Genomic DNA, 54816 nt, shown 5'->3' on the forward strand with positions numbered 1-54816 from the left:
CTTTTGGCACGCTGTTGAGTTCTCAAGGAACGGACGCTTCCTTTGTACTCACCCTCTCGGGCTTTCCTCCGGGCTTCCCTTCGGTGTTTCCAACCTTACCAGATCCGTTTTCCGTTCCGTTTCCGGTCTGGATTCCGTTTCCGGCCCCCTGTTGGAGCGGGGTTTTTCGCCTCTCGGCGTGGTCACTACTTTAGCGGATTTCCCTTTCGGCTCCTAATCGAGCCGATCGCAGAATATTTCGGCACGCCGAAATAGACCCCGATCAGGGATGTCCTCGCAGTAATGGTGGTTGCCCCTCGTCTCGGACGCGCCCAGGGCGCTGCCCGTCTCAAGCGGCTCGCCTACGTTAGGCCCTCTCGGCTCAGGAGTCAAGCACCTGCCTGCTGCCCCCGCTTACTCCTGTCGCGCGGCACATGGGCCCGGTACCGGCTGACCGTCGGGTCGCCGTCCGTCCAGAAGCGCCAGGGGTGGACGGCGCCCGCGCCGCCCACGCCCGTGCGAGGGCCGTTGCGTACCCGGCCGGTGGGGACGGGAGTGCCCTGAAGGACGGAGAGGGGCGCACCCTGGCCGGCGCAGATGTCCGTGCCGTTGAGTGAGCGGTCCACGTCGAGGGCGGTCGCGAGGCGGGCCGGGCCCTGGGCCAGCTCGCGGTCGTGGCGGGCCTTCGGGCGGCGGGCCCGGGCCAGGTCGACGCCCTTGATCACTTCGCCGCCGCGGAGCAGGACTCCGCTGGCCGTGCCCTCGGGGCCGCAGACCAGGTTGAGGCTGAACCACATGCCGTAGATGAAGTAGACGTACGCGTGCCCGGGCGGACCGAACATCGAGGCGTTCCGCTCCGTGCGGCCACGGAAGGCGTGCGAGCCGGGGTCCTTCTCTCCCGCGTATGCCTCGACCTCGGTGATGCGCAGTTCGATCGGGCCCTCCGGAGTCGTCCGGACGAGGGTGCGACCCAGGAGTTCGGGGGCGACCTCCAGTACGGGACGGTCGAAGAACTCCCGGTCGAGTGGCATACGGTCAGGCGCGGCAGTCATGCCGGTCGAGCGTAGTGGAAGGACCCGGCGGCCGGGTCCGGGGAGGATGAGCGCGATGGTGTTCAAGAAGCTGATGGCGAGCCTGGGCGCGGGCGGGGCCTCGGTGGAGACGGTGCTGTTCGAGGAGAACGTCGTACCCGGCGGGGTCGTGCAGGGCGAGGTGCGCATCCAGGGCGGTTCGGTGCCGCAGCGGATCGAGGGGCTGTCGGTGGGGCTCCAGGCGCGGGTCGAGGTCGAGGGGGACGACGGCGAGTACAAGCAGGACGTGGAGTTCACCCGTGTCCAGCTGGGCGGGGCCTTCGAGGTGGCGGCGGGGGCGGCACACGTGGTGCCGTTCGGGCTGGAGATCCCCTGGGAGACGCCGGTCACCATGTTCCTGGGCCGGCACCTCACCGGAATGAACGTGGGGGTGACCACTCACCTCGCCATCGCGCGCGCGGTGGACTCGAGCGACCTCGATCCGGTGAACGTGCATCCGCTCCCCGCCCAGCAGGCGATCCTCGACGCCTTCGGCCGGCTCGGTTTCTCCTTCAAGTCCGCCGATCTCGAGCGCGGCCGCATCAGTGGCACGCGGCAGCGGCTGCCCTTCTACCAGGAGATCGAATTCCACGCGCCGGCCCAGTACCGGGGGCTGAACGAGGTGGAGCTGTCGTTCGTCGCGGACGACCGCGAGATGGACGTCGTGCTGGAGATGGACAAGAAGCCGGGGCTGTTCAGCTCGGGCAGCGACACCTATCGCTCGTTCACCGTGGATCTGCGTACGTACGAGCAGACCGACTGGGCGGCCTACCTCCACCAGTGGCTCGCGGAGGTGGGCGGCAAGCGGAACTGGCTCTGAGCCGGAGCCGGCCGACGGCCGGCAGCCGGTAGCCGACGGCTGGGGAACCGGGCCCCGGCCGTCGGTCAGCCCAGCAGGACGACCAGGGGCGAGTCCGTGCTCGCCCAGTGGTCGACGGCGTCGTGGAGGACCGCCTCCGCCGTCCGGGCGTCGCCCGGGGCCGCCTTGCGGAAGGTCTCCCAGTCCTCGGCGAGCAGCAGATAGCCGCGGAACTTGCCGGAGCCCCACCACGACAGGTCCGTGAGGCAGTCGGCGAGGGCGTCCCAGTTGCGGCCGAACCACTCGGGGAACTCCAGGTCCGTCGCACAGCGGTCCAGGAAGGCGGCCTTGTCGTGGACCCCGGCGAGCTGGAGCCTGGCGCCCCGCCAGTCGGCCTCGGCGGCGCGGGCCATGACGTCCATGAGGGCGGCCGTGGGGGGCAGATGGTACATGCCCGGGGGGATCGATCCGTTGAGGATGCCGGGGAGCCCTGGGGCGGGCAGCGGGCGGGTCATGGGTGCACCACCGCTTCGAAGGTCTGGTAGTGGTCGCCGGTGTAGTAGCGCTCGGAGTGCTCGCCGGTGATGACGCGTCGGGCGCCGCGGGTGCGGGCTCCGGGGGTGGGGACGGTGTACTCGTGGTAGTAGCCGCGGGCCTGCTTGGGAAGCCGGTTCTCGTAGTTGCCGAAGACGGTGCCGTCCTTGTCGTACGGGAAGGGGCCGCCCTTGGCGATGAGTTCGAGGGTACGGCGTGCCTCGGGCGGCAGCTTGTCCTCGGTGACGGTCTTCATGCCCTTCGCCCAGGAGGGCGCCGAGCCCGGTGGTGGCGTCGTGACGGCCGGGGTCCGGTGTTTCTCCGCCTTCTGGCTCCCCGACGAGGAGCAGGCGGGGAGCAACAGCAGTGGCAGGGCGGCCAGCAGCAGGGTCAGGGCGCGCATAAGGCGGCTCTGCCCGCGTCCGAAGTTTCGAAGTACATGAAGCACACTCCATATGGTCGCAGTGCCGGTGGTCCAGGCGTCGCTAGGCTGGCGCTTTCAGCTGTCCGCGTGTACTGGAGGTGTCCTGGTGTCCGAGCAGAAGCGTCGGCCGCTCCCCCACGATTTTCATCCGCCGGTGCCTTCGTTCCCCGTGGTGAGCGATGACGTGACGCCCGGGGCGAGGCTGAAGGGCGATCAGGTCCTCTCCGGTGGCAATGTGTCGCCGCACCTGCGCTGGGAGGGCGCCCCCGAGGGGACGAAGAGCTTCGCGGTGACGTGCTACGACCCGGACGCGCCGACCGGCAGCGGTTTCTGGCACTGGGTCGTCTTCGACATCCCGGCCGGCGTCACCGAGCTGCCGGCCGGTGCGGGCAGCGGTGGGATGAAGGGGCTGCCCGCGGGAGCGGTGCATGTGCGCAACGACTACGGCACCCGTGACTTCGGCGGCGCCGCGCCGCCGCCCGGGGACGGTCCGCACCGGTACGTCTTCACGGTGTACGCGGTGGACCGGGAGCAGCTGGGGCCGGACGAGGCCGCCTCGCCCGCCGTGGTCGGCTTCCACCTGCGCTTCCACGCGCTGGGGCGGGCGCAGCTGATCGGTGAGTACGAGGTTCCGGCGGCCGGCTGACGTTCCCACGCCCCGTCACGCTCGGGTGGGCGGCCGGAAATTCCGTTGCGCCGGGCGGGCGGGGATCGCACAGTAGTGGTGCCTGACTGGCGGCTTCGCATGCGGCCGTCGGGTAGCGGGTACCGCAGTGCGGGGGCGGTGGGGCGCTGGTGCGCCGGCCGTCTGCCGGAGTCCGGCTTGTGAGCCGGGCGGCCGCGCCTGCTGCTGGGACGCTCCGGGCCCGGGGTTTTCACGGGGGAAGGGCCCGGAGCGTTCTCTTTGCCTGAAGCGTCTGCCTTCCTACCTGAGCAGCATCTGTGCGATCGCGACGCTGCCGACGACGACGATGACGCCGCGCAGGACCGTGGGTGAGAGCCTGCGGCCGACCTTCGCGCCTATGAGGCCGCCGATGGTGGAGCCGACGGCGATCAGGAGGACGGCCGTCCAGTCGACGTCGGCGACGAAGACGAAGAAGAGCGCGGCGACACCGTTGACGACGACGCCGATGGTGTTCTTGAGGGCGTTGACGCGCTGGAGGTCGTCGTGAAGCAGCAGGCCCATGAGGGAGAGGTACATGACGCCCTGGGCCGCGCCGAAGTAGCCGCCGTAGGCGCTGGCCAGGAGCAGTCCGGCAAGGAGGGCGGGGCCGCCGTCGGTGGGGGCCTCGGTTCCGTTGCGCTCCCGGCGGCGGGCGAGGGCCCGGGCGAGCCGGGGCTGGAGCACGACGAGCAGCAGGGCGAGGGCGATGAGCGCGGGGACGATCGCGTCGAAGGCCTTCGACGGCAGGGCGAGCAGGAGGATGGCTCCGGTGAGGCCGCCGATCAGTGCGGTGATGCCGAAGCGGATGACGCGGCCGCGCTGGCCGCGTAGTTCTCGGCGGTAGCCGACGGCTCCGCTGATGTTGCCGGTGACGAGGCCCAGGGTGTTCGAGACGTTGGCGGTGACGGGCGGCAGTCCGGTGGCGAGGAGCACCGGAAAGGTGAAGAGGGTGCCGCTGCCGACGATGGCGTTGATGGTGCCCGCGCCGACGCCGGCGGCGAGGACCGCGATTGCTTCCCAGATGGACAAGGCCATCTCCTTTGTTTCAGTGTGTCGCCTCCCCGCCTTGAGGGGGTCGGGGGGCCGCACTGATCATGCATGAATCGATCACGCATGGGGAGGGAGAGTCCCGGTCGATCGTCTCAGTTGATCACTGTTGATCGTTCAGTCGATCGGGGGCTGCTCGCGGCGCGGGCTCTCCTTGGTGACCTTGGGGGCGCTGCCGCCTCCGCCGCCCGGGGCGCCGAAGCTGCCGACGGCGCCGCTGAGGCCCTTGAGGGCGTCGCCGATCTCGCTGGGCACGATCCAGAGCTTGTTGGCGTCGCCCTCGGCGATCTTCGGGAGCATCTGGAGGTACTGGTAGGCGAGCAGCTTCTCGTCGGCGTCACCGGCGTGGATGGACTCGAAGACGGTGCGGATCGCCTGGGCCTCGCCCTCGGCGCGGAGGGCAGCCGCCCGGGCCTCGCCCTCGGCGCGCAGGATCGCGGACTGCTTCTCGCCCTCCGCCGTGAGGATCTGCGACTGCCGGATGCCCTCGGCGGTGAGGATCGCGGCGCGCTTGTCCCGGTCGGCGCGCATCTGCTTCTCCATCGAGTCCTGGATGGAGGTGGGGGGCTCGATGGCCTTGAGCTCGACGCGGTTGACGCGGATGCCCCACTTGCCGGTGGCCTCGTCGAGGACGCCGCGCAGGGCGGCGTTGATCTCCTCGCGGGAGGTGAGGGTGCGCTCCAGGTCCATGCCGCCGATGATGTTGCGCAGGGTGGTGACGGTGAGCTGTTCGATGGCCTGGATGAAGCTGGAGACCTCGTAGGTCGCGGCGCGGGCGTCGGTCACCTGGTAGTAGATGACCGTGTCGATGTTGACGACGAGGTTGTCCTGGGTGATCACCGGCTGCGGCGGGAACGGGACGACCTGTTCGCGGAGGTCGATGCGGTTGCGGATCGAGTCGATGAACGGGACGACGATGTTCAGGCCCGCGTTGAGGGTGCGGGTGTAGCGGCCGAAGCGCTCCACGATGGCGGCGCTGGCCTGCGGGATGACCTGCACCGTCTTCATGAGTGCGATGAAGACGAGCACCACCAGGATGATCAGGACGATGATGATCGGTTCCATCGTGGCTCAGCTCCCCGTGCCGCTGTCGTGGGTCTCGTGGGTCGTGACCGGTGCGCCGGTGCGGTGGTCCTGGCCGGCGCGGTGGTCTTGATCAGTCTTACAGAACCGGATGCCACCGTGCAGCCGTTGGGCCCAGCTCGTCGGGATGCGGCCGGTTCTGGCCGACGGGACCATCCGGCCGGCGAGGTCAGATGACGACCGCCGTGGCGCCGTCGATCTCGACGACGTCGACCTGCTGGCCCACCTCGTAGGAGCGGTCGGCGTGGAGGGAGCGGGCGGACCAGATCTCGCCCGCCAGCTTGATGCGGCCGCCACCGCCGTCGACCCGTTCGAGGACGACGGCCTGCCGGCCCCTGAGCGCCTCGATGCCCATCGCCGGCTCGCCGCGCCGGCCGCGCTGGCGGTTGGCGATCGGGCGGACGACGGCGATGAGGGCGACGGAGACGACGGCGAAGACCACGAATTGGGCCACCGTGCCCGCATGGAAGACGGCCGCGGTGACCGCGGCGGCGATGGCCCCGGCCGCGAGCATGCCGAACTCCGGCATGGCGGTCACGACCAGTGGAATTCCCAGTCCGACGGCGGCCACGAGCCACCACACCCATGTGTCCACATGGTCATGGTAGGGGTGGTGGCCGCCCGGCGGACAGGGCGTGCGGAGGGGGCTCGGGCTCCCTTAGGCCATCGGGAGGCCCTGGGCCGTCCAGCGGTCGCCGCGCTGCTCGACGACCAGCGGCAGGCCGAAGCAGTGGGAGAGGTTGCGGGAGGTCAGCTCGAGCTCGATGGGTCCGGCGGCGAGCACCTTGCCCTGGCGGATCATCAGGACGTGGGTGAAGCCGGGGGCGATCTCCTCGACGTGGTGGGTGACCATGACCATCGAGGGGGCGAGCGGGTCGCGGGCGAGCCGGCCCAGGCGGCGGACGAGGTCCTCGCGGCCGCCGAGGTCCAGGCCGGCGGCGGGCTCGTCGAGCATCAGCAGTTCGGGGTCGGTCATCATCGCGCGGGCGATCAGGGTGCGCTTGCGCTCGCCCTCGGAGAGGGTGCCGAACTTGCGGTCGAGGAACTCGGTCATGCCGAGGACGTCGAGGAAGGCGCGGGCGCGCTGCTCGTCGACCTCCTCGTAGTTCTCGTGCCAGCCGGCGGTCATGCCGTAGGCGGCGGTGAGGACCGTCTGGAGGACGGTCTGGCTGCGCGGCAGCTTGTCGGCCAGGGCGATGCCGGCCATGCCGATGCGCGGGCGGAGCTCGAAGACGTCGACCGAGCCGAGCTTCTCACCGAGGATCCGGGCGGTGCCCTTGGTGGGGAAGAGATAGCTGGAGGCGACATTGAGAAGGGTGGTCTTGCCGGCGCCGTTGGGGCCGAGGATCACCCAGCGCTCGCCCTCCTTCACCGACCAGGAGACCTGGTCCACCAGAGCCCGGCCCTCGCGGACCACGGATACGTCCACCAGTTCCAGCACATCGCTCATGAGCGCGTTGTCTCCCATTGCAGTCGCTTCGTCGCTTGCGCCTGTCGGCGCAGCCCCCTGGGAAAAACCTACGCCACCGGTTACCGATGGCAGTCCCTAGGCTGGGGGCCATGCTCGATGAGAATCGCTCAGGACGGCTCACCGCGTGGGGAAATGCCCTCCTTGCCGGATTTGCCGCCCCCGATGACGCCGCACACCACATCACCGGAAGTGACGCGGTCCACCGTGTCATCGGTTTGCCCGGCGAGTCCGGGCCAGTGGGACTGACGCTCGCACTGGGACGACTGAGGGCATTGGGGGCGACGGGATTGCGGCTGGCGCTGCCGGCGCCGGGACATCCGCTGGGGCTGAGCGGCCCGCCGGAGTTCAATGCCCGCGCCATGGAGGCCGAGGAGGCCGTCGTCGTCCCGGGGACGGCGCTGGGGCTGGTGCCGGAGGTGTACGAGGCGGGACCCGAGGGCGATGTGCACGTCGAGGTGGTGTGGCGCTGCCTGGCCGTACGGGACGCGCCGCCGGCCGATGTGCCGTCGCTTTCGGAGGCCGAGCGGGAGCTGGCCGAGGCGCTGCGCGAGGCGACCGAGGTGCTGACCAGGCTGGACGTGGCCGGCTCGGGACCGGCGGCCCAGGCGGCCCTGGAGGCGTACCGGGCACGGGCCGAGCGGAGCCGTGAGGTGCTGGCGCCGGGGTATCCGCCGCGGGCGGCGCGGGTGCTGGAGCTGGCGCAGCGGGTCGGGGCGCTGATCGACATCGCGTACGCGCCCGGGGACCGCGAGGGGCGTGAGCACGGCGGCGCGGTGAGCGCGTCGGAGATCGCGGCGCGGGCGGCGGCGCTGCGGCCGGTGGAGCGTACGGCCAGGCGGGCGCGGGTGGCCGCGTACAACGCGATGGTGGAGGAGCGGGACCGCCGGCGGCACTGATCGATCCCGCTGATCCGCCCGTGCGCCGATTCGGTCCCGGACGACGGCGAGGCCCCGCGGACGGAAGGGTCCGCGGGGCCTCGTGTGCCGGTGGAATGCCGTGCGTCAGTCGCGGTCGTGGTCGCGGTCGTGGTGGCCGCCCTCGTGGTGGCCACCCCCGTGGTGGTGCTCGGTCATGTGGTGCTCTTCCACCATGTGGTGCTCGCGGATGTCACCGTTGATGCAGGTGTTGCCGAACGTCGGGTTGAGGAGGCCGATGATGTCGATGGTGTTGCCGCAGAGGTTGATCGGGACGTCCAGCGGAATCTGGATGACGTTGCCCGAGATGACACCCGGTGACCCCTTGGCGACACCGGAGGCCAGCGCTCCGCCGAACCCGTCTTCGTCCGTGGCGGCGGCGGGGACGACGGCGGCGCCGAGGGCGACACCGGCCGCGGCCAGAGCGAGGGCGGCCTTCTTGGCACTGTTCATAGGTGCTCTTCCTTCTGATGACTGACCTGATCGGCCCCTGCCACGGGGCCCTGCACCTATGAACGCCAATGCACCGCCGATGGCACGGCCATCGACGGTGTTTGCCCTCTTTCGGACGATTGACCGCCACCCGGATGTCGGCTCCGCCGGATGCGGAGCCGACCTGCCTACGAGGTGGCGATGGTGGTGCGACGAGCTGATTACTCGTTGACGCAGAGGTTGCCCGCGGCCGGGTTCAGAACGCCGACGACGTCGATGGTGTTGCCGCAGAAGTTCACCGGGACCTCGACCGGGACCTGGACGACGTTGCCGGAGGCGACGCCGGGCGACTTCTCCGCCACGCCGTGCGCACCGTGCGCCCCGTGGGCGGAGGCGGCACCGGCGCCGGCGAGGGCGAGACCGCCGACGGCGAGCGTGACAGCAGCGGCCTTCTTGATGTTCTTCACTCTTACTATGACCTTCCTGAGTGTTTTGCCAGAGCGTCGCCACGGCTCCCGCCGCGGTTACGTCATGGAAAACGGGCCAGGGCCATTCGGGTTGCTGGGGCGGTTGGGTTATCACACGACCGCATGAATCTCTGATCAGAACGCGACGTTCCGCTACCGCCCGGGGCCGGGCGTTCCTCAGGCTCCGATCCCATGTCGGACGGCCCATAGCGCCGCCTGGGTCCGGTCGGCGAGGTCCAGCTTCATCAGGATGTTCGATACGTGGGTCTTGACGGTCTTCTCGGACAGGACCAGCGCCCGGGCGATCTCCCGGTTGGACCGCCCGTCCGCGATCAGGGCCAGCACCTCGCGCTCCCGCTCGGTGAGCCCGTTGCCTCTCCCCTGGCTCCCCGAGCCGCCCTCGTCCTGCGACAGCAGGACGTCCGCCACCTCCTGCTGAAGCAGGACGTGCCCGGCGTGCACGGACCGGATGGCACCGGCGAGGGCGTCCGGGTCCACGTCCTTGTAGACATAGCCCGCCGCGCCCGCCCGCAGGGCGGGGATGACGGTGCGCTGCTCGGTGAAGCTGGTGACGATCAGCACCCGGGCGGGGTTGTCGAGCTCCCGGAGCCTGCGCAGCGCCTCGATCCCGTCCATGCCGGGCATCTTCACGTCCATGAGGACGATGTCCGGTCGCAACTCCTCGGCCCGCTCGACGCCCTCGACGCCGTCACCGGCCTCACCGACGACCTCGATGTCGTCCTGGACCTCCAGAAAGGTGCGCAGCCCCCTGCGGACCACCTGGTGGTCGTCCACCAGCAGCACCCGGATCACTCGGTTCTCAGCCACCGGGCACCTCCATTTCGATCGTCGTGCCCTTCCCGGGCGCGGAGACTACGGTCAGGCCGCCGCCGACCCCGTTCGCCCGGTCCCGCATGGAGACCAGGCCCAGGTGCCGGCCGGCCCTGCGCACGGCGGAGGGGTCGAAGCCCTGCCCGTCGTCGGCCACGCGCAGGGCCGCGCCGTGGCCCCGGCGGGTGAGGGTGACGTCCACGGCCCGTGCCCCGGAGTGGCGCAGGGCGTTGTGGAGGGCCTCCTGGGCCACCCGGAGCAGTGCCTCCTCCTGGGCGGCCGGCAGGGCCCGTACGCCATGGGCGGTGAAGGTGACCCTGGCGGCGGACTGGGCCCGGTCGAGGACCTTGACCTGGGTGCGCAGGGTGGCGACGAGGCCGTCCTCGTCGAGCCCGGCGGGGCGCAGCTCCACGACGGCGGCGCGCAGCTCGTCGGCGGCCTCGGCGGCGAGCCGGGCGACCTGGTGGAGCTCGCCCTTGGCGCGGGCGGGGTCGCGGTCGACGAGGGCGGCCGCGGCCTGGGCGGTCAGCCGCAGGGAGAAGAGCTTCTGGGAGACGGCGTCGTGGAGCTCGTGGGCGAGGCGGGCCCGCTCCCCGGCGATGGTCAGCTCGCGGCTGCGCTCGTAGAGACGGGCGTTGGTGAGGGCTATGGCGGCGTGCTGGGCGAGGACGCTCAGCAGTTCCTCGTCCTCGGCGGTGAAGCCGCAGCCGCCGGCGGGCTTGGGGCACTTCTTGTTGGCAAGGAAGAGGGCGCCGAGGATCTCGTCACCGTCGGCGACCGGCATCCCGATGAAGTCGCTCATGTCGGGGTGGGCGTCGGGCCAGCCCTCGAAGCGGTGGTCCAGACGGACGTCGGCGAGGCGCTGCGGGGTGGCGTCCTTGAGCATGGCGGCGAGGATGCCGTGCTGGCGGGGCAGCGGGCCGATGGCCTTCCACTCCTCGTCGCTGATGCCGTCGACGACGAACTGGGCGAAGCCTCCGTGGTCGTCGGGGACGCCGAGGGCGGCGTACTCGGCGTCGAGGAGCTCCCGGGCGGAGACGACGATCGTCTTGAGGACGTCGCGTACCTCCAGGTGGCGGCTCATGGCGAGCAGGGCGGTGCTTACTGCCGTGAGGCCGGAGCGGGGGGCTTGCGTCATGGGGTCACGGTATCCACCGGGTCGGTTGCCCGGATCGGGCCTGCGGGGGGCCGGGCGTAGTCCGTAAGCCTTAGGCCGGTGGGCCCGTGGGCAGACTCTCCTCATGTCTATACCAATACGGTGGACCCCCACCCATGGTGATCCGTATCGGCCCGCGCCCTATCGGCCCGTGCGGATGCCGGTCGAGGAGTCGCTCGCCCGGGCGGCCGAGTTGCGGGAGCGGATGGCGGAGCGGCGGACCGTGCGGCGGTTCTCGGCCGATCCCGTGCCGGAGCAGGTGGTCAGGGACGCGATCGCGTGCGCGGCCACCGCGCCCTCCGGGGCGCATCAGCAGCCGTGGACGTTCGTCCTGGTGAAGGACCCGGAGGTACGGCGGCGCATCCGGGAGGCGGCGGAGGAAGAGGAGCGCCTCTCCTATGCGGGGCGGCTGGGCGAGGAGTGGCTGGCGGCGTTGCGGCCGCTGGGCACGGACGAGGTCAAGGCGCATCTGACGGACGCGCCCGCGCTGATCGTGGTCTTCCAGCAGCGCTACTGGCTCGGTGAGGACGGCAGCCGGCGCAAGCACTACTACGTGGACGAGTCGGTCGGCATCGCGGTCGGGATGCTGCTGTCCGCGCTGCATCTGTCGGGGCTGGCGGCGCTGGTGCACACGCCGAGCCCGATGCGGTTCCTGTCGGAGGTGCTGGGGCGGCCGGTGAACGAGAAGGCGTTCGCGGTGGTCCCCGTGGGCCATCCGGCGGCGGACTGCGAGGTGCCGGACCTGGTGCGCAAGAGCCTGGATCAGGTGCTGGTGGAGGTCTGATCCCCGGCCCGGTTCCGAGCACCTCAAAGGAACGTTTCTGATCGCAAACTCTCCGCAGGGGCGTGGCCACACCGGGTGAGACGCAAGGGTCCCCGGTGTGAGCCCGCTCATGGGACGCACATCACGTACGAAGCGGCCTAGTGGACGGATAAGACGCCCATAAGGAGCGGTTAGGGCAGGTGACGCACCCTTTCGCCCGAGCCGTGCGGAGGGCGTCGCAACGAAGTGGCGTAGTAGGTCACACCTTTGCCACCGCATTTTGCGACCGCTAAGAATTTGCTCCGTCGCATGGCGCCGCGAACCGAGGAACGGCGCTCCCAGCGCGCCAGGACGGGCCAGTGCGACTCATCGATCGGAAGAGGCTCAGCTCAGTATGCGTTCCCCCATCTCCGGCTATACCCGCCTGACCAAGGTCCACACGTTCTCCGCGGCCGGAATCGCCGCAGCCGGTGTCGCCGCTCTGGCGTTCGCGGTCGTGCCCAACGGTTCCGCCGACGCCGAGCAGTCCCAGGCGGTGAAGCCGGTGGCGTGGAACGCCTCCGCCTTTGGCGAGACCCAGCAGGCCGAGCTGAACAAGCAGGCGGACCACGCGGCCGAGCAGGCCAAGAAGGACGCCGAGAACAAGAAGAAGGCCGAGGCCGAGGCCAAGGCGAAGGCCGACAAGGAGCGCGCCGAGAAGGAGGCCGCCAGCCGGTCCGAGGAGCGCAAGCCGGTCGCGGCCGCCGCCGCTCCCGCCGCGCCCGCCCCCAAGGCCTACGCCAACAACCTGGACGGCTGGATCAAGGAATCCCTGGACATCATGAAGTCCAAGGGCATCCCGGGCAGCTACAACGGGATCTACCGCAACATCATGCGGGAGTCCACGGGCAACCCCAACGCCATCAACAACTGGGACTCCAACGCCGCCGCCGGCATCCCCTCCAAGGGCCTGCTCCAGGTGATCGACCCGACCTTCAAGGCGTACCACGTCGCGGGCACGTCCTGGAACATCTACGACCCGGTCGCCAACATCACCGCCGCCTGCAACTACGCGGCCAAGGTGTACGGCTCGATGGACAACGTGAACTCCGCCTACTGACGGCCGGAGGACAGCGACGCCGAAGGGCGGCACCCCGGTGGGGGTGCCGCCCTTCGGCGTGCTCACGGACAGGCCGTCACTTGCGCATGACCTCCGGCTCGTGGCGGCGCAGCAGGCGGATGACCGCGAAGCCGCACGCGACGCCGATGGCGAGGAGGGCGATCAGGTCGATGCCCCACTGGCCGGCGGTGTGCGCCCAGAGCTGGTCGAGGTTCGTCGGGTCGCTCTTGTCCATCGGCGCCATGATGTGCGAGAGGTCCAGAGTGGTGCCGGCGCCGGCGATGGCCCAGCGGGCCGGCATCAGCCAGGCGACCTGCTCGATGCCGGGCGAGTCGTACAGCTTGAACAGGATGCCGGTGAACACGACCTGGACGATGGCGAACATGACCAGCAGCGGCATGGTCTTCTCGCTGGTCTTCACCAGGGAGGAGATGACCAGGCCGATCATCATGCAGGTGAAGCCCAGAGCGATGATCATGACGCAGAGCTCGACGGCCGGCAGCTTCTTCAGGATGAGGCCCTGCGCCGGCAGCTTGCGGACCGAGAAGCCGATGGCGCAGGTGAGGATGCCCTGCACCACGGTGATGAGGCTGAGGATGATCACCTTGGACATCAGATACGCGGACCGGGACAGGCCGACGGCGCGTTCCCGTTCGTAGATGACCCGTTCCTTGATCAGCTCACGAACCGAGTTGGCGGCGCCGGAGAAGCACATGCCGACCGCGAGGATCAGCATGATCGTGCCGGCGTCCTGGTTGAAGTGGCGCGGTGTGGGGGCGCCCAGTCCGAAGTCGGACGGGATGAGGGTGCTCACGCCGCCGAGGACCGCGGGCAGGAGCAGCATCAGGGCCAGGAAGCCGCGGTCGGAGGCGATGACCGAGCTGTAGCGGCGCATCAGCGTCCACAGCTGGGAGCCCCAGCTCTGCGGTACCGGCGGGCGGACCATCTGCGGCTGGACATGCACGGACTGCGGGGCGACGGCGTCGATGTCGGCCGCGTACATCTGGTAGTGCTGCGAGCCCTTCCAGCGGCCCGCCCAGTCGTAGTCGCGGTAGTTCTCGAACGCGGAGAAGACATCGGCCCAGGTCTCGTAGCCGAAGAAGTTGAGCGCCTCCTCCGGGGGGCCGAAGTAGGCCACCGCACCGCCCGGCGCCATCACCAGCAGCTTGTCGCAGAGCGCCAGCTCGGCCACGGAGTGGGTGACCACCAGGACCGTGCGGCCGTCGTCGGCGAGGCCGCGCAGCAGCTGCATGACGTCGCGGTCCATGCCCGGGTCGAGGCCCGACGTGGGCTCGTCGAGGAAGATCAGCGACGGCTTGGTCAGCAGCTCCAGGGCGACCGAGACGCGCTTGCGCTGGCCGCCGGAGAGGGCGGTGACCTTCTTGTCCTTGTGGATGTCGAGCTTGAGCTCGCGCAGCACCTCTTCGATGCGCGCCTCGCGCTCGGAGGCCGCGGTGTCGCCGGGGAAGCGGAGCTTGGCCGCGTAGCGCAGCGCCTTACGGACCGTGAGCTCCTTGTGCAGGATGTCGTCCTGCGGGACCAGGCCGATGCGCTGGCGGAGCTCGGCGAACTGCTTGTACAGGTTCCGGTTGTCGTAGAGGACGTCACCCTGGTTGGCGGGCCGGTAGCCGGTGAGCGCCTTGAGGAGGGTGGACTTTCCGGAGCCGGAGGGGCCGATGACGGCGATCAGCGACTTCTCGGGGACGCCGAAGGAGACGTCCTTGAGGATCTGCTTGCCGCCCTCGACCGTCACCGTCAGATGGCGGGCCGAGAAGGAGACGTCACCGGTGTCGACGAACTCCTCGAGGCGGTCGCCGACCAGCCGGAAGGTCGAGTGACCGACACCGACGGTGTCCTGGGGGCCGATGAGCTGCTGCCGGACCGGCTGACCGTTGACGTACGTGCCGTTGTGGGAGCCGAGGTCGACGATCTCGAAGCCGCCGGGGGTGGCCCGGAACTCCGCGTGGTGACGCGAGACCTGGAGGTCGGAGACGACCAGGTCGTTGTCGAGGGCACGACCGATGCGCATCACCCGGCCGACGGCCATCTGGTGGAAGCGGGTCGGGCTCCCGTCGCCGCTGCCGGCCGCCTGGCCCTGCGGCTGGGCGGCCTGCTGCTGCGGCGCGTACGGCTGCTGCCAGCCGCCCTGCTGCGGTACCTGCTGGTACTGCTGCGGAGGCTGCTGTCCCCACCCCTGGGCGCCCGGCTGCTGGTACTGCTGCGGGGCCGGCTGACCCGGCTGGACCGCCGGGGCCATCGCCGTCTGCGCGCTGTAGAGGTCGGCGGCCGGGGCAGCGGCGGCGGCAGCGGAGAGGTTCACCCGCGGGCCGTCCGTCGCATTGCCCAGGTGGACGGCCGAACCGGGGCCGATTTCCATCTGGTGGATCCGCTGGCCCTGCACATAGGTGCCGTTGGTACTGCCGTGGTCCTCGATGAGCCAGCCGTGACCGCCCCACCGGATGGTGGCGTGTCGCCAGGAGACGCGGGCGTCCTCCAGGACCATGTCACCCTGCGGGTCGCGCCCGAGGGTGTACGACCGGGACGGGTCCAACGTCCAGGTCTGTCCGTTCAATTCCAGTACGAGTTCCGGCACTCCATGCCCCACTATTTGTCCCCCGCTGAGCCCCCTGCATGGGGGAGTCTAGGGATGGCGAACATCGGGAGGAACTATTTCAGGCGCAGTCCCTCAACCAAAAGTCGGGAGCCCCACGACCGTGTACCGGGCCTGTAACAGGCGCCGTTGACCGATGCGAAACGCGCCCTGACAGTAGTAACCGCCCAGGGATGCGCGGGATCGTCGCGGATCGTCCGCTTCCGGGGCGACTGGTAAGGACCGGGGGGCCGTGATGACCTTGACCAGCGGCAGCCGCGCGGCGCGCGGCGCGGATCTCGTACTCACCGCGATAGCCGCGGTGAGCTGGGCCTTTCTCGCGATGGCCGGGGTCGCGGCGGTGGGCCTGCATCTGCTGGGCGCGGACGCGGCCGGGTCGCTGGGCCCGCTGACGGCGGCGGTGGTCGTCCTCGCGGTGGGTGGCTCCCTCACTCCCTCGGGCTCGGTCGAAGCATTCGGGCTCACGGGCGCCGGGGCGCACACCACCATCGACATCGCGCCACTGGGCGTCAGTCTGGTGGGGGCGCTGCTGCTGGGCATGGTGTTCGCGCGGTCGCTGCGGCCGCTGGGGCCCGCGGTGCGGGGGTCCGAGCTCGTCGCACGGGGGGCCGCGGTCGCCCTGCTGTTCCTCCTGGTCCTGGGCGGGCTCGCGTGGGCGGCCTCCTCCACCGTCACCTTCGACGGCGGCGGTCTGGGCCTCGGCGGAGCGAGCGGCACCACGCGGATCCCGGGGCTGGGCGACATCGGGGACATCGGGGGCGGCCTGCCGGGCCGGCTGGGGGACCTGGCGCAGGCCAAGGCGTCGGTGGGCTTCTCGGTGCGGCCCGGGGCGTCGCTGCTCGGCGGCCTGGTGTGGGTGCTGGGCGTCCTGCTGGTCACCCTGCTGTCCGCCCGCCGGGCCCCGTTCCCCCGCCGCTGGCAGGCCGCCCACCGCACGGTCCGCCCGGCGGCCTCGGCGCTGCGCACGGTGCTGGTGCTGGCGGTCGTCGCGGGCCTGGCGGCCGCCGGGTACGCGGCGGCGGGCGACGGTCACCCCCGGCGGGTGCTGGGCGCGGCCGTGCTCGGGGCGCCGAACGGGGTGTGGCTGGGGCTGCCGCTGGGGCTCTTCGTCCCCCTGCGGGGCTCGGCGAGCGGGTCCCTGCTCCAGGTGCTGCCGCATCCGCTGGACGAGCTGCTGCGCGCCGGGACGGACCAGACGGTGACGGTGGGCCGGATCGCCGACCTGGAGCCGCTGGTGTGGCTGCTGCCGGTGGGCTGCGTGCTGCTGATGCTCACGGCCGGAGTGCTGACCGGGGCCCGTACGCCCCGGGACGGGGCCGGGCCGGGGGCGTACGCGTGGCGGTGCGGGCTGTCGCTGGGGGTGGCCACGGCGGTGGCGCTGCCGCTGCTGGCGCTGGCGACGCGGGTGAAGGCGGGCGCGAGCCTGTCGGTGCTGGGTGTCGACGCCCTGGGGGCGGGGCTGGAGCTGGCCGGCAGCGTGCCCCTGGCGCTGGCCCTGGGGGCCGTGTGGGGGCTGGGCGCGGGGGCGTTCGGCGGGCTGCTGGCGTACGCGACGGGGGCGGCGGGGCGGCGGGCCTCGGCCCATGCGCGCGGCCGGCGGCCGGACGAGGGGCGCAGCTACCCCGATCTGGCGTACGCGCCCGGCCCGTACGCCCCGTCACCGGGGTACCGGCCCTCGCGCCCGGACACCAATCCGTATCTGCGGCCGCCCGGGGAGGCCCCTCCCGGCGGAACCCCTCCTGGCGAGGCCCCTCCCGGCAAGGCCCTTCCCGACGAGAAACGTGGCGCGCGGGACCCTTCCGGGGGCCCCTCCGGTCAGGATCCCTTCACCGCGCCGACGCAGACGAGCCGTCCGCCGGTGCCGCCTCCGCCCCGGCGGCGGCCGGGGGCGCCGTACCGGTACGGGTCGTCGCCGGTACCGCCGCCGGACGAGCCGCCGCCCGCGCCGTGGCGGCGGTAGTGGCCCGCCGGGTCGTCGTCGCGGGGGCGCCGGGGGCGGGCTGAGTTGTCAGCCGGGACAGGTGTGCGGATACCGTAGGACCACCATGAGCGCATCGCAGATCCCCGCTGCCGCCGTCGCCACCGGCGATGAGGTCCCCACTCTCCTTGTGAAGATCTTCGGGAAGGACCGGCCGGGCATCACGGCCGGGCTCTTCGACACCCTCGCCGCCTTCGCCGTCGACGTCATAGACATCGAGCAGGTCGTCACCCGGGGGCGGATCACCCTGTGCGCCCTGGTCACCGCCCCCGTCGGCGGCTGGGCGACCGAGGGCTCGCTGCGGTCCACCGTGCACAGCTGGGCGGACTCGATGCACCTCCAGACCGAGATCATCTCCGGCCGGGGCGACAACAGGCCGCGCGGTATGGGCCGTTCCCATGTCACCGTGCTCGGTCACCCGCTGACCGCCGAGTCGACCGCCGCCATCGCGGCCCGTATCACCGACACCGGTGGCAACATCGACCGTATCTTCCGGCTCGCCAAGTACCCCGTGACGGCGGTGGAGTTCGCGGTCTCGGGCACGGACACGGAGAAGCTGCGCACCACGCTGGCCACCGAGTCGGCGGCGCTGGGCGTGGACGTCGCCGTGGTGGCGGCCGGCCTTCAGCGGCGGGCGCAGCGGCTGGTCGTGATGGACGTGGACTCCACCCTCATCCAGGACGAGGTCATCGAGCTGTTCGCGGCGCACGCGGGCTGTGAGGCCGAGGTGGCCGAGGTGACCGCGCGGGCGATGCGGGGCGAGCTGGACTTCGAGCAGTCCCTGCATGAGCGGGTGGCGTTGCTGGCGGGGCTGGACGAGTCGGTGGTGGAGAAGGTGCGGGCGGAGGTCCGGCTGACACCGGGCGCCCGGACCCTGATCAGGACGCTGAAGCGGCTGGGCTTCCAGGTGGGTGTGGTCTCGGGCGGTTTCACCCAGGTCACGGACGATCTGCGGGAGCGGCTGGGGCTGGACTTCGCCTCCGCCAACACGCTGGAGATCGTCGACGGCAAGCTGACCGGCCGGGTCACCGGGGAGATCGTGGACCGGGCGGGCAAGGCCCGGCTGCTGCGCCGGTTCGCGGCGGAGGCGGGTGTGCCGCTGGCGCAGACGGTCGCGATCGGCGACGGCGCCAACGACCTGGACATGCTCAACGCGGCCGGGCTGGGGGTGGCGTTCAACGCCAAGCCCGTGGTGCGGGAGGCGGCGCACACGGCAGTGAACGTGCCGTTCCTGGACACGGTGCTGTATCTGCTGGGCGTCACCCGGGAAGAGGTCGAGGCGGCCAACACCCACGAGTGATGGCCGCCCGGCCGATGGCCGCCCCGCCCGCTCGGGCGGGCGGCCGTCAGGCGTGCGGCGCCCAGAAGGCGACGAGCCGTCCCACACCGTGCTCGACGGACTTCCAGGACCCGGTGAAGGACAGCACCGCGACCGCGGCGGTGGGGAAGCCGGAACGGTTCATCCGGGCGAGCAGATCGCCGTCGGCCTCACCGGCGAGGGCGTCGGCCAGCGCGTGCATACCGGGGTTGTGCCCGATGAGCACCAGGTCGGCCACCTCGTCGGAGACCTCGTTGAGCAGGGCGATCAGCTCCCCGAGGGACGCCTCGTACATCCGGTCCTCATAGACCGTACGGGGGCGTTCGGGCAGCTCGGAGACGGCGAGCTTCCAGGTCTCGCGGGTGCGCGTGGCGGTCGAGCAGAGGGCCAGGTCGGGAGTGACGCCGGAACCGGCGAGCCAGCGGCCGGCGACCGGGGCGTCCTTGCGGCCGCGGTCCGCCAGGGGACGTTCGTGGTCGTCGCCGTCGGACCACTCGGCCTTGGCATGCCGGAGGATGACGATCCTGCGGGTCGGGTCGGAGCTCATGCCGTCCAGCTTCGCATGAAACGCGTGGCGAGGCGCGGGGTGTTGACGGGCTCGACCCCTCCGGGCGGCGGTCATGGGCGCGCGGGCGGTCACGGCGCCAAACGCTCCACGGCGTACCACGCGAAGCGCACCACCTGCGCGACCGTACCGCCCCCGGACGCACCGGCTTCGGAGGCGGCGTCCGCCGAGGCGGGCGAGGCGGTCAGCAGGAACGTCAGCAGGAAGAGGAAGACCCCGAACGCGGCGGCGGGCAGGGCCACGGCCCACCAGGTCGGCCGGGTCCGGGTCGGCCGGGTCTGCGTCCGCCGGGACACGGCGGCAGGGGCCTTCGGGCCGGCGGGCATGGGGTCTCCTTCAGGAGGTCGGTGCGCCGCGGCGTCGCGGCGTACTACGAACCTACGGAGACCCGCCACCTTCCCCCATCCGGCCTTCCACCCAATCGACCCTGACCTCCACCCCCTAGGGGATGGTGGGGCCAGCCCCACCCCCGGGCGGGCGGGCCGGTGGCGTCAGGGGGAGGCGAGGGTGGCTACCACGCTGATGACGACGGTGATGCCGAGCATCACGCCGAGGATCGTCAGCAGGGCCTTCTGGCCGTTCTTGGGATTGGGGTTCTCTTCGAGGACCGGCATGGGGACAGTCTCCCACCCGCGCCGGACCCCCGGTCACCCGGGTGCGTGGGTGACCCAGGCCCGGCGGATGCCCAGCCAGCAGCGCTGGGTGAGGACGACATGGCTGGCGGGCCCGACCGTGACGGGGGCGGTGTCCATCCCCGGGTCCCACCAGTGGACGCACTCGACGTGCAGCTGGACGCGGTCGGAGGTGGCGTCGCCGTTGAAGCAGTGGGTGACGGCATGGGAGCCGTGGAGGCGGGTGTGGCACTCGGCCTCGTGGTGCGCCGGCGGCGCGGGGGCGGTCGCCGTGGTGCCCAGCAGGGCGAGGGTGGCGAACAGCAGCACCGCCGCACGCCGTATCGGGGGGCTCATGCCCGTCCACCTCCCTCCTCCCCCAGTGTGCGGGCGCGCGCCGCGCCGCACGACCCGGGACACACGCGATGCCCGCCCCGGCGGTGGGCCGGGACGGGCATCGTGGGAGCGCGAAGGATCAGGCACCCATCATGTGCACACCACCGTCGACGTGGACGATCTCGCCCGTCGTGCGGGGGAAGAAGTCCGACAGCAGGCCGACGACGCCGCGGCCGGCCGGCTCCGGGTCGGCGAGGTCCCAGCCGATGGGGGCGCGGTGGTTCCACACGTCCGCGAGCTCCTCGAAGCCCGGGATGGACTTGGCGGCCATCGACTTGATGGGGCCGGCCGAGACCAGGTTGCAGCGGATGCCCTTGGGGCCGAGGTCGCGGGCCAGGTAGCGGTTGGTGGACTCCAGGGCGGCCTTGGCCACGCCCATCCAGTCGTACTTCGGCCAGGCGATCTGCGCGTCGAAGGTCAGGCCCACGATCGAGGAGCCCTCGCGCATCAGCGGCAGCAGGGCCATGGCCAGCGACTTGTAGGAGTACGCCGAGACCTGGACGGCCGTGGAGACGTCCTCCCAGGTGCCCTCCAGGAAGTTGAAGGCGCCCTGCGGGCCGAAGGCGATGGAGTGGACGATGCCGTCCAGCGGCGCGCCCTCGCCCAGGTGCTCGCGCACCTTGTCGGCCAGGCCGTCGAGGTGCTCCTGGTTGGTGACGTCCAGCTCGATGACCGGCGCGGGCTTCGGCAGGCGCTTGGCGATGCGCTCGACGAGCGAGAGACGGCCGAAGCCGGTGAGGATTACCTCGGCGCCCTCGTTCTGGGCGACCTTCGCGGCCTGGAAGGCGATCGACGACTCGGTGAGGACGCCGGTGACGAGAATGCGCTTGCCTGCGAGGATTCCACTCATGGTGATCAGTGACCCATGCCCAATCCGCCGTCTACGGGAATGACGGCTCCGGTGATGTATGCGGCGTCCTCGGAGGCGAGGAAGCGGACCGAGGCGGCGATCTCCTCGGGCTGCGCGTAGCGGCCCAGCGGGACGTTGCCGACGATGCCCGCGCGCTGCTCGTCGGTGAGCACGCGGGTCATGTCGGTGTCCACGAAACCGGGCGCGACGACGTTGACGGTGATGTTGCGGGAGCCCAGCTCGCGGGCGAGCGAGCGGGCGAAGCCGACGAGGCCGGCCTTGGAGGCGGCGTAGTTCGCCTGGCCCGGCGAGCCCATCAGGCCCACGACCGACGAGATCAGGACGACGCGGCCCTTGCGGGCGCGCAGCATGGCCTTCGAGGCGCGCTTGACGACCCGGAAGGTGCCGGTGAGGTTGGTCTCCACCACCGAGGTGAAGTCCTCCTCGGACATCCGCAGCAGCAGCTGGTCGCGGGTGACGCCGGCGTTGGCCACCAGCACCTCGACCGCGCCCTGCTTCTCCTCGATCTCCTTGTACGCCTGCTCGACCTGCTCGGGGTCGGTGATGTCGCACTTCACGGCAAGGAAGCCGGTGGGCGGCTCACCCGAGCGGTAGGTGATGGCGACCTTGTCGCCCGCTTCGGCGAAGGCGCGCGCGATGGCGAGGCCGATGCCCCGGTTACCTCCGGTGACGAGAACCGAGCGGCTCAAAGGATCACCCTTCCGATGTCGTATCCATAGATCTGCCGGACTACACCGAACGTAGCGGTAGAGGCCATGGAAGTGAGAAGCGACCTGCGACAGCGGCGACAGGCGGTCCCTGTTGGATCTCTACAGTCCCCTGCCGGGCTACGCCACCCAGTGGGCCGGCCGGGTGAGGCCCTCGGGCAGCCTGGTGGCGGCGTCGCCGCGGGCCGCGTTGAGCTGCGGCTGGGTGAGGAAGAAGGCATCGGTGAGGTCGGCGCCGGACAGGTCCGCGTCGCGGAGGTCCGCGCCGATCAGATCGGCGCTCCGCAGGTCGGCGCCGGAGAGGTCGGCGGCGATGAGATAGGCCCCGCGCAGGTTGGCGCAGCGCAGGTCCGCGCGGCGCAGCCGGCGGCCCATGAGGTCGGCGCCCCGGTGGTTCTTCGCCTTGCGCCCGCCCTTGGCCCGGACGAGTTCGCTGGTGCGCAGCAGCAGGACGTTCACCTTCTGGCGGTGCGCTCCCACGTCCAGGGCGGCCAGCGACGCGGCGTCGCCCTCGGTGAGGCGCTCGGTCTCCGCCAGCAGGCGCCGCAGGTCGGTGTGGACGGGGCGGGCGTCCTTCAGGGTGAGGGCCTCGGTGAGGTACCACAGCAGCTCGTGGAGGTGCCGCATCACCGGGAAGACCTCGAACATCGTCCGTGAGGTCTCCGGCGCGGTGCGCCAGTCCCGGCCGAGGAAGGTGACCTGGGAGACCTTCTGTCCGGCGCCGAAGCAGTCGTAGACGGTGCAGCCCTGGTAGCCCTTGTCGCGCAGCCGGGCGTGGATGCCGCAGCCGAAGTCCCGCTGGAGGTTGGCGCAGGGCGTGCCGGCGTCCTTGTCGCGGGCGAAGTCCGCCGAGCGCGCGAAGGGCAGGGCCACGCAGCACAGCCCGAAGCAGTTCCCGCAGTCGCCCTTGAGCGCGGCGCGGTCCGCGCCGGGGGTGGCGTCTTCACGTATGGCGGACACTGCGCGTGGGGTTCCTCTCGCATGGCGGGTGCTGCCGGTGGGTAACGAGGTGGCAGGCCACGACACCTTAACGGCATGGTTCACTGCGACACACACCGACAAGGAGCGTGGACCGTGCCGCATGAGATCGATCCGTCATTCCTCGCGCTGCCGCTGCGCCCGCTCGCCGACGCGGCCCTCGCGCGGGCACGGGCCCTGGGCGCCGAGCACGCGGACTTCCGCTTCGAGCGGGTGCGCAGTGCCTCGTGGCGGTTGCGGGACGCACGGCCCGCCGGTTCCTCGGACGCCACCGACCTGGGGTACGCGGTGCGTGTGGTGCACGGCGGTACGTGGGGTTTCGCCTCCGGTGTGGAGCTGACGATGGACGCCGCGGCACGGGTGGCCTCGCAGGCGGTGGCGATGGCGAAGCTGTCCGCGAAGGTGATCGCGGCGGCGGGGTCGGACGAGAGGGTCGAGCTCGCCGACGAGCCGGTGCACGCGGAGCGGACGTGGGTGTCGTCCTATGAGATCGACCCCTTCGCCGTGCCGGACGCGGAGAAGACCGGGCTGCTCGCCGAGTGGAGCGAGCGGCTGCTGGCGGCGGAGGGCGTGGCGCACGCGGACGCGTCGCTGGTGACCGTGCACGAGAACAAGTTCTACGCGGACACCGCCGGCACCACGACCACCCAGCAGCGGGTGCGGCTGCACCCCCAGCTGACCGCCGTGGCCGTGGACCCCAAGACCGGCGGCTTCGACTCCATGCGCACCCTGGCCCCGCCCGCCGGGCGCGGCTGGGAGTATCTGACGGGCGCCGGCGGCTGGGACTGGGACGCCGAGATCGCCGAGATCCCCGCGCTGCTCGCCGAGAAGATGCGCGCGCCGGGCGTCACGGCGGGGACGTACGACCTGGTGGTCGACCCGAGCAACCTGTGGCTGACCATCCACGAGTCCATCGGCCACGCCACCGAGCTGGACCGCGCGCTGGGCTACGAGGCCGCGTACGCGGGCACGTCCTTCGCCACCCCCGATCTGCTGGGCACCCTGAAGTACGGCTCCGAGATCATGAACGTGACCGGCGACCGGACCGCCGAGTACGGCCTGGCCACCATCGGCTACGACGACGAGGGCGTGGCCGCCCAGTCCTGGGACCTGGTCAAGGACGGCGTCCTGGCCGGCTACCAGACCGACCGCCGCACCGCCCGCCTCACCGGCCTCGACCGCTCCAACGGCTGCGCGTACGCGGACTCGCCCGAGCACGTGCCCGTGCAGCGCATGGCGAACGTCTCGCTGCGCCCGGCGGCGGACGGGCCGTCGACGGAGGAGCTCATCTCCGGGGTGGAGCGGGGCGTCTATGTGGTGGGCGACCGGTCGTGGTCGATCGATATGCAGAGGCACAACTTCCAGTTCACGGGTCAGCGTTTCTTCAGGATCGAGAACGGCCGGCTGGCCGGGCAGCTGAAGGACGTCGCCTACCAGGCGACCACCACCGACTTCTGGGGCTCCATGGAGGCGCTCGGCGGCCCGGACACATATGTCCTGGGCGGTGCGTTCAACTGCGGCAAGGCCCAGCCGGGCCAGGTCGCCGCGGTCTCGCACGGCTGCCCGTCGGCCCTGTTCCGGGGCGTGAACATTCTCAACACCACCCAGGAGGCCGGTCGATGAGCGGCGCGCACGGATCCGGCCGGGGGTCCGGGGGGCGTCCCCCGGGCAAGCACAGTCTCAACACCACGCAGGAGGCCGGTCGATGAGTCCTCGCCAGCACAAGCCCCACGAGATCGTCGAGCGCGCCCTGGAGCTGTCCCGCGCCGACGGCTGTGTCGTCATCGCGGGCGAGCGCTCCACCGCCAATCTGCGCTGGGCCGGGAACGCCCTGACCACCAATGGGGTCACCCGGGGCCGGGACGTCACCGTCATCGCGACCGTCGACGGCGCCCAGGGCACCGCGTCCGGGGTCGTCTCCCGGTCGGCCGTGACCGCCGCCGAGCTGGAGCCGCTGGTGCGGGCGGCGGAGGCCGCGGCGCGGGAGGCCGGGCCCGCGGAGGACGCGCAGCCGTTGGTGACCGGTGTGCCGCAGGCGCCGGAGTTCACCGGGGCGCCCGCGGAGACGTCCTCCGCCGTCTTCGACGACTTCGCCCCGGCTCTCGGGGAGGCCTTCGCGCGGGCCCGTGGGGAGGGGCGGGAGCTCTACGGGTTCGCCCGCCATGAGGTCGTCTCCAGCTATCTGGGCACCTCCACCGGGCTGCGGCTGCGTCACGACCAGCCCACCGGCACGCTGGAGCTGAACGCCAAGTCCCCGGACCGGACGCGCTCGGCGTGGGCGGGGCGGGCCACGCGCGACTTCACGGACGTCGACCCGCGCGCGCTGGACGCCGAGCTCGCCGAGCGGCTGGCGTGGGCGGGCCGCAAGGTCGAGCTGCCCGCCGGGCGGTACGAGACGCTGCTGCCGCCCTCCGCGGTGGCCGATCTGCTGGTCTACCAGCAGTGGTCCTCGGCGGCCCGGGACGCGGCCGAGGGCCGTACGGTCTTCTCCAGGGCCGGTGGCGGCACCCGGATCGGCGAAAAGCTCTCGGGGCTGCCGCTGACGCTGCGCAGCGACCCTTACGCGGCGGGGCTGGAGTGCGCCCCGTTCGTGCTGACGGGCAGCTCCGGCGACGACGCGTCGGTCTTCGACAACGGCCTGCCGATCGCCGCGACCGACTGGATCCGCGAGGGCGTGCTGGAGCACCTGCTCACCACTCGGCACAGCGCGGAGCTGACGGGCCTGCCCGTCACCCCGTACACCGACAACCTGATCCTGGACGCGGGCGGCACCCGCTCGCTGGCCGAGATGGTCGCCGCGAGCGGTCACGACGGTCCCGCCCTGCTGCTGACGTGCCTGTGGTACATCCGCGAGGTGGACCCGGCGTCGCTGCTGCTCACGGGCCTGACCCGGGACGGGGTCTATCTGGTGGAGAAGGGTGAGGTCGTCGGCGAGGTCAACAACTTCCGGTTCAACGAGTCCCCGGTGGGGCTGCTGTCCCGGGTGACCGAGGCGGGACGTACCGAGCCGACGCTGCCGCGCGAGTGGGGCGACTACTTCACCCGGGCGGCCATGCCGGCGCTGCGCGTCCCGGACTTCAACATGAGCTCGGTGAGCCGGGGCGTGTGACCCGGGCGGGCGGCCCCGGCGGCCGTCCGGCCCGCCGTTCGACCCGCCGTCCGGCCGCCCGGCGGGGAATCGCGTTGGTGGTGATTCGCGCCGAGCAAATAGACTCGTCCTGTCCTTTGTCCGACAACCCCTTACAGGAACGCCACGATGACACGCCTCGGCGACTCCGTCGCGCGCGCCAGCGCTCTGCTGGCGCAGGATCTCTCCACCGACTCGGCCGTGGAGCAGCTGCTCACGGAGACGAAGGCGCGGCGCTATCTGGACCTGTCGGACCTGCCGCCGAAGGACCAGGCCGAGCTGATCGCCTCGCGTACGGTCGAGGTGCTGCCGGGCGTGGCCAAGCTGGCCGAGCGCATCGAGGCGCGGCAGGCCGAGGGCAAGGGCCTGCACATCAAGCTGGGCATCGACCCGACGGCCACGGATGTGCACCTGGGGCACGCCGTGCCGCTGATCATCCTCAGCCGGTTCCAGCGGCTGGGCCATGACGTCACGCTGATCATCGGTGACTTCACGGCCAAGATCGGCGACCCGACGGGCCGTACGGCCGAGCGCCCGCCGCTGACCGACGAGGACATCGCGCGCAACCTGGCGAGCTACCGCGAGCAGGTCCGCCCGTTCTTCGACTTCGACCGGGTCAGCTTCCGGCAGAACAGCGAGTGGCTGGCGCCGTACACCTTCCCCGAGCTGCTGGGTCTGCTCGCGCAGGTGCCGGTCTCGCAGCTGCTCCAGCGCGAGGACTTCCGCAACCGGCTCGCGGCGGGCTCCGGCCTGACCATGACGGAGATGCTGTACCCGATCGCGCAGGGCCTGGACTCCGTGGCGCTGGACTGCGACGTGGAGCTCGGCGGCGCCGACCAGCTGCTCAACCTCCAGATGGGCCGGAAGCTGATGGAGGTGCACGGCCAGAAGCCTCAGCTGGTCGTCACCATGCCGCTGATCGAGGGCACCGACGGCACCGGCGCCAAGATGTCCAAGTCCAAGGGCAACTACGTGGGGCTGTCGGCGCCCGCCGACGATGTCTTCGGCAAGATCATGTCGGTGCCGGACCGGCTGATGGAGCCGTACCTCAAGGCGTGGACGGAGTGGACGGACGCGGAGATCGCGCTGGTCCTCTCCCGCGTCGAGGAGAAGTCGCTGCACCCGATGGATCTGAAGAAGATCCTCGCGGGTGAGGTCGTGGCGGCGCTGTACGGCATGGAGGCGGCGATGGCGGCCCGCGCGGGCTTCGTCGCGCAGTTCTCCAAGAAGAACTTCACCGACGTGGAGACGCCGGTGGTGGATCTGTCCGAGCACGGCGAGGAGCCGGCCACGGCCGTGCTCAGCAAGGTGCTGGGCTTCCAGCCGAGCGCCTCGGCCGCCCGCCGGGTGGCCAAGCAGAACGGTCTGCGGCTGGTCTTCGAGACCGCCGAGGGCCAGGAGGCCGTGGCACTGCCGGAGGCCGAGGCCATCCGGCCGCTGGGCGAGGTGGCCCGTGAGCTGCTGGCCGGCCGGGAGGCGACGGTCTACCTGAAGGCCGGCCGGAAGATCGCCGAGCTGCGCGGTCTGTAGGCGGATGTAGCGGATGTAAGCGTCCGTCGTAAGCGAAGAGGGTGGCTGGTGCGCGGATCCCGCGTACCAGCCACCCTTTCCTTTCAGCCGACCCTGTGCCTGTTGCCGCGGACGCCGATCCACACCCGCTCGCCGAGGGCGACCAGCACCACCGCTCCCAGCAGCTGGAGCAGGTGCCGGATCCAGTCGATGCCATGGGTGTGGCGAACGCCCAGCACACCCGCCAGCCAGTTGCCGAGCAGGGCGCCGCCCAGGCCGAGGATGATCGTGAGCCAGAGGGGGATCTGCTGTTTTCCGGGGATGATCGCCTTGGCGATCAGGCCCAGGACGAGTCCGACGACGATTGCCCACAACCAGTTCATCTCGCCTCCTCATGCGGAGCGACATGGATGCTCCGCCATTCTGGGGCCGTCCCTCCTACGGCGCACGTCGGATCCGCCCGTACGCCGGATGCGCACCTCGAGCGCCCATCGGTGAGCCGTCCCACGACCGACCCGGTCTCGTCCGCCGGAGGGCCGCGGCGTAACGTTGTGTACGTACGGGACCGAGCGAGTCGGTGCGGCAGTCGGGTGGTGGAACGTGATGCGGAAGCTGGGCGGCACGGAGGTCATCCGGATCACCGGAGCCCGCCAGGGCCTCTCGGAGGACGTGCGCGGGCGGCAGCGCCGGTACGTGGTCTCGATGGGCATCCGGACGCTCTCGGTGGTGCTCACCGTGATCCTGTGGAACATCGAGCGCTACGTGGCGATCGGCACGCTGGTCCTGGGCGCGCTGCTGCCGTATGTGGCCGTCGTCATCGCCAACGCGGGCCGGGAGAACGCCCCTTCACTCCCCGGTACGTTCGTACCGGCGCCGACGCGCCCGGCGCTGGGCCGGGCTCCGGAGAGGCCCTCCGACACGGTCGCGGAACCCGTCGCGGAAGCGGGACGGCCGGGACAGTACGATCAGGGGCAAGGCCACGGCTGACCCTCCGGTTCCGGGCGAAGGCCCGCCGGACAGTGCGACAAGCTCAAGAAAACCTCAGATCAATCATGTGGATCGGTGCCCCGTTCCGGGCCCCCCGTGACATACTTCGTAGGCGCTCCGCATCCCCCGTCGGAGCGACAGACCGACGCCGGGCGGCTCCCCCCGTGGCTGCCCGGCGTCGCCGTGTCCGGCCACGTAGAGTCGAGGGGTGAACTCCCCCGAGAATGCCGTGATCTGCTCCGCCAAGGGCTGTCGTGCCGACGCCGTCTGGGTGCTCGCGTGGAACAACCCCAAGCTGCACACTCCCGAGCGCCGCAAGACCTGGCTGGCCTGCGAGGAACACCGTGAGCACCTGTCCAACTTCCTGTCCCTGCGCGGCTTTCTGAAGGACGTGGTGACGCTGGCGGAGTGGGAGGCGTCAGCCGCCGATCGCTGACATGGGGCGGCTGGGCTGGAGGAAGGACGGGTCGTCGATGCCCGAGCCGGCCTTCTTGCCCCACATGGCGGCCCGCCACAGCCCGGCGAGTTCCTCGTCCGTGGCGCCCGAGCGCAGCGCCCCGCGCAGGTCCGACTCCTCGGTGGCGAACAGGCAGGTGCGCACCTGTCCGTCGGCGGTCAGCCGGGTGCGGTCGCAGGCGGCGCAGAAGGGCCGGGTCACCGAGCCGATGACGCCGACGCGGGCGGGGCCGCCGTCGACGGTCCAGCGCTCGGCGGGGGCGGAGCCGCGGGCGTCCTCGGCCTCGGGGGTGAGGGTGAAACGGGTGCGCAGGCTCGCCAGGATCTCCTCTGCGGTGATCATGCCGTCGCGCTTCCAGCCGTGCTGGGCGTCGAGCGGCATCTGCTCGATGAAGCGCAGTTCGTAGCCGTTCTCGACGGCCCAGGCCAGCAGGTCGGGGGCCTCGTCGGCGTTGTGCCCGGGCATCAGCACGGCGTTGACCTTGACGGGGGCGAGGCCGGCGGCATGGGCGGCGGCCAGGCCGTCGAGAACGTCCTGGAGGCGCTTGCGGCGGGTCAGGGCGGTGAAGACCTCGGGGCGCAGGGTGTCGAGAGAGACGTTGACCCGGTCCAGCCCGGCGGCCTTGAGGGCCTGTGCGGTACGGGCCAGGCCGATGCCGTTGGTGGTCAGCGACAGCCGGGGGCGGGGCGCGAGGGCGGCGCAGCGTTCGACGATGGAGACGAGGCCGGGGCGCAGCAGGGGCTCTCCGCCGGTGAAGCGGACCTCGGTGACGCCGAGGGCGGTGACGGCCACGGAGACCAGGCGGACGATCTCGTCGTCGGTGAGCAGATCGGGTTTGGCCAGCCACTTCAGGCCCTCTTCGGGCATGCAGTAGACGCAGCGGAGATTGCACCGGTCGGTCAGGGAGACCCGCAGGTCGGTGGCGGTGCGGCCGTAGGTGTCAATGAGCACGGTTCGGCCCCTCCCGCCGGACTTGAACGTTCGTTCGCTGGTCGCAGCGTACGCGATCGCGTGCGGGAGGGGCCGTGGCCTTTCGAAGGGCTGCGGGTCAGTGCGCCCCGTAGCCCGTCAGGGAGCGGACCTCGAGTTCCGCGTACTTCTTCTCCTGGTCGGCGGCCGGCTTGGAGAGGAGGGAGCCCAGCCAGCCGAGGGCGAAGCCCAGCGGGATGGAGACCAGGCCGGGGTTGCCGAGGGGGAAGTAGTCGAAGCTCATGCCCGGGAAGAGCGCCTTCGGGTTGCCGGAGACGACCGGGGAGAGGATCACCAGGGTGACGGAGGAGATCAGTCCGCCGTAGATCGACCACAGGGCGCCCTGGGTGGTGAAGCGCTTCCAGAACAGGCTGTAGAGGATCGTCGGCAGGTTGGCGGAGGCGGCGACGGCGAAGGCCAGGGCGACCAGGGCGGCGGCGTTGAGCCGGTGGGCGAAGATACCCAGGGCGATGGAGACGGCGCCGATGACGACCGCGGCGAGCTTGGCGGTGAGGATCTCCTCCTTCTCGCTCGTCCGTCCCTTGCGGATGACGTTGGCCCACAGGTCGTGGGCGAAGGAGGCCGAGGAGGCCAGGGTCAGCCCGGCGACGACGGCGAGGATGGTCGCGAAGGCGACCGCGGAGATCACGGCCAGCAGGATCGCCCCGCCGGTGGAGCCCGCTCCCCCGCCGACCTCCTGGGCGAGCAGCGGCGCCGCGGTGTTGCCGGACTCGTTGGAGGCGATGATCGCCTTGGGGCCGACCAGGGCCGCGGCGCCGAAGCCCAGGGCGATGGTCATCAGGTAGAACGCGCCGATGATGCCGATGGCCCAGTTCACCGACTTACGGGCGGCCCGGGCGGTGGGCACGGTGTAGAAGCGGATCAGGATGTGCGGCAGTCCGGCGGTGCCGAGGACGAGCGCCAGGCCGAGGGAGACGAAGTTGAGCTTGGAGGTGCCGTCCTTGCCGTACTGGAGGCCGGGTTCGAGGAAGGCCCGGCCCTTGCCGCTGGCGTCGGCGGCGTGGCCGAGGAGGGTGGAGAGGTTCCAGTGGAACTTGTTGAGCACCAGGATGGTGATCAGCAGGGTGCCCGCGATCAGCATGACCGCCTTGACGATCTGCACCCAGGTGGTGCCCTTCATCCCGCCGACGGTCACATAGAGGACCATCACCAGGCCGACCAGGACGATGATCCAGCGCCGGGCCCCCTCGCCGGTGGCGCCCAGGAGCAGGGCCACCAGCGCGCCCGCGCCGACCATCTGGGCGAGCAGGTAGAAGATCGACACGACGATGGTGGAGGTGCCGGCGGCGGTGCGTACGGGCCGCTGCTTCAGCCGGTGGGCGAGGACGTCGGCCATGGTGAAGCGGCCGGAGTTGCGCAGCGGCTCGGCGACGAGGAGCAGGGCGACCAGCCAGGCGACGAGGAAGCCGATGGAGTAGAGGAACCCGTCGTAGCCGAAGAGCGAGATGGCCCCGGCGATGCCCAGGAAGGAGGCGGCGGACATGTAGTCGCCGGAGATGGCCAGGCCGTTCTGGAAGCCGGTGAAGGAGCGGCCGCCGGCGTAGAAGTCGGTGGCGTCCCTGGTCTGCCGGCCGGCCCAGACGGTGATGCCGAGGGTGGCGGCGACGAAGACCGAGAAGAGCGTGATGATCAGGGTGCGGTGGTCGCTCGCGCCGCCGGCCGCCAGCGGGTGGGCGGCGGCGGTCAGGACGGTGGTGCGTGGCGTCATTCCCCCGCCTCCAGACGGGCCTTGAGGGCCTCGGCCTTGGGATCGATCTGCGCCTCCGCGTGGCGGGCGTACCACCAGGCGATCAGGAAGGTGGTCAGGAACTGCGCCAGCCCGAACACGAGGGCGATGTTGATGTTGCCGACGACGATGGTGTCCATGAAGCCGCCCGCGTAGTTGGACAGCAGGACGTAGAGCAGGTACCAGCTGACGAAGGCGACGGTGAGGGGGAAGGCGAACGAGCGGTGCGCACGGCGCAGTTCGCCGAACTCGTCGCTCGACTGCACGTCGAGGAAGCTGTCCGGCTGGGCGGGGATGGTGGGGTGGGCCGGCTCGGCCGGCCCTTTGGATGCGGTCGGTGGGGTACCCACGACCTCTTCTGAGTCCACGGCCTCTCCTGAACGAGTGGATACGGGGGCGTGAGCCGAGCCTGTGACTGGGATCACGCATCGTAGAGGGACACCGCAGTATGCGACAGTCCCTGACCTTCTTCCTGCCGATTGCCGTTCGAGAGCGTTGTGTTGACGCTCCGGAGTCCTCGGCTCCACCGGCATTCTTGAGGAATTCATTGCCCGGGCCCGCTGATCGGCGCTAGCTTCACTCGTCACACCCCGCCCCCGCACACCCGTGCGCACGGGCGGATTTCCGGATGATGTGGAGAACTCCATGGCTCATCTGCGACTCAGACGACGCCGCGCCCTGCTGGCGGCCCCGCTCGGTCTGGCACTCACCGCCTCCCTCGGCTTCCTGCCGGGCGCGGCATCGGCCGCCCCCTCGGCCGGCGTTCCCGCGAAGGCCGCCGTCACCACGGACGGCCCGCTGCTCTCGTACGTCGTCAACACCCGCCCGGGCAGCCACACGACGGGACTGGTGAAGAGGGCCGTCGAACGTTCCAAAGGAACGATCGTGGCCTCGTACGACAAGATCGGCGTGATCGTCGTCCACTCGAAGAACCCGCACTTCGCGGAGACGCTGCGCTCGGTGCCGGGTGTGGCCTCGGCGGGCGCCACCCGCACCGCGCCGCTGCGGTCGGCCGCCACGACCGACTACGGCAAGCCGGAGAAGCTGAAGCTCACCAAGGAGGGCGCGCTGGCCGCGGCCCGCGACGCGGCGGCCGGCAAGGAGCCCCTGGAGGGCCTCCAGTGGGACCTCGGCGCCATCGGCGCGGACAAGGCCGCCAAGGTCAACCCGGGCAGCCGGAAGGTGACCGTCGCGGTCATCGACACCGGCGTGGACGACACCCACCCCGACCTCGCCCCGAACTTCGCCGCCGACAAGTCGGCCAGTTGCGTCACCGGCAAGGCCGACACCAGCCCCGGCGCGTGGCGGCCCCACAACCCGGCCAAGGACTACCACGGCACCCATGTCGCCGGCACGATCGCCGCGGCCCGCAACGGCGTGGGCGTCGCGGGCGTCGCTCCCGGGTCGAAGGTCTCCGCCATCAAGGTGAGCACCCCGGACGACAACTCCTTCTTCTACGCCGAGAGCGTCGTCTGCGCCTTCGTCTTCGCCGCCGACCACGGCGCCGGGGTGACGAACAACAGCTATTACGTGGACCCGTGGATGTTCAACTGCCCCGACAACGCGGATCAGAAGGCGATAGCCGACGCGGTCGGCCGGGCCGCGCAGTACGCCCAGGACAAGGGCGTGGTCAACGTCGCCGCCGCGGGCAACTCCAACTTCGACCTGTCGGCCAAGGAGATAGCGGACGCCTCCAGCCCGAACGACTCCACGCCGCTGCCCCGGAAGATAGACCCCAAGGTCTGCCTCGACGTCCCCTCGCAGCTGCCGGGCGTCGTCACCGTCTCCGCCACCGGCGCGCAGGGGCAGAAGTCGTACTACTCCAGCTACGGGCTGAACTCCGTCGACGTCGCCGCCCCCGGCGGTGACAACCTCCAGGTGCCCGAGCTGCCCGGCAAGGACGGCCGCATCCTCTCCACGATGCCGGGCGGCGACTGGGCGTACCTCCAGGGCACCTCGATGGCCAGCCCGCACGTGGCGGGTGTGGCGGCGCTGCTGAAGAGCGCCCACCCGAAGTCCAGCCCGCAGGAGATCCAGTGGCTGCTGAAGGCCCAGGCGAAGAACCCGGGCTGCCCCACGGCCGCGTACGACCCCGACGGCACCGGCAAGTGGAAGGCCACCTGTGCCGGCACCAAGCACGTGAACGGCTTCTACGGCTTCGGCGTCGTGGACGCGCTGGCGGCGGTCCGGGACTGATCTGACCCGGGCCCGGCGGAGGGGCCGGCCGACCTCGGGCCGGCCTCTTCCGTCCGCCGCCCGGGCCCTTCCGGCTCTGCGTGGCCCGGCTCTGCGTGGCACCGCAACACCCCGTGGGCCAGCAGCCCCTGTGCGGCGAGATAGGTGAGCATGACCCAGAACTGGGGCGCCGGGGCCTGCGGCCACTTGGCCAGTCCGCTCGCGAGGAGCGTGTCCGACAGCAGGAACAGCGCCCCGCCCGCCCCGGCCCACAGCCGGGCGCGGGTGGCGCCCAGCGCCATCGCCGTCAGCAGCAGGCTGTAAAGCGCGACCGGCACCCGTAGCTCCCCGTCCAGACCGGGCCACAGCAGGACGACCACGGTGAGCCAGGCGGCGGTGTAGAGGGCCGCCAGCCGGTACGTCCGGGCGCCGCCGGGGCTGCCGTGCCGGGCGAAGAGCAGCAGATAGCAGACATGCCCGGCGGCGAAGGACGCCATGCCCAGCAGGAAGACGGTGTCCCCGCCCACCTGGAGCAGGGTGTCGCCCCCGCAGCCGAGGAGCAGCGCGCCCGCGAGCAGCGGCGGTCCGCCGCGCAGCAGCACGTGGGCGGCGAGCAGGGGCATCAGCGCGGGCTTGGTGGCGTGGGCGAGGAGCGTGACGCCTGTGAGCAGGGCGGTCAGGTGGACCACCGCCGTGGCGCCGAAGACGGCCAGGGCCGTCGTCGCGGCGCGGTCCCGGCTCACGCGACCCGCCCTCACGCGACCCGCTCGGGGACGGCCTTCGGCTGTTCCTTGTCCGCCCGGGTGACGGCCGGAGGGTCCGGCTGCCAGCCGGGGCCCCGGAAGACCCGCCCGAACCGCTCCCGCCAGCTCCGCGCCGCCTTCACGTCGCGTCCGATGGCCACGTACTCGTGGGTGGCCACGCGCAGCGGGTTGTAGGTGTGGATGTTCTTGGTCAGGCCGTAGACCGGGCGCTCCTCCTCGGGTACGAAGGACCCGAACATCCGGTCCCAGACGATGAGGATGCCGCCGAAGTTGCGGTCCAGGTAGCCGCCTTGCGAGGCATGGTGGACCCGGTGGTGCGAGGGCGTGTTCAGGACGTACTCAAGGGGCCGGGGCAGCTTGCCGACGCGCTCGGTGTGCACCCAGAACTGGTAGACGAGGTTGACCGACGAGCAGAACGCCACCGCCGCCGGGTGCACCCCGGCCAGCACCATCGGCACATAGAACGGCCACACCGTCAGCGTGGTCCACGGCTGGCGCAGCGCGGTGGTGAAGTTGAAGTTGCGGCTGGAGTGATGCACCACGTGGCAGGCCCACAGGATCCGTACGACGTGGTGGCCCCGGTGGGACCAGTAGTAGAAGAAGTCCTGCGCGAGCAGCATCAGCGGCAGCGTCCACCACAGCACGGGCACGCGCAGGGGGGTGAGTTCGTAGAGGGCCGTGTAGATCGCGACGATCGGGATCTTCCACAGCGCGTCGAAGAGGAGGCTGCCCAGCCCCATGCCGACGCTGGTCGCCGCGTCCTTGGCCTCGTAGCCCTCGGAGCGGTCGTCGGGATGCAGCCGGTAGCTCACCAACTCCAGGGCGGTGAGCAGGATGAAGGCGGGTATGGACCACAGGACCACGTCCGGTAGGTGCGGCATGGCCGCACCATAAGCGCGCTGCGGGGCGTGCCGCTAGAGGTTGTTACCCTCGGGTACCGCAACGGGGAAAGGGCAGCTGGGAAAAGGGTTGGCCGCCTTGATCGGCCCCCTCCTAGAATCGGGGTGCGGGGGCGGCTCCGCGGAGCGCTTCCTTCTCCTCATCTCCAAAATGAATCCGAGCGCGCCCACTCTCCGCCCCCGTTTCGCTTTTGCTCAGGGGGATCCTCTTCGTGTCCACACTCCACGCCGTGCTGCTCCGTCGCGCCCGGACCGTCTACGTCGACCATGAGCCGTCGCCGCCCGCCGCGGTGAGCGCCCCCGCCGTCGCGGCCGGACTTACCGCGCTGGAGGGCGAGTTGCTGGACCGGGGGCACGCCCTGACCGAACCGCTGCGCACGGCGCTGGCGGGGGCCGGGGCGCGGGCGCTCGCCGACACCGGGCGGGGCCTGCTGCACGCGATCGACGCGCAGCTGGGCGCCGACCGTACGCACATGCCGCTCTTCCGCGGCTTCCCCCGGTCGGTGCCGGAGGACACGGACGCCCTCTTCGTGGACCGGGTCTTCAGCCTGCTGCTCCAGCGGCCGCGGCAGCCGTGCGTGCTGTGCGGCACGGTCGGCGCCGTGCTGCCCGTCGCGCCGTGCGCGCATCTGGTGTGCCGCTCCTGCTGGGACGGCGCGGACTACACGGGCTGCCCGCTGTGCCACCGGCGCGTCGACCGTACGGATCCCTTCCTGCGGCCCGCCCGGCCCGCAGGCGCCGTCGCGCGGTCGCATCCGGACGAGCCGCTGCGCCTGCTCGTGCTGGGCACCTCGCGGACGGCGGACGCGGCCGCCGAGCTGGCCGGGCTGCTGGCCCGTGCCACGCCGCTGTCCCCGCGGGACCGCGACGACGTCAAGGTCCTCCTGGCGCACGCCGAGCCGGGCGGCCTGGACTGGCTGCCCGCCGACATGCCCGTACGCGAGACCAGGGCGCTGGTGCTCGGCACGCTGCTGCGCGACGGCGGGCCCACGACCGTCGCCGCTGTGCGGGAGCGGCTGCCGGAGCTGCTGACGACCGCCACGGATGTGCTGCGCCTGCTGTGGGTGTGGTCCGGCGGCGAGGCGGACCTGCTGTCGCCGCCCCGGCTGCGCGGGGTGCCGCGCGGGCTGCGGCGCGAACTGCTCGCCGTCCTCGACGGACTCGCGACGCCCTCGCTCGTCGAGGACCTCCTCCGGCACCCGGAGGCGTGGAAGCGCGCGGCGGAGCTCCTCCACCCCTTCGAGGGGCACGCCCGGCACCCGCGAGCGGCACTGGCCTTCGCGGCGCTGCGGGGCACGGAGGTGTCGGGCGCGGGGGCGCTGGGCGAGGCGCTGCTGCGGACGGCGGCGGAGTATCCGGAGGCGGTGGCGGTGCGCGCCGACTCCTGCGAGGCGGCTGATGGGGCACGGCAGCCGGGGAGCGGCGGTTCCGTGCGGATCGTCGCGCGTACATGGGCGGGCCGGGTCGAGGAGGCGCTGCGTCGCGGGGACGCCGCCGGGGCCGTGGCGCTGCTGGCGCGGCGGCCCGGCGAGCTGGTGCGGCGGCTGGACCAGTTGCTGCGCGTGTACGGGGGCGAGGAACTCGCGCCCGAGCTGGGCGCGGCGCTGGAGCACGGCCTGCCGAAGGCCGGTCCCGGGCCGCTGCTCGGGGCGCTGGGCGCGCTGCGGGGGCGGCACCTGCCCTCGTCGCGGCGGGTGTTCTTCCCCCGGGGCCGGGTGGGACGCGCGCGGGGCGTGGACGACGTCCGGCCGCCGCTGCCCGCCGCGCTGGTGGCCCGGGTCGCCGGGCTGCTTGAGGCCGAGGTGGTACGACGGCTCGGCGCCGCGTCCCGCTACGAGCTCGCCGTGCTGGACCCGGGGCTGGCGTCCCTGCCGGCGCCGTTCGCCGAGCGGTCCTCGGCGACGTCGCTCGTCGCGGTGCCGCGCGGCAGTGAGCTGCGGCTGCCCGAGGGCCGGGTGCTGCGGCTGTTCCTCCACTGGATGGAGCCCGAGGGCACCCGGGTGGACCTCGATCTGTCGGTGGCGTTCTTCGACGAGGACTGGCGCGCGATCGGGCTGTGCGACTACACACGGCTGCGGTACCGGGGCGACGCCGCCGTGCACTCCGGCGACCTGACCTCGGCACCGCCGCCGGACGGCGCGACCGAGTACGTCGACCTGGACCTGACGGCGCTCGCCGAGGCCGGGGCTCGCTATGCCGTGCCGGTGGTCTTCAGCTTCAACGACGTGCCCTTCGACGAGCTGCCGGACGCCTTCGCGGGGTTCATGACCGTCTCCGGCCCCGCCGAGGCGCGGGACGCGTCGTACGACCCCCGGGCGGTACGGCAGCGCTTCGACCTCGCCGGGGAGTCCCGGATCTGCGCACCGATGATCGTGGACCTGGCGGACGGGCGTGCGCTGTGGACCGATGTCCACCTTCCGGGTGACAGCGGTGTGCACGACCTCGGTCGGCACGGGGACGTACTGGGCGCGCTCGCGCGCGACCTGTGGGGGCACTTCACGGGCGGGGCCCGGGTGACGCTGTGGGACGTGGCCTGCTGGCACGCGGCGGCACGATGCGACGAGACGGTCGTCGTACGGTGCGCCTCCGGCGCGGATGGGCCGGGTGCGGGCGGCACGGGGGCGGACGGCGCGGACGGCCCGGGCACGGACAGCGCGCCCCCGGGCGGCGAGCTGTGGCGCTACCGGCGCCGGGACGGCGAGGGCGTCGCCGCCTTCGCGGCGCGGCTGCGTGCGCTGGGCGCGCCGGACTCCCGGGAGGCGGCCGGCAGTGCCGGCCGTACTGCCCCTGCGCGCGGCCCCGCCGCACACGTGGCCGACGGCCGCCGCGTCTTCCTCGCGTTCGTCGAGGGGGACGAGCTGTCCCCGGTCGGCGCGACCGGCACGGTCTACCGGCTCTTCCCCGGTGCCGTCGACGCGTGCGCGGGGCCGGAGCGGGTGACGGCCGGCGGGTTGCTGGCGGAGCTGGCCTGAACCCGGCCGCGTGGGAACCGGCCGGATCCCGCGTTGTCAGCGGTGGCCCGTAAGCTCTTGGACCATGCTCGAAGACCGCACCGCCGCCGCATCGCACACCCCGTGGCCGGCCGCGTATCCCGAGGGGTACGCGGTCGTCGACGTGGAGACCACCGGGCTCGCCCGGGACGACCGGATAGTGTCGGCCGCGGTCTACCAGCTGGACGCCCTGGGGCAGGTGGAGGACCAGTGGTACACGCTGGTCAACCCGCAGCGCGATCCGGGCCCGGTGTGGATCCACGGGCTGACGTCCGAAGTGCTCGCGGACGCGCCGCTGTTCCAGGACATCGCCGGCGAGTTCGCGAAGCGGCTCGACGGCCGGGTCCTCGTCGCGCACAACGCGGCCTTCGACTGGTCGATGATCGCCCGGGAGTACGCCCGGGCCGGCACCGCCGCCCCGGTGCGGCAGCGGCTGTGCACGATCGCGCTGTCGAAGGAGCTGCAGCTCCCGCTGCCGAACCACAAGCTGGAGTCGCTCGCCGCGCACTACGGCGTCGTACAGCAGCGCGCCCACCACGCGCTGGACGACGCCCGGGTGCTGGCCGAGGCGTTCCGGCCGAGCCTCCACCTGGCGGCGGGGGCGGGGCTGCGGCTGCCGCTGCTGGCCTGCCAGCCGCTGACCGAGTGGTCCGACGGCCCGACGGCCGCGCCCGCGTACTCGGCGAGGGTCGGTTATCAGCCGTCCTACCGGTCGTCCGGCACCTCCGGCACCTGGCGGGCCAGCCGCAAGCGCCCGGCGTGCCCCTACCCCAACCCCGGCCGTTACGTACCGGGCGGGCAGCTCAAGCAGGGGATGCGGGTGGCGTTCTCCGGGGACACCTCCATCGACCGGGAGCTGCTGGAGGACCGGGCCGTGGAGGCGGGTCTCCATGTGGCCACGAGCATCTCCCGGCTCACCAGTGTGCTGGTGACCAACGACCCCGGCTCCCCCACCTCCAAGGTCGTCAAGGCCGGCTCGTTCGGTACGCCCGTGATCGACGAGGCGGCGTTCGTCCAGCTGCTGTCGCACGTCACCCCGGCGGAGGGCGGCGCCTGAGCGAGGGGGCGGGGCCCCGTGGCGAGGGGGGCGAACCCCACCAGGTACCGTCAAACGCGTGTACCGCTTCCTGCTGACCCGGCAGTGGATGATCCTCACACTCGTGGGGCTCGCCCTCATTCCGGCGATGATCAAACTGGGCTTCTGGCAGCTCCACCGCCATGAGCAGAGGGTCGCCCGCAACGACCGGATCGCCCACAGCCTGGCGTACGCCCCCGCGCCCGTCGGCACGCTCAGCGCCCCCGGCCGTGGGGTCCCGCAGGAGAACGTCTGGCGCAGGGTCACCGCGACCGGCACCTTCGACACCAAGGGCGAGGTCGTCGTCCGCTACCGCACCGACGAGTCGGGTAAGTCCGGCTTTATGGTGATTACGCCGCTGGTGCTGGACAACGGGACGGCGCTCCTCGTCAACCGTGGCTGGATCCCCGCCGACGGCGGCCAGCTGGCGTTCCCGGCCGTGCCCGCCGCGCCCTCCGGCAAGGTCACCGTCACGGGCCGGCTGCGCGCCGACGAGACGCCGGGCAGCGGCATCAAGGACACCAAGGGCCTGCCGCCCCGCATGATCATGCTCATCAACAGTGAGCGCCAGGCCAAGGAGCTGCACCGCCCCGTCTTCGGCGGCTATATCGAGCTGATCTCCCCCACGGGCGAGAACCAGCCCCAGCCCGTACCCGACCCGGACCACAGCAGCATCGGCAACCACATGGCGTACGCCGTCCAGTGGTGGTTGTTCAGCGCGGGCGTGCCCGTCGGCTGGTTCGTCCTGGTCCGCCGCGAGCGCCGCGACCGCGCCGCCGACGCCGCGGCGGCCGCTTCGGCGGCTTCAGCCGCTTCGGCCGGGGAACCGGCGGACGACGCCGAGGTCGCCCGGACAGCCGCGTCCCCGGAGTAGCCCGCGCGAGGCCGGGGAAGGACGCCCCGCGTGTCAGCACTCATCGAGGACTACGCGCTCATCGGCGATCTGCAAACCGCCGCCCTCGTCGGCCGGAACGGCTCCGTCGACTGGCTCTGCCTGCCCCGCTTCGACTCCGCCGCCTGCTTCGCCGCGCTGCTAGGCGGCGAGAACCACGGCCACTGGCGGCTCGCCCCCGTGGGCGCAGGCGAGTGCGCCCACCGCTCCTACGCCGACGACTCCCTCGTCCTGGAATCCGTCTGGGAGACCGACGACGGCACCGTCAAGGTCACCGACTTCATGCCGCAGCGCGACCGCGCCCCCGACCTCGTCCGGATCGTCGAGGGCGTCAGCGGGTCCGTCGAGATGCTGGGCGTGCTGCGGCTGCGGTTCGGCCACGGCGCGATCGTCCCCTGGATGCGGCGCGGCGACGGCCACCACGTCGCCGTCGCCGGACCCGACTCCGTCTGGCTGCGCAGCGAGCCGCCCGTGACCACCTACGGCCGGGACTTCAGCACCCGCTCCGAGTTCACGGTCGAGGCCGGGCAGAAGGTCGCCTTCGTCCTCACCTGGCACCCCTCCCACGAGCCCCGCCCCGCGCTCGTCGACCCCCATGACGCCCTGCGCCGCAGCCTGGCCGACTGGCGCGCGTGGGCCGCCCGCTGCCGGTTCCGGGGCCCGTACCGCGAGGCCGTGCTGCGCTCCCTGCTCACCCTCAAGGCCCTCACCTACGCGCCCACCGGCGGGATCGTCGCCGCGCCCACCACCTCGCTGCCCGAGGAGATCGGCGGCGTACGCAACTGGGACTACCGGTTCTGCTGGCTGCGCGACTCCACCCTCACCCTGGAGACCCTGCTCGCGCTCGGCTACGAGGACGAGGCCCGGGCGTGGCGCGACTGGCTGCTGCGGGCGGTCGCCGGGGACCCCGCCGACCTCCAGACCATGTACGGCCTGGCGGGCGAGCGCCGGATCCCCGAGTCGGAGCTGGACTGGCTGCCCGGCTACGAGCGGTCCTACCCCGTCCGGGTCGGCAACCGGGCGGCGGGCCAGCTCCAGCTCGACGTCTACGGCGAGGTCATCGACTCCCTGCACGCGGCGCGCCGCGGCGGCCTCGGCGGCCGGCCGCACGCCTGGAACATCCAGCGCTGCTTCCTGGAGTTCCTCAAGGACCACTGGCGCGAGCCCGACTCGGGACTGTGGGAGGTGCGCGGCCCGCGCCGCCACTTCACCCACTCCAAGGTGATGGCCTGGGTCGCCGCCGACCGCGCGGTACGCACCCTGGAGGAGGACCCCTCGCTCCGCGGCGACCTCGACGGCTGGCGGGCCCTGCGCGACGAGATCCACCGGGAGGTCTGCGAGCGGGGCTACGACGCCGAGCGCGGCACGTTCACGCAGTACTACGGCTCGCGGGAGCTCGACGCGGCCACGCTGCTCATCGCCCGCACCGGTTTCCTGCCGCCCGACGACCCGCGCGTCGTCTCGACGGTCGACACGGTCCGGCGCGAGCTGACGCACCACGGCCTCGTCCGCCGCCACAGCGTCGAGGGCGAGCCGGTGGACGGGGTGCCCGGCACCGAGGGCGCCTTCCTGGCCTGCTCGTTCTGGCTGGCCGACGCGCTGTTCCTGACCGGCCGGACGAAGGAGGCCCGCGAACTCTTCGAGCGGCTCCTCGCCGTGCGCAACGACGTCGGCCTGCTCGCCGAGGAGTACGACCCCGAGGCCGGCCGGCAGCTCGGCAACTTCCCCCAGGCCTTCAGCCACATCGGCCTGGTGGGCACGGCCCTTCTGCTGACGGGGCGGGACACGGCAGACTGACGCCATGGATCTTGGACTTGAGGACCGGGTGTACGTACTGACCGGCGCGACCCGCGGCCTGGGCTTCGCCATCGCCCGCGCTCTGGTCGCCGACGGGGCCCGCGTGGTGATCTCCGGGCGGGACGCGAGGACGGCCGAGGCGTCGGCCAAGGAACTGGGCGCGGGCGCCGTCGGAGTGGCCGCCGACAACGCCGACCCCGCCTCGGCCGAGCGGCTCCTGGACACCGCCCGGGAGCACTTCGGCCGCCTGGACGGCGTACTCATCAGCGTCGGCGGCCCGCCGCCCGGCTCGGCCGCCGACAACGACGACGCCCAGTGGCGCGCCGCCTTCGAATCCGTCTTCCTCGGCGCGGTCCGGCTGGCCCGCGCGGCGGCCGGCGCGCTCGGCGAGGGCGGCGTGATCGGCTTCGTCCTCTCGGCGTCGGTCCACGAGCCGATCCCCGGACTGACGATCTCCAACGGCCTCCGCCCGGGCCTCGCGGGCTTCGCCAAGTCCCTCTCCCTGGAGCTCGCCCCCCGCGGCATCCGCGTCGTCGGCCTGCTGCCGGGCCGCATCGCGACGGACCGCATGCGCGAGCTCGACTCCCTCTCCGGCGACCCGGAAGCCGCCCGCGCCCGCAGCTCGGCGACGATCCCGCTGGGGCGGTACGGGCAACCGGACGAGTTCGGCCGCACGGCCGCGTTCCTGCTGTCACCGGCGGCGTCGTATGTGACGGGGGTGATGCTGCCGGTGGACGGCGGGGCGCGGCACGGGTTCTGAGGGGGCCACGCGGACGCCCTCACCCCACCCGCTCCGCCCGGTGCCGTACCGCCCGTAGTCGTACCTCCGTCGGGAGCCGGGTCAGGCCCGCCGATGTCCGTGCGTGGTGGAGGACTTCCTCCCGTAGTCGCGCCAGCGCCGCCCCCGGTGCTCCGCGCGCGCCCAGGGTCAGTGCGACCTGTGCCCGGGGTGCCGTCCGGCGGCCCGTGAGCGTGACGGTCGCCCGTTCCACCCCCGGTAGCGCTTCGGCTTCCCCCTCCATCACTTCCTCCAGTGCCCGTCCCCGTACCGACGCCACCTCTCCGCCGCCGCTGTGGACGACCACCTCGCGCAGCCGGCGTCGGCGGGCCTGGGCGGAGAGCCAGCACGCGGCCAGCAGGACGACGGCGGCCAGGGTGGTGATGACCACCGGCCACCACCAGCCCCTGCCGCGCCACCTCCGCAGGTCCGCGGTGGGGAGCAGCACGTCGTCCGGGCCGTCGAACGGCCAGGACGACGGCAGTTCGAAGCCCCAGCGGCGCGGCAGGTCCAGCGCGCCGATCAGGACGGCGGCGCCGAGTGCCAGGAGCAGCGCTCCGGCGAGCCCGGTCAGCAGCCGGTTGACGGTCCTCAGCACGGTGGACCACCCACCCCGTTCACCTCTTCGCCGGGCGTCGGACGTGCACGGACAGGGACGGCTCCCGGGCGAGCCCCAACTCGCGTACGCCCTCGGCCAGTACGGTGTTCACGTCCGTCCGTACCTCGTCCAGGTCCCGGAAGTGGGAGCGGGCCCGGGCGCGGACCACGCGGCGGCCGACGTCGACGCGGACGGTCTGGACGCCGGGGACCTCCATCACCCGGTCGCGGAGCACCAGGGCCGCCGCCCGGCGTTCCAGTCCGGCCCGTACGCCGTCGTCGGCCGTGCCGTCGGCGCGGCGCATCGGCAGTACTCCGCGCAGGCCCGGGGTGACGGCGAGGACGATCAGCCAGCAGCCGGCGAGAACGGCCGTCACAGCGCCGGCGATCACCAGGCCGTCGCCGAGGTGACGGGTCGCCAGTTCGTGGGCGAGCCGGTGGCGCCAGGCCATGGCGGGGTGGCCGGCGCGGACGGCGGCGATGTCGTAGAGGAAGAGCCCCGCGACGGTCAGGGTCGCGGCCGCGAGCAGGGCGGCGGGCAGTCTGCGCGCGGACCGGAAGCGGGGGGCGCGGCCGCCCTCGACGGCCTGGGGCGCCCCATCCCCGGCCGTCTTCTCCAGTGACACGGGACCGCTCATCGCACCCGCACCCCCCACATCCGGCCGGTGTGCGCGGAGTGCAGCCGCTCCACCGTGATGACCACTTCGGGCACCTCCATGCCCGTCAGTTCCCCGACCCGCTCGGCGATCCGCTCGCGCACGGCGCGGCAGCGGGCGCCGAGGTCGGCGGGGTAGTCCAGCTCGACGAAGACGCGTACGCGGGCGGAACCGTCGCGGACGACGACGGAGGCGTGCGGGGGCTCATGGTCTTCCGGGGGTGCCGTGCCGCTCAGCGCCTCCAGGGCCGCCCGGGAGGCGATCTTCGCGACGACGCGGTCGGCGATCCGGGTGGCGCCGCGCTCGGCGGGCGCCACCGCGTTTCCTCCCCGCACGCCCTACCTCCCGTGCCGGTCGCGGTCGCGGTCGCGTGGGCGCAGCAGTCGTGAGAACTCGCCCGGCTCCAGATCGCCGTCGAGGAGTCGCCCGCCCACGAAGCCCACCGCGCCCAGGGCCGCGACCAGCAGGAAGGCGCCGAATCCCCCGAAGTAGCCGGCGAAACCGAGAGCCATGCCGGCGATCATGCCGGCCACGGCCATGCTCATCACGCGCTCCTCACTGGAGCCTGGGCTCCGGCTCTTCTTCCTCGTCCGGCAGCTTGACGTCGGTCACGGCGATGTTGACCTCGACGACCTCCAGGCCCGTCATCCGCTCCACCGCCGCGATGACGTTTTCCCGCACGGCGCGGGCGACATCCGCGATGGCGACGCCGTAAACCACGACGATCTCCAGATCGAGGGCCGTCTGGACCTCGCCGACCTCCGCCTTCACTCCCCGGGCGACGGACTTCCCGCCCGGCACCCGGTCGCGGACCGCCCCGAAGGTACGGGACAGTCCGCTGCCCAGGGCGTGGACGCCGACGACGTCGCGGGCGGCGAGGCCGGCGATCTTCTCCACGACGCCGTCGGCGATGGTGGTGCGGCCCCGCTCGGCGGGGGCGACCTGCTCCTTACCGGAGCCGGGGTGCCGGCCCGGGGCGGGTCCGGACTTCTGACCGGTCTGGTGGGGCTGACTCGATGTGTCGGTCATCGGTGTTCGCCTCTCTTCCCGTCCCTTGCCACCATAGGCGGGGTCGCCGCGCTCCGCTTGGGCGATCGGGGGGAAGTCCGGCCGGCGCCGGTCAGCAGGAGGGGGCGCGGGAGGCGCGCGGTGTCACTCCCCCAGGCCCGCGAGGTCGCGCAGCCGGCGCGCCTGCGCCGCGCGCTCCGCGACGCGCTGCTCCTCGTACGTACGGTCGAGGGCGCCGCGCAGCAGTGCCTTGGTCTCGACGACCGCGTCGCGCGGCGCCGCCAGCAGGGCCGCGGTGAGGTCGGCGGTGGCGGCGGGGAGCTCCGCGAGGGGGACGACCACATTGGCCAGGCCGATGCGCTCGGCCTCGGCGGCGTGGACGAAGCGGCCCGTGGCGCAGATCTCCAGTGCCCGGGCGTAGCCCACCAGCGACACCAGCGGCTGGGTGCCGGTGAGGTCGGGCACCAGGCCCAGGCTGGTCTCGCGCATGGCGAACTGCGCGTCGTCGGCACAGACGCGCAGGTCGCAGGCGAGGGCGAGCTGGAAGCCCGCGCCGATGGCATGGCCCTGGACCGCGGCTATGGAGACGATGTCGGTGCGCCGCCACCAGGTGAACGCCTCCTGGTACGTGGCGATCTCGGCGTCCAGTGCCTCGTCGCTGCCGCGGGCAAGGTCCAGGAAGGACGGCTCGCCGTCGAAGCCCTCGGGCGTGAACGCCTGCCGGTCGAGGCCGGCGGAGAAGGACTTGCCCTCGCCCTGGAGCACCACGACCCGCACGGTGCCCGGCAGTTGCCGGCCCGCTTCGGTCAGCGCCCGCCAGAGCGCGGGCGACTGGGCGTTGCGCTTGGTGGGGTTGGTGAGGGTGACGGTGGCCACCGTGTCATCGACGGTGAGCCGTACGCCGTCCTGGTCGAGCAAGGTCTCGCTGGCAGTCATGGGGGCCTCCGAATTGCCCGCAGTCATTTAGTTGACTGCACAGTAACCACCCGGACGGCCGGTCGGCCGACCGGGTGGGACTGTCCTGACCGCTTTTCTCACAAGGTGCGCGGCGTCAGGCCGAGGCGGCCTTCTTGCCGCGCGTCGCTCCACCGCGGCCCCGCAGGACCACGCCGGATTCGCTGAGCATCCGGTGGACGAAGCCATAGGAGCGACCGGTCTCTTCGGCCAGCGCCCTGATGCTCGCACCGGAGTCGTACTTCTTCTTCAGGTCTGCCGCGAGCTTTTCGCGCGCGGCGCCGGTCACCCGGCTGCCCTTCTTCAGAGTCTCGGCCACCCGTGCCTCCTCATGGGAGATGCGCCTCTTGTCTCTCATGATCACCCCTAGGCGGCCTCCTGGCCACCCATTCGGCAAGGTCCATAAGAAGTCCAAGGGAACGGACGTCCGTGTTTTCCGGCCACAGCAGGCCTTGGAGCAGGCAATTCCGCATGATCCGGCTCGTACGGCCGTACGGGTGGCGGGGTGAAGCGGCAGGTCAGACAGGGCCCTGTGCCGCGCGGCGCGAACGGCGCCCCGCATCCCGTACAGCGCGTGCGCCGGAGCGACGGAGGGTGGGACGGTACGAGCCGCCCTCACTCAGATGATGGATCACGCCTCGGCCGAATGATCGGGACCGCACTGATCAAGAGCGGTCCCGGGCCGGTCAGGCGAGCGCGACGAGGTCCGCGTAGTCCGGGCCCCACAGGTCCTCGACGCCGTCCGGGAGCAGGATGATCCGCTCCGGCTCCAGGGCGTCCACGGCGCCCTCGTCGTGCGTCACCAGCACCACGGCGCCCTTGTAGGTGCGCAGCGCGCCGAGGATCTCCTCGCGGCTGGCCGGGTCGAGGTTGTTGGTGGGCTCGTCGAGGAGGAGGACGTTGGCGGCGGAGACGACGAGCGTGGCCAGCGCCAGCCGGGTCTTCTCACCGCCGGACAGCACGCCCGCGGGCTTGTCCACGTCGTCGCCGGAGAACAGGAAGGAGCCCAGCACCTTGCGGACCTCGACGAGGTCGAGGTCGGGCGCGGAGGAGCGCATGTTCTCCAGGACCGTGCGGTCCGGGTCCAGCGTCTCGTGCTCCTGGGCGTAGTAGCCCAGCTTGAGGCCGTGGCCGGGGGTGACGCCGCCGGTGTCGGGCTTCTCGGCGCCCGCGAGCAGCCGCAGCAGGGTGGTCTTGCCGGCGCCGTTGAGGCCGAGGATGACCACGCGGGAGCCCTTGTCGATGGCCAGGTCGACGTCGGTGAAGATCTCCAGCGAGCCGTAGGACTTGGACAGGCCCTCGGCGGTGAGCGGGGTCTTGCCGCAGGGCGCGGGGTCGGGGAAGCGGAGCTTGGCGACCTTGTCGGAGACGCGCACCGCGTCCAGGCCCGAGAGCAGCTTCTCGGCGCGCTTGGCCATGTTCTGCGCGGCGACGGTCTTGGTGGCCTTGGCGCGCATCTTGTCGGCCTGCGAATTGAGGGCCGCGGCCTTCTTCTCGGCGTTCTGCCGCTCGCGCTTGCGGCGCTTCTCGTCGGCCTCGCGCTGCTGCTGGTAGAGCTTCCAGCCCATGTTGTAGACGTCGATGGCCGAGCGGTTGGCGTCGAGGTAGAAGACCTTGTTGACGACGGTCTCCACGAGGTCGACGTCGTGGGAGATCACGATGAAGCCGCCGCGGTAGGACTTGAGGTAGTCCCGCAGCCAGACGATGGAGTCGGCGTCGAGGTGGTTGGTGGGCTCGTCCAGGAGCAGGGTGTCGGCGTCCGAGAAGAGGATCCGGGCCAGCTCGACCCGGCGGCGCTGACCGCCGGAGAGGGTGTGCAGCGGCTGGGTGAGGATGCGGTCGGGCAGGCCGAGGCTGGCGGCGATGGTCGCGGCCTCCGCCTCGGCGGCGTAACCGCCCTTGGTCAGGAACTCCGTCTCCAGGCGCTCGTACTTCTTCATGGCCTTCTCGCGGGTGGCGCCCTGGCCGTTCGCCATCCGGTCCTCGTTCTCCCGCATCTTGCGCAGGACGAGGTCGAGGCCGCGCGCGGAGAGGATGCGGTCGCGGGCGAGCACGTCGAGATCGCCGGTGCGGGGGTCCTGCGGGAGGTAGCCGACCTCGCCGGAGCGGGAGATGGTGCCCGCGGCGGGGATGCCCTCACCGGCGAGGCACTTGGTGAGGGTGGTCTTGCCCGCGCCGTTGCGGCCGACCAGGCCGACGCGGTCGCCCTTGGCGATGCGGAACGAGGCGGACTCGATGAGGACGCGTGCGCCGGCGCGCAGCTCGATGCCGGATGCGGTGATCACGAGGGGTTCTACTCCTGGGCAGTGATGGACGGCGGAAGGACGGACTCGGTCGCTATGACGCCGTCTAATGCACGAGGAGGAATGCCATACGGACCAGTCTAACGGGGGCGCGCAAACCGGTTCGCGGGGTCGCCCGCCACGCCGGACGTGCCGGAGAGCGCGGGGCCGGGGCGATTCGCCGATACTCGGGGTGGACAGCCCTTACCGGTGAGCGGTGGAGCCGAGAGGCGGTGGGCACGTGCAGTTCGACGACGACGCCGATCTGGACACCTCCCAGGTGCAGGATCAGCGGGGCGGCGGCATTCCGGGCGGTGGGCTGACCATCGGCGGCGGCATCGTGGGGCTGATCGCGCTGGCCCTGGGGCTCTTCTTCGGCATCGGGCCGAACGAGCTGGGGCTGAGCTCCCAGGGGCCGGGCCCCGCGGCGTCGCCCAGCACGGACCAGCAGGTCTCCCGGACCTGCCGCACCGGCAAGGACGCCAATACCCGCCAGGACTGCCGGATCGTCGCGATCGTCAACAGCGCCCAGTCGTTCTGGAGCCAGGAGCTGGCCCGCCGCTCCATGACGTACACGCCCGCCTCGACGGTCCTCTTCACCGGCCGGGTGAACACCGCCTGCGGGGCCGCGACCTCGGCGGTCGGGCCGTTCTACTGCCCCGGTGACCGCAAGGTCTATCTGGACCTGGGCTTCTTCGACGAGCTGAAGTCGAAGTTCGGCGCGAGCGGCGGCCCCTTCGCCCAGGCGTACGTCGTCGCCCACGAGTACGGGCACCACATCCAGAACCTCCAGGGCACGCTCTCCCGCGCCCAGGACCGGCTCACCGGGGCCGGCAGCAACTCGGTCAAGGTCGAGCTCCAGGCCGACTGCTACGCCGGGGTCTGGGCCAAGCACGCGACGACCACCCCGGACAAGTCCACCGGCCGGCCGCTGGTCAAGCAGCTGACCAAGGCCGACATCGACGACGGGCTCTCCGCGGCGGCCGCGGTGGGGGACGACCGCATCCAGGAGAAGTTCCAGGGGCGGGTCACCCCGGAGAGCTGGACGCACGGCTCGGCGGACCAGCGCCGGCAGTGGTTCACCACCGGCTACACCACGGGCGACATGGCCCGCTGCGACACCTTCCGCTGATCCCACCGAGCGACCCCACCGAGTGATCCCACCGAGGAGGACCGCCATGGCAGACACGGGCACCGCGGCGCCGGCCATCAGCCCGGCGCTGCTCTACCACGACGCGAAGGCGGCGATCCGCCTGCTCACGGACGCCTTCGGCTTCGTCCCGAGCGCCCTCTACGAGAGCGAGGACGGCACCGTCCTGCACGCCGAGCTCGTCTACGGCAACGGCATCGTGATGATCGGCTCCAAGGGCCGGGGCGGTGTCTTCGACGAGGCCATGGCGGGCGGCGGGCCCTGTGGCGTCTACGTCGTCGTCGAGGACACCGACGCCCACCACCGCCGGGCCGTCGAGCACGGCGCGGAGATCGTGATGCCCCCGACGGACCAGGAGTACGGCTCCCGGGACTACATGGCCCGGGACGCCGAGGGCAACGTCTGGAGCTTCGGCACATACGCCCCGAAGGGGCGGGAGGCCACGGGCTGAGGGCCCCGGGCCGAGCCCGAGGGGCTACGCCCCGCCCGTGTGCACCTGGAACGCGGCCCTGCGCACCGCCTTCGCCAGGGCGGGGTCGGGATGCGCCGCCGCCAGCGCGACCAGCACCTGAACGGTCCGGGGGTGCCCGACGGCCCGTACCTCCTCCAGCAGGCCCGGGACCGTGCCCTGTACGGCCGAGTCGAGGTGCCGCACCAGCAGCCGCCCCTCGGCGTGGTCGGCGACGGCCGCGGCCGTGTCCACCCACAGCCAGGTGGCCTCCTCCCGGCTGAGCACCTCGGCGGCCTCCTCCGGGTCGTGCCCCTCGTGCTCGGCGAGCCACAGCAGGGCGTACGGGCGCAGCACCGGCTCCTCGGCCGAGACGCGGACCGCCGGCTCGGCGGGGGCGCCCACCGCGCGCAGGGCCTCGAAGGCCAGGCCGCGCACCATCGCGTCGTCGCCCCGGGCCGCGTCCAGCAGCTCCGTGACGGCGCTTCGCACGGGCCGGGCGGCGAGCCAGGCGCGGTACTCGGCGCGGGCGGGGCCCGGGGTGAGGTCGGCGCAGCCGCGCAGCATGGCCTCGGCGGACAGCTCGATGTTCCCGGCGGGGCTCTGGGCGGCCACGCAGATCTGCTCGAGCTTGACCCACACCGCCCAGTTCCCCAGGGGGGTGAGCAGGGCCTCGGCGCGGGAGCCGGTGCCGCCGCGCATGACGAGCGCGCCGACCGAGGCGAGCCCTTCGAGGGCCCAGTCCAGCAGCCCCGGCAGCGGGTCGCCGGCGGTGGGGGCGGGCGGCACGGCGGGGCAGGCGGCGGCCGCGACGGGCGCGTCGTAGGGGACCTCGCAGCGCTCGGCGCGGATCTCGGCCACCCGCTGCTGGAGGAGGTCGAGGAGCATCGCCACGGAGACCGGCCCGGCGGACAGGTGCATGACGGACAGCAGCTGGGGGGCGGCCTCGACGACCTCGGCCGCGACGGTGGAGTCGGTGCCGGGGGGCTCGGGGTGGGCCAGGGACCAGGCGTCGAAGAGCGCGACCCAGCCGCGCAGCACGGCGCTGTCGTCCCGCTCCCAGGCGGTGAGCCGCCAGCCGGGGCGGGCGGTGCCGCCGTGCAGCTCCAGCAGCCCGGCGAGCTTGGCCCGGTCCCAGTCGGTGCGCACCGAGGCGGGGGGCAGGTCCAGGGCGGCCGTGGCGCGCTCGGTCTCCTCGGCGGCGAGGCCGCCGCCGGCGCCCGGCCGCAGGGTCGTGCCCCGGGAGCACTCGTCGGCCGCCCAGCGGGCCAGGCGGACCGCGCCGGCCAGCCAGGCTCTCGCCTGACGGGCGAGTTCCGGCCGGGCCGGGGTGCCCGCGGGCGGGCGGGGCGCCGGGCGGGCGCCCCGGTTCGCCACGGCCCGGCGGGCGGCGGTGATCGGCTGTCGGGGGACGAGTCTGAGCCGGGAGTCGCGCGGAGTACGGGACGTCACAGGAGCAGTCTTGCCGTTCACGCTCCGAAAACCCAATCGGAATCAACTATCCAGCCGCCGGGGACCCGTGGTGGGACGTCACGCGGGGGGTGTGTGCGGGGCGCGAGCGCCCTGTTCACGCCCTACATCAGGGGGATCAGGAAGCGTCGCAGGGCCTCCTCATAGCCCGTGGGATCGAGGTTCCAGGAGGCCGCGTGGCCCGCCCCCCGAACGGTTCGCAGCGTGATCAGTTCCGGTCGCCGGGCGGCGAGTTCACGGGAATGGAGGAGGGGGGCGACGGGGTCGTCGGTGCCGTGCACGACGAGAGCGGGGACGTCCAGGAGGGTGGGGTCGGCGGCGGCCAGCAGGCCCTCGGGGGCCAGACCGGTGCGTCCCTCCGTCGCCCGGACCGCAAGCGGAATGAGCGCGGCCGGGAGCCGGTGGGCGGCCAGGGCGCCCAGCGCGGCGGGCCAGTCGAGGAGCGGCGCGTCCAGGACGACGCCCGCGACGCGGTCGCTCAGCGCGGAGCCGGTGTCCCGCAGGGCGGTGAGCAGTGCCATCGTCGCGCCCGTGGACCAGCCGTACAGGACGACGCGGCGGGCGCCGTTGCGGACGGCGTAGCGGACGGCCGCGTCCAGATCCCGCCACTCCCGGGCGCCGAAGTGGCTGATTCCATGCGCCGGGCGGGGTGCGCCGGGGTCGCCCCGGTAGGAGAGGGCGAGGACGGGGAGGCGCTGCCGGTGGAGGAACGGCAGGACGGTCAGGGTGTGCTCCCGGGTGGTGCCCAGGCCGTGCACGGCGAGCACCCAGGTGTCGCGGGCGCCGGGCACGAACCAGGCGGGCAGCGGGCCCAGCTCGCCGGGCACCTCCACATCGGCGTGGTCGAGGCCGAGGGCGTCGCGCGGGTTGCCCCGGTACGTCTGCGGGGTGAGCCAGACCCGGTCGCCGGGGGCCGGGGCGCCGTGGGTGACGCGCTCCAGGCGCCGGACCACGCAGTCGTGGGGGTGCGAGACGTCGGCGACGACGTCCCCGACGACGGCGTGGAGGCCCCGGCCGGCCAGCCCGTAGACGCCGGGGCGCAGCGTGGCCGGGGCGCGGGTGAGCGTGATCGTGCCGGGGGTGGTGCCGCTGCCGGTGGTGATGTCGTGCACGGTGAGCCGGTGCTCGCCCGGCGGCGGATGGCCGGGCAGGGTCCTGAGGGCGGCGTCGCCGGCGTACCGTCCGGCCGCCACGACGGCGGCCCCGGCACCGATCAGCGTGGTGGCGGCGACGGCCGCCACTCCTTTCAGGCCCATCACCTCCAGTCTGGTCCCGCGCGGGCCGCCGGGCGACTCGGCTCAGCCGGGCTGTCCGTAGCCCCGGTACTTGGCGGCGACCTCGGCCAGCCGGTCGGGGCTCAGCAGGGCGGGGGTGCGGCCGGGGACGGACGAGGCGGTGAGCCAGACCCGGCACATCCACTCCAGCTGGGCGGTGCGGTCGTAGGCCGCCTCCAGGGTGGCGCCGTGGGTGAGGGTGCCGTGGTTGCGGAGCAGGCAGCCGGTGCGGCCGTCGAGGGCCCGGAGGGTGTGGGCGGCCAGCTCGTCGCTGCCGTAGAGGGCGTAGGGGGCGACGCGGACGGGTCCGCCGAGGGCGGCCGCCATGTAGTGGATAAGCGGCACCTCGTCGACGAGCGTGGAGACGGCGGTGGCGTGCGTGGCGTGGGTGTGGACGATCGCGGCGGCGTCGGTGGCGCGGTAGACGGCGAGGTGCATGGGCAGTTCGCTGGTGGGGGCGAGCTCGCCCAGCACCTGGCGGCCGGACAGGTCGACGCCGACGGCGTCGCCGGGGCCGAGCCGGTCGTAGGGCACCCCGCTGGGCGTGACAAGGACCACGTCACCGACCCTTGCGGAGACGTTCCCCGAGGTGCCGACGACCAGTTGGTCAGCGGTGCTCCTGCGGGCCGTGGCCACGACATCGGCCCAGGTCCGGCCTATGTCGTCGGGTGCGTCGGGGGTCCGTTCTCCGGTCTTCATGATCTTCGCCTCCGGTCGGTGTCATCGGGGATCCCGAGCCAGTTCACCTTCCGTTCACCCGGAGTCCCTACGGTCGCCGCGTACTGACCATCGAACTGATTGCCTGGGTGAATGGAAAACATCACGCTTCTCATCGGGATCGTGATCGTCACGGCCTTGGTGTTCGACTTTACGAACGGCTTCCACGACACGGCCAACGCCATGGCCACCACCATCTCGACCGGAGCGCTCAAGCCCAAGACCGCAGTGGCCATGTCGGCCGTGCTCAACCTGGTCGGGGCGTTCCTGTCCGTCGAGGTCGCGAAGACGATCTCCGGAGGCATCATCGATGAGAGTGCCGGCATCAGACCAGAGGTGATCTTCGCCGGGCTGGTCGGCGCGATCGTCTGGAATCTCCTCACGTGGCTGGCGGGGCTGCCCTCCAGCTCCTCGCACGCCCTCTTCGGCGGTCTGATCGGCGCCACCGTCGCGTCCGTCGGCTTCGACGCGGTCAACGCCGACAAGGTCGTCATGAAGGTCCTCATCCCCGCGGTCGCCGCCCCGATCGTGGCGGGCATCGCCGCCTGGGTCGCCACCCGCCTGACCTTCCGCCTGGCCAAGGGCCGCGACGAGGCGGACACCGCGAAGGGCTACCGCGCGGGCCAGATCGCCTCGGCCGCCCTGGTCTCCCTCGCCCACGGCACCAACGACGCCCAGAAGACCATGGGTGTCATCACCCTGGCCCTGGTCGCCGGCGGCGTCGTCGCCCCGCACTCCGACCCGCCGCTGTGGGTCATCGTCTCCGCGGGCCTGGCCATCGCGCTCGGTACGTACCTGGGCGGCTGGCGCATCATCCAGACGCTCGGCAAGGGTCTCGCCGACATCAAGCCGGCGCAGGGCTTCGCCGCCCAGACCGGTGCCGCGACCGTGATCCTCGCCTCCTCGCACATCGGCTTCGCGCTCTCCACCACCCAGGTCTGCTCCGGCTCGATCATGGGCGCCGGCCTGGGCCGCAAGGGCGGCGTGGTGCGTTGGTCGACGGCCGGCCGCATGGTCGCCGCGTGGGGCCTGACCCTCCCGGCCGCGGGCCTCGTCGCCGCCGGCGCCGCGCTCCTGGCCGACCAGGGCGACTGGGGCGTCGCCGCCGTCGCCGTCCTCGGCCTCGGGGTCTCCGGCGCCATCTGGGCGGCCTCGCGCCGCAAGCCGGTCACCCACGAGACCGTCAACGAGCTCAACACGCCGCAGGGCCTCCCCGAGGAGCCCGTCGGTGTGGTCACGGCCGCCCTTCAGGCCGTCGCCCCGCCGCCCGCCGGCACCCTGACCCCGGCCCCGGCCGCCCAGGTCACCACGGCACCCGCCACCCCG

57 protein-coding genes (1 of these 57 only partly in view) are annotated in these 54816 nt (G+C 72.2%); 21 read left to right on the plus strand and 36 right to left on the minus strand.

Annotated elements, in window-relative coordinates; genetic code table 11:
• Positions 1 to 368 precede the first annotated feature (368 nt).
• Positions 369 to 1031: a DNA-3-methyladenine glycosylase gene (locus RM609_RS30795; RefSeq protein ID WP_311615311.1), complete on the minus strand. Its 663-nt coding sequence runs from the start codon at positions 1029 to 1031 to the stop codon at positions 369 to 371.
• Positions 1032 to 1086: 55 nt separating this feature from the next.
• Between RM609_RS30795 and RM609_RS30800 the strand changes: the two genes are divergently transcribed.
• The gene (locus RM609_RS30800; RefSeq protein ID WP_311615313.1) at positions 1087 to 1869 is read left to right on the plus strand and encodes a sporulation protein; all 783 of its coding nucleotides are present in this window, start codon (positions 1087 to 1089) and stop codon (positions 1867 to 1869) included.
• Positions 1870 to 1934: 65 nt separating this feature from the next.
• On the opposite strand, the gene RM609_RS30805 is transcribed toward RM609_RS30800, so the two are convergent.
• Both RM609_RS30805 and RM609_RS30810 read right to left on the minus strand, forming a co-directional pair.
• Complete coding sequence (locus tag RM609_RS30805; protein ID WP_311615315.1) at positions 1935 to 2363, minus strand: barstar family protein; 429 nt, start codon at positions 2361 to 2363, stop codon at positions 1935 to 1937.
• Positions 2360 to 2785 carry a guanyl-specific ribonuclease gene (locus tag RM609_RS30810; protein ID WP_311615317.1) on the minus strand — a complete coding sequence of 142 codons (426 nt, stop codon included), beginning with the start codon at positions 2783 to 2785 and terminating at the stop codon, positions 2360 to 2362. Before RM609_RS30810 ends, RM609_RS30805 begins: the two co-directional genes overlap by 4 nt.
• Positions 2786 to 2912: 127 nt before the next feature.
• On the opposite strand from RM609_RS30810, the gene RM609_RS30815 reads away from it, so the two are divergent.
• Positions 2913 to 3452 carry a YbhB/YbcL family Raf kinase inhibitor-like protein gene (locus RM609_RS30815; RefSeq protein WP_311615318.1) on the plus strand — a complete coding sequence of 180 codons (540 nt, stop codon included), beginning with the start codon at positions 2913 to 2915 and terminating at the stop codon, positions 3450 to 3452.
• 279 nt (positions 3453 to 3731) lie between these two features.
• Here RM609_RS30815 and RM609_RS30820 read toward each other — a convergent pair whose 3' ends face one another.
• The 4 genes from RM609_RS30820 to RM609_RS30835 form a co-directional block, all read right to left on the minus strand.
• The gene (locus tag RM609_RS30820) at positions 3732 to 4505 is read right to left on the minus strand and encodes a sulfite exporter TauE/SafE family protein (RefSeq protein ID WP_311615320.1); all 774 of its coding nucleotides are present in this window, start codon (positions 4503 to 4505) and stop codon (positions 3732 to 3734) included.
• Positions 4506 to 4634: 129 nt separating this feature from the next.
• Positions 4635 to 5582 (minus strand): SPFH domain-containing protein, encoded by a 948-nt coding sequence (locus tag RM609_RS30825; RefSeq protein WP_311615322.1) that lies wholly within the window; start codon positions 5580 to 5582, stop codon positions 4635 to 4637.
• Between the two features lie 187 nt (positions 5583 to 5769).
• Positions 5770 to 6195 carry an NfeD family protein gene (locus tag RM609_RS30830; protein ID WP_311615323.1) on the minus strand — a complete coding sequence of 142 codons (426 nt, stop codon included), beginning with the start codon at positions 6193 to 6195 and terminating at the stop codon, positions 5770 to 5772.
• A 63-nt stretch (positions 6196 to 6258) separates the two neighbouring features.
• Positions 6259 to 7068, minus strand: coding sequence for an ABC transporter ATP-binding protein (locus tag RM609_RS30835; protein ID WP_126913552.1), 810 nt, complete (start codon positions 7066 to 7068; stop codon positions 6259 to 6261).
• 92 nt (positions 7069 to 7160) lie between these two features.
• On the opposite strand from RM609_RS30835, the gene RM609_RS30840 reads away from it, so the two are divergent.
• Positions 7161 to 7967, plus strand: a complete 807-nt coding sequence (locus tag RM609_RS30840; RefSeq protein WP_311615326.1) for an Rv1486c family protein — start codon at positions 7161 to 7163, stop codon at positions 7965 to 7967.
• A gap of 105 nt (positions 7968 to 8072) precedes the next feature.
• On the opposite strand, the gene RM609_RS30845 is transcribed toward RM609_RS30840, so the two are convergent.
• From RM609_RS30845 to RM609_RS30860, 4 genes are all read right to left on the minus strand, one after another.
• The gene (locus tag RM609_RS30845) at positions 8073 to 8438 is read right to left on the minus strand and encodes a chaplin (protein ID WP_311615328.1); all 366 of its coding nucleotides are present in this window, start codon (positions 8436 to 8438) and stop codon (positions 8073 to 8075) included.
• Between the two features lie 200 nt (positions 8439 to 8638).
• A complete protein-coding gene (locus tag RM609_RS30850; RefSeq protein ID WP_311615330.1) occupies positions 8639 to 8884 on the minus strand; it encodes a chaplin in 246 nt (81 codons plus the stop codon).
• 177 nt (positions 8885 to 9061) lie between these two features.
• Entirely contained in the window at positions 9062 to 9712 is a 651-nt protein-coding gene (locus RM609_RS30855; protein ID WP_311615332.1) for a response regulator, read from the minus strand.
• The gene (locus tag RM609_RS30860; protein WP_311615334.1) at positions 9705 to 10853 is read right to left on the minus strand and encodes a GAF domain-containing sensor histidine kinase; all 1149 of its coding nucleotides are present in this window, start codon (positions 10851 to 10853) and stop codon (positions 9705 to 9707) included. The genes RM609_RS30855 and RM609_RS30860 overlap by 8 nt, the downstream gene beginning before the upstream one ends.
• Before the next feature lie 103 nt (positions 10854 to 10956).
• Between RM609_RS30860 and RM609_RS30865 the strand changes: the two genes are divergently transcribed.
• Entirely contained in the window at positions 10957 to 11655 is a 699-nt protein-coding gene (locus RM609_RS30865; protein ID WP_311615336.1) for a nitroreductase family protein, read from the plus strand.
• A 373-nt stretch (positions 11656 to 12028) separates the two neighbouring features.
• Positions 12029 to 12733 carry a transglycosylase SLT domain-containing protein gene (locus RM609_RS30870; RefSeq protein WP_311615338.1) on the plus strand — a complete coding sequence of 235 codons (705 nt, stop codon included), beginning with the start codon at positions 12029 to 12031 and terminating at the stop codon, positions 12731 to 12733.
• A 76-nt stretch (positions 12734 to 12809) separates the two neighbouring features.
• On the opposite strand, the gene RM609_RS30875 is transcribed toward RM609_RS30870, so the two are convergent.
• Positions 12810 to 15326, minus strand: coding sequence for an ABC transporter ATP-binding protein/permease (locus RM609_RS30875; RefSeq protein WP_438828578.1), 2517 nt, complete (start codon positions 15324 to 15326; stop codon positions 12810 to 12812).
• 253 nt (positions 15327 to 15579) lie between these two features.
• On the opposite strand from RM609_RS30875, the gene RM609_RS30880 reads away from it, so the two are divergent.
• Both RM609_RS30880 and serB read left to right on the plus strand, forming a co-directional pair.
• Positions 15580 to 17304, plus strand: a complete 1725-nt coding sequence (locus tag RM609_RS30880; protein WP_311615342.1) for a streptophobe family protein — start codon at positions 15580 to 15582, stop codon at positions 17302 to 17304.
• An 85-nt stretch (positions 17305 to 17389) separates the two neighbouring features.
• Positions 17390 to 18622 (plus strand): phosphoserine phosphatase SerB, encoded by a 1233-nt coding sequence (gene serB / locus RM609_RS30885; RefSeq protein WP_311615343.1) that lies wholly within the window; start codon positions 17390 to 17392, stop codon positions 18620 to 18622.
• Positions 18623 to 18668: 46 nt separating this feature from the next.
• On the opposite strand, the gene RM609_RS30890 is transcribed toward serB, so the two are convergent.
• The 7 genes from RM609_RS30890 to RM609_RS30920 all read right to left on the minus strand — a co-directional run bounded on the left by RM609_RS30890 (position 18669) and on the right by RM609_RS30920 (position 22750).
• Entirely contained in the window at positions 18669 to 19187 is a 519-nt protein-coding gene (locus RM609_RS30890) for a SixA phosphatase family protein (protein WP_311615345.1), read from the minus strand.
• 89 nt (positions 19188 to 19276) lie between these two features.
• Positions 19277 to 19531 carry a hypothetical protein gene (locus RM609_RS30895; RefSeq protein ID WP_311615347.1) on the minus strand — a complete coding sequence of 85 codons (255 nt, stop codon included), beginning with the start codon at positions 19529 to 19531 and terminating at the stop codon, positions 19277 to 19279.
• Positions 19532 to 19696: 165 nt separating this feature from the next.
• Complete coding sequence (locus RM609_RS30900; protein ID WP_311615349.1) at positions 19697 to 19819, minus strand: SGM_5486 family transporter-associated protein; 123 nt, start codon at positions 19817 to 19819, stop codon at positions 19697 to 19699.
• Between the two features lie 33 nt (positions 19820 to 19852).
• Positions 19853 to 20173, minus strand: a complete 321-nt coding sequence (locus RM609_RS30905; RefSeq protein WP_311615351.1) for a hypothetical protein — start codon at positions 20171 to 20173, stop codon at positions 19853 to 19855.
• A 118-nt stretch (positions 20174 to 20291) separates the two neighbouring features.
• Complete coding sequence (gene fabI / locus RM609_RS30910; RefSeq protein WP_311615353.1) at positions 20292 to 21062, minus strand: enoyl-ACP reductase FabI; 771 nt, start codon at positions 21060 to 21062, stop codon at positions 20292 to 20294.
• Between the two features lie 5 nt (positions 21063 to 21067).
• Positions 21068 to 21772 (minus strand): 3-oxoacyl-[acyl-carrier-protein] reductase, encoded by a 705-nt coding sequence (fabG, locus tag RM609_RS30915; RefSeq protein ID WP_189454876.1) that lies wholly within the window; start codon positions 21770 to 21772, stop codon positions 21068 to 21070.
• Between the two features lie 138 nt (positions 21773 to 21910).
• Positions 21911 to 22750, minus strand: coding sequence for a pentapeptide repeat-containing protein (locus RM609_RS30920; RefSeq protein WP_311615357.1), 840 nt, complete (start codon positions 22748 to 22750; stop codon positions 21911 to 21913).
• 114 nt (positions 22751 to 22864) lie between these two features.
• On the opposite strand from RM609_RS30920, the gene RM609_RS30925 reads away from it, so the two are divergent.
• The 3 genes from RM609_RS30925 (at position 22865) to tyrS (ending at position 27425) form a co-directional block, all read left to right on the plus strand.
• Positions 22865 to 24391, plus strand: a complete 1527-nt coding sequence (locus RM609_RS30925) for a TldD/PmbA family protein (RefSeq protein WP_311615359.1) — start codon at positions 22865 to 22867, stop codon at positions 24389 to 24391.
• A gap of 82 nt (positions 24392 to 24473) precedes the next feature.
• Positions 24474 to 25877: a metallopeptidase TldD-related protein gene (locus RM609_RS30930; RefSeq protein ID WP_311615362.1), complete on the plus strand. Its 1404-nt coding sequence runs from the start codon at positions 24474 to 24476 to the stop codon at positions 25875 to 25877.
• Between the two features lie 147 nt (positions 25878 to 26024).
• On the plus strand, positions 26025 to 27425 hold the full coding sequence (gene tyrS, locus RM609_RS30935; RefSeq protein WP_311615364.1) for a tyrosine--tRNA ligase: 1401 nt from the start codon (positions 26025 to 26027) through the stop codon (positions 27423 to 27425).
• Between the two features lie 83 nt (positions 27426 to 27508).
• On the opposite strand, the gene RM609_RS30940 is transcribed toward tyrS, so the two are convergent.
• The gene (locus RM609_RS30940; RefSeq protein ID WP_311615366.1) at positions 27509 to 27787 is read right to left on the minus strand and encodes a GlsB/YeaQ/YmgE family stress response membrane protein; all 279 of its coding nucleotides are present in this window, start codon (positions 27785 to 27787) and stop codon (positions 27509 to 27511) included.
• Positions 27788 to 28007: 220 nt separating this feature from the next.
• Between RM609_RS30940 and RM609_RS30945 the strand changes: the two genes are divergently transcribed.
• Entirely contained in the window at positions 28008 to 28391 is a 384-nt protein-coding gene (locus tag RM609_RS30945; RefSeq protein ID WP_311615368.1) for a DUF3099 domain-containing protein, read from the plus strand.
• Between the two features lie 208 nt (positions 28392 to 28599).
• Positions 28600 to 28827, plus strand: a complete 228-nt coding sequence (locus RM609_RS30950) for a hypothetical protein (protein WP_311615370.1) — start codon at positions 28600 to 28602, stop codon at positions 28825 to 28827.
• Here the strand turns inward: RM609_RS30950 and moaA are convergent.
• The 3 genes from moaA to RM609_RS30965 all read right to left on the minus strand — a co-directional run bounded on the left by moaA (position 28810) and on the right by RM609_RS30965 (position 31860).
• The gene (gene moaA / locus RM609_RS30955; protein ID WP_311615372.1) at positions 28810 to 29799 is read right to left on the minus strand and encodes a GTP 3',8-cyclase MoaA; all 990 of its coding nucleotides are present in this window, start codon (positions 29797 to 29799) and stop codon (positions 28810 to 28812) included. The two genes, RM609_RS30950 and moaA, sit on opposite strands and share 18 nt — an antisense overlap.
• Before the next feature lie 97 nt (positions 29800 to 29896).
• Positions 29897 to 31546 carry a monocarboxylic acid transporter gene (locus RM609_RS30960; RefSeq protein ID WP_311615374.1) on the minus strand — a complete coding sequence of 550 codons (1650 nt, stop codon included), beginning with the start codon at positions 31544 to 31546 and terminating at the stop codon, positions 29897 to 29899.
• The gene (locus tag RM609_RS30965; protein WP_311615453.1) at positions 31543 to 31860 is read right to left on the minus strand and encodes a DUF485 domain-containing protein; all 318 of its coding nucleotides are present in this window, start codon (positions 31858 to 31860) and stop codon (positions 31543 to 31545) included. Before RM609_RS30965 ends, RM609_RS30960 begins: the two co-directional genes overlap by 4 nt.
• Positions 31861 to 32209: 349 nt before the next feature.
• Between RM609_RS30965 and RM609_RS30970 the strand changes: the two genes are divergently transcribed.
• The gene (locus tag RM609_RS30970) at positions 32210 to 33760 is read left to right on the plus strand and encodes a S8 family serine peptidase (protein ID WP_311615377.1); all 1551 of its coding nucleotides are present in this window, start codon (positions 32210 to 32212) and stop codon (positions 33758 to 33760) included.
• Here the strand turns inward: RM609_RS30970 and RM609_RS30975 are convergent.
• Positions 33715 to 34482, minus strand: a complete 768-nt coding sequence (locus RM609_RS30975) for a lysoplasmalogenase (protein WP_438828579.1) — start codon at positions 34480 to 34482, stop codon at positions 33715 to 33717. The genes RM609_RS30970 and RM609_RS30975 overlap by 46 nt on opposite strands.
• An 11-nt stretch (positions 34483 to 34493) precedes the next feature.
• The gene (locus tag RM609_RS30980; protein WP_311615379.1) at positions 34494 to 35384 is read right to left on the minus strand and encodes a sterol desaturase family protein; all 891 of its coding nucleotides are present in this window, start codon (positions 35382 to 35384) and stop codon (positions 34494 to 34496) included.
• A 230-nt stretch (positions 35385 to 35614) separates the two neighbouring features.
• Here RM609_RS30980 and RM609_RS30985 point away from each other — a divergent pair, with 230 nt between their 5' ends.
• From RM609_RS30985 to RM609_RS31005, 5 genes are all read left to right on the plus strand, one after another.
• A complete protein-coding gene (locus RM609_RS30985) occupies positions 35615 to 38374 on the plus strand; it encodes an MXAN_6230/SCO0854 family RING domain-containing protein (RefSeq protein ID WP_311615381.1) in 2760 nt (919 codons plus the stop codon).
• 64 nt (positions 38375 to 38438) lie between these two features.
• Positions 38439 to 39449, plus strand: a complete 1011-nt coding sequence (locus tag RM609_RS30990; RefSeq protein WP_311615383.1) for a DEDDh family exonuclease — start codon at positions 38439 to 38441, stop codon at positions 39447 to 39449.
• A gap of 58 nt (positions 39450 to 39507) precedes the next feature.
• Positions 39508 to 40341: an SURF1 family cytochrome oxidase biogenesis protein gene (locus RM609_RS30995; protein WP_311615385.1), complete on the plus strand. Its 834-nt coding sequence runs from the start codon at positions 39508 to 39510 to the stop codon at positions 40339 to 40341.
• A gap of 30 nt (positions 40342 to 40371) precedes the next feature.
• The gene (locus RM609_RS31000) at positions 40372 to 42156 is read left to right on the plus strand and encodes a glycoside hydrolase family 15 protein (protein WP_311615387.1); all 1785 of its coding nucleotides are present in this window, start codon (positions 40372 to 40374) and stop codon (positions 42154 to 42156) included.
• A gap of 4 nt (positions 42157 to 42160) precedes the next feature.
• On the plus strand, positions 42161 to 42916 hold the full coding sequence (locus RM609_RS31005) for an SDR family oxidoreductase (protein WP_311615389.1): 756 nt from the start codon (positions 42161 to 42163) through the stop codon (positions 42914 to 42916).
• A 19-nt stretch (positions 42917 to 42935) separates the two neighbouring features.
• On the opposite strand, the gene amaP is transcribed toward RM609_RS31005, so the two are convergent.
• The 8 genes from amaP to RM609_RS31045 form a co-directional block, all read right to left on the minus strand.
• The gene (amaP, locus tag RM609_RS31010) at positions 42936 to 43532 is read right to left on the minus strand and encodes an alkaline shock response membrane anchor protein AmaP (protein WP_311615391.1); all 597 of its coding nucleotides are present in this window, start codon (positions 43530 to 43532) and stop codon (positions 42936 to 42938) included.
• A gap of 19 nt (positions 43533 to 43551) precedes the next feature.
• Positions 43552 to 44169 (minus strand): DUF6286 domain-containing protein, encoded by a 618-nt coding sequence (locus tag RM609_RS31015; RefSeq protein ID WP_311615393.1) that lies wholly within the window; start codon positions 44167 to 44169, stop codon positions 43552 to 43554.
• The gene (locus RM609_RS31020; RefSeq protein ID WP_311615395.1) at positions 44166 to 44522 is read right to left on the minus strand and encodes an Asp23/Gls24 family envelope stress response protein; all 357 of its coding nucleotides are present in this window, start codon (positions 44520 to 44522) and stop codon (positions 44166 to 44168) included. The genes RM609_RS31015 and RM609_RS31020 overlap by 4 nt, the downstream gene beginning before the upstream one ends.
• Positions 44523 to 44525: 3 nt before the next feature.
• Positions 44526 to 44732 carry a hypothetical protein gene (locus tag RM609_RS31025; RefSeq protein ID WP_311615397.1) on the minus strand — a complete coding sequence of 69 codons (207 nt, stop codon included), beginning with the start codon at positions 44730 to 44732 and terminating at the stop codon, positions 44526 to 44528.
• Between the two features lie 10 nt (positions 44733 to 44742).
• Positions 44743 to 45216, minus strand: a complete 474-nt coding sequence (locus RM609_RS31030; protein WP_311615399.1) for an Asp23/Gls24 family envelope stress response protein — start codon at positions 45214 to 45216, stop codon at positions 44743 to 44745.
• Between the two features lie 123 nt (positions 45217 to 45339).
• On the minus strand, positions 45340 to 46131 hold the full coding sequence (locus RM609_RS31035) for an enoyl-CoA hydratase/isomerase family protein (RefSeq protein ID WP_311615401.1): 792 nt from the start codon (positions 46129 to 46131) through the stop codon (positions 45340 to 45342).
• Positions 46132 to 46246: 115 nt separating this feature from the next.
• Positions 46247 to 46468, minus strand: a complete 222-nt coding sequence (locus RM609_RS31040; RefSeq protein ID WP_006606369.1) for a helix-turn-helix domain-containing protein — start codon at positions 46466 to 46468, stop codon at positions 46247 to 46249.
• A gap of 367 nt (positions 46469 to 46835) precedes the next feature.
• Positions 46836 to 48434 (minus strand): ABC-F family ATP-binding cassette domain-containing protein, encoded by a 1599-nt coding sequence (locus RM609_RS31045; protein ID WP_311615412.1) that lies wholly within the window; start codon positions 48432 to 48434, stop codon positions 46836 to 46838.
• Between the two features lie 238 nt (positions 48435 to 48672).
• On the opposite strand from RM609_RS31045, the gene ypfJ reads away from it, so the two are divergent.
• Both ypfJ and RM609_RS31055 read left to right on the plus strand, forming a co-directional pair.
• Entirely contained in the window at positions 48673 to 49563 is an 891-nt protein-coding gene (ypfJ, locus tag RM609_RS31050) for a KPN_02809 family neutral zinc metallopeptidase (protein WP_311615414.1), read from the plus strand.
• A 46-nt stretch (positions 49564 to 49609) separates the two neighbouring features.
• A complete protein-coding gene (locus tag RM609_RS31055) occupies positions 49610 to 50032 on the plus strand; it encodes a VOC family protein (protein WP_311615416.1) in 423 nt (140 codons plus the stop codon).
• Between the two features lie 24 nt (positions 50033 to 50056).
• Here the strand turns inward: RM609_RS31055 and RM609_RS31060 are convergent, their stop codons facing one another.
• The 3 genes from RM609_RS31060 to RM609_RS31070 all read right to left on the minus strand — a co-directional run bounded on the left by RM609_RS31060 (position 50057) and on the right by RM609_RS31070 (position 53472).
• A complete protein-coding gene (locus tag RM609_RS31060) occupies positions 50057 to 51481 on the minus strand; it encodes a hypothetical protein (RefSeq protein WP_311615418.1) in 1425 nt (474 codons plus the stop codon).
• Between the two features lie 122 nt (positions 51482 to 51603).
• Positions 51604 to 52755: an alpha/beta hydrolase gene (locus RM609_RS31065; protein WP_311615420.1), complete on the minus strand. Its 1152-nt coding sequence runs from the start codon at positions 52753 to 52755 to the stop codon at positions 51604 to 51606.
• A gap of 42 nt (positions 52756 to 52797) precedes the next feature.
• The gene (locus RM609_RS31070) at positions 52798 to 53472 is read right to left on the minus strand and encodes a class II aldolase/adducin family protein (RefSeq protein ID WP_311615422.1); all 675 of its coding nucleotides are present in this window, start codon (positions 53470 to 53472) and stop codon (positions 52798 to 52800) included.
• Between the two features lie 111 nt (positions 53473 to 53583).
• On the opposite strand from RM609_RS31070, the gene RM609_RS31075 reads away from it, so the two are divergent.
• A protein-coding gene (locus tag RM609_RS31075; protein WP_311615424.1) for an inorganic phosphate transporter crosses the window boundary here: on the plus strand, positions 53584 to 54816 show its 5' portion. Its footprint extends 30 nt past the window's final position; 1233 of the gene's 1263 nt are visible here — the first part of the coding sequence; the start codon lies at positions 53584 to 53586; the stop codon falls past the right edge of the window.

Origin of the sequence: Streptomyces hesseae (genome assembly GCF_031845785.1) — a bacterium.
Classification (GTDB): Bacteria; Actinomycetota; Actinomycetes; order Streptomycetales; family Streptomycetaceae; genus Streptomyces; species Streptomyces hesseae.

What these genes read in the sequence shown, in the direction of transcription:
- RM609_RS30870 (WP_311615338.1), top strand. Translation starts at nt 12,029, where the DNA reads ATGCGTTCCCCCATCTCCGGCTATACCCGCCTGACCAAGGTCCACACG.
- RM609_RS30940 (WP_311615366.1), bottom strand. Translation starts at nt 27,787, where the DNA reads ATGAACTGGTTGTGGGCAATCGTCGTCGGACTCGTCCTGGGCCTGATC.
- RM609_RS30835 (WP_126913552.1), bottom strand. Translation starts at nt 7,068, where the DNA reads ATGGGAGACAACGCGCTCATGAGCGATGTGCTGGAACTGGTGGACGTA.
- RM609_RS31070 (WP_311615422.1), bottom strand. Translation starts at nt 53,472, where the DNA reads ATGAAGACCGGAGAACGGACCCCCGACGCACCCGACGACATAGGCCGG.
- RM609_RS30960 (WP_311615374.1), bottom strand. Translation starts at nt 31,546, where the DNA reads ATGACGCCACGCACCACCGTCCTGACCGCCGCCGCCCACCCGCTGGCG.
- RM609_RS30980 (WP_311615379.1), bottom strand. Translation starts at nt 35,384, where the DNA reads ATGCCGCACCTACCGGACGTGGTCCTGTGGTCCATACCCGCCTTCATC.
- RM609_RS30805 (WP_311615315.1), bottom strand. Translation starts at nt 2,363, where the DNA reads ATGACCCGCCCGCTGCCCGCCCCAGGGCTCCCCGGCATCCTCAACGGA.
- RM609_RS30945 (WP_311615368.1), top strand. Translation starts at nt 28,008, where the DNA reads ATGCGGAAGCTGGGCGGCACGGAGGTCATCCGGATCACCGGAGCCCGC.
- RM609_RS30895 (WP_311615347.1), bottom strand. Translation starts at nt 19,531, where the DNA reads ATGCCCGCCGGCCCGAAGGCCCCTGCCGCCGTGTCCCGGCGGACGCAG.
- RM609_RS30810 (WP_311615317.1), bottom strand. Translation starts at nt 2,785, where the DNA reads ATGCGCGCCCTGACCCTGCTGCTGGCCGCCCTGCCACTGCTGTTGCTC.
- RM609_RS30880 (WP_311615342.1), top strand. Translation starts at nt 15,580, where the DNA reads ATGACCTTGACCAGCGGCAGCCGCGCGGCGCGCGGCGCGGATCTCGTA.
- RM609_RS30840 (WP_311615326.1), top strand. Translation starts at nt 7,161, where the DNA reads ATGCTCGATGAGAATCGCTCAGGACGGCTCACCGCGTGGGGAAATGCC.
- serB (WP_311615343.1), top strand. Translation starts at nt 17,390, where the DNA reads ATGAGCGCATCGCAGATCCCCGCTGCCGCCGTCGCCACCGGCGATGAG.
- RM609_RS31055 (WP_311615416.1), top strand. Translation starts at nt 49,610, where the DNA reads ATGGCAGACACGGGCACCGCGGCGCCGGCCATCAGCCCGGCGCTGCTC.
- RM609_RS30820 (WP_311615320.1), bottom strand. Translation starts at nt 4,505, where the DNA reads ATGGCCTTGTCCATCTGGGAAGCAATCGCGGTCCTCGCCGCCGGCGTC.
- RM609_RS30845 (WP_311615328.1), bottom strand. Translation starts at nt 8,438, where the DNA reads ATGAACAGTGCCAAGAAGGCCGCCCTCGCTCTGGCCGCGGCCGGTGTC.
- RM609_RS30865 (WP_311615336.1), top strand. Translation starts at nt 10,957, where the DNA reads ATGTCTATACCAATACGGTGGACCCCCACCCATGGTGATCCGTATCGG.
- RM609_RS31005 (WP_311615389.1), top strand. Translation starts at nt 42,161, where the DNA reads ATGGATCTTGGACTTGAGGACCGGGTGTACGTACTGACCGGCGCGACC.
- RM609_RS30930 (WP_311615362.1), top strand. Translation starts at nt 24,474, where the DNA reads ATGAGTCCTCGCCAGCACAAGCCCCACGAGATCGTCGAGCGCGCCCTG.
- tyrS (WP_311615364.1), top strand. Translation starts at nt 26,025, where the DNA reads ATGACACGCCTCGGCGACTCCGTCGCGCGCGCCAGCGCTCTGCTGGCG.
- RM609_RS30825 (WP_311615322.1), bottom strand. Translation starts at nt 5,582, where the DNA reads ATGGAACCGATCATCATCGTCCTGATCATCCTGGTGGTGCTCGTCTTC.
- RM609_RS30900 (WP_311615349.1), bottom strand. Translation starts at nt 19,819, where the DNA reads ATGCCGGTCCTCGAAGAGAACCCCAATCCCAAGAACGGCCAGAAGGCC.
- RM609_RS30795 (WP_311615311.1), bottom strand. Translation starts at nt 1,031, where the DNA reads ATGACTGCCGCGCCTGACCGTATGCCACTCGACCGGGAGTTCTTCGAC.
- RM609_RS31015 (WP_311615393.1), bottom strand. Translation starts at nt 44,169, where the DNA reads ATGAGCGGTCCCGTGTCACTGGAGAAGACGGCCGGGGATGGGGCGCCC.
- RM609_RS30800 (WP_311615313.1), top strand. Translation starts at nt 1,087, where the DNA reads ATGGTGTTCAAGAAGCTGATGGCGAGCCTGGGCGCGGGCGGGGCCTCG.
- RM609_RS31035 (WP_311615401.1), bottom strand. Translation starts at nt 46,131, where the DNA reads ATGACTGCCAGCGAGACCTTGCTCGACCAGGACGGCGTACGGCTCACC.
- RM609_RS31065 (WP_311615420.1), bottom strand. Translation starts at nt 52,755, where the DNA reads ATGGGCCTGAAAGGAGTGGCGGCCGTCGCCGCCACCACGCTGATCGGT.
- RM609_RS30905 (WP_311615351.1), bottom strand. Translation starts at nt 20,173, where the DNA reads ATGAGCCCCCCGATACGGCGTGCGGCGGTGCTGCTGTTCGCCACCCTC.
- RM609_RS30890 (WP_311615345.1), bottom strand. Translation starts at nt 19,187, where the DNA reads ATGAGCTCCGACCCGACCCGCAGGATCGTCATCCTCCGGCATGCCAAG.
- RM609_RS30990 (WP_311615383.1), top strand. Translation starts at nt 38,439, where the DNA reads ATGCTCGAAGACCGCACCGCCGCCGCATCGCACACCCCGTGGCCGGCC.
- RM609_RS31030 (WP_311615399.1), bottom strand. Translation starts at nt 45,216, where the DNA reads ATGACCGACACATCGAGTCAGCCCCACCAGACCGGTCAGAAGTCCGGA.
- RM609_RS30860 (WP_311615334.1), bottom strand. Translation starts at nt 10,853, where the DNA reads ATGACGCAAGCCCCCCGCTCCGGCCTCACGGCAGTAAGCACCGCCCTG.
- RM609_RS30970 (WP_311615377.1), top strand. Translation starts at nt 32,210, where the DNA reads ATGGCTCATCTGCGACTCAGACGACGCCGCGCCCTGCTGGCGGCCCCG.
- fabI (WP_311615353.1), bottom strand. Translation starts at nt 21,062, where the DNA reads ATGAGTGGAATCCTCGCAGGCAAGCGCATTCTCGTCACCGGCGTCCTC.
- RM609_RS31025 (WP_311615397.1), bottom strand. Translation starts at nt 44,732, where the DNA reads ATGAGCATGGCCGTGGCCGGCATGATCGCCGGCATGGCTCTCGGTTTC.